51 protein-coding genes (1 of these 51 cut by a window edge) are annotated in these 57,671 nt (G+C 55.9%); 12 read left to right on the top strand and 39 right to left on the bottom strand.

Going from position 1 to position 57,671, the window contains the following annotated elements; genetic code table 11:
• The first annotated feature begins 360 nt into the window (after positions 1 to 360).
• Complete coding sequence (locus A9753_RS00615; protein WP_067778717.1) at positions 361 to 2,163, top strand: hypothetical protein; 1,803 nt, start codon at positions 361 to 363, stop codon at positions 2,161 to 2,163.
• A gap of 83 nt (positions 2,164 to 2,246) precedes the next feature.
• Here A9753_RS00615 and A9753_RS00620 read toward each other — a convergent pair whose 3' ends face one another.
• The 26 genes from A9753_RS00620 to A9753_RS00745 form a co-directional block, all read right to left on the bottom strand.
• Positions 2,247 to 3,137 carry a bifunctional methylenetetrahydrofolate dehydrogenase/methenyltetrahydrofolate cyclohydrolase gene (locus tag A9753_RS00620; RefSeq protein WP_067778720.1) on the bottom strand — a complete coding sequence of 297 codons (891 nt, stop codon included), beginning with the start codon at positions 3,135 to 3,137 and terminating at the stop codon, positions 2,247 to 2,249.
• A complete protein-coding gene (glyA, locus tag A9753_RS00625) occupies positions 3,134 to 4,432 on the bottom strand; it encodes a serine hydroxymethyltransferase (protein WP_067778723.1) in 1,299 nt (432 codons plus the stop codon). Before glyA ends, A9753_RS00620 begins: the two co-directional genes overlap by 4 nt.
• Before the next feature lie 181 nt (positions 4,433 to 4,613).
• A complete protein-coding gene (locus A9753_RS00630) occupies positions 4,614 to 5,357 on the bottom strand; it encodes an HAD family hydrolase (RefSeq protein ID WP_245637342.1) in 744 nt (247 codons plus the stop codon).
• On the bottom strand, positions 5,350 to 6,537 hold the full coding sequence (locus A9753_RS00635; protein WP_067778733.1) for an ABC transporter ATP-binding protein: 1,188 nt from the start codon (positions 6,535 to 6,537) through the stop codon (positions 5,350 to 5,352). Before A9753_RS00635 ends, A9753_RS00630 begins: the two co-directional genes overlap by 8 nt.
• Positions 6,534 to 7,445 carry an ABC transporter permease gene (locus tag A9753_RS00640; RefSeq protein WP_218056724.1) on the bottom strand — a complete coding sequence of 304 codons (912 nt, stop codon included), beginning with the start codon at positions 7,443 to 7,445 and terminating at the stop codon, positions 6,534 to 6,536. Before A9753_RS00640 ends, A9753_RS00635 begins: the two co-directional genes overlap by 4 nt.
• A complete protein-coding gene (locus A9753_RS00645) occupies positions 7,436 to 8,401 on the bottom strand; it encodes an ABC transporter permease (protein ID WP_218056725.1) in 966 nt (321 codons plus the stop codon). Before A9753_RS00645 ends, A9753_RS00640 begins: the two co-directional genes overlap by 10 nt.
• Before the next feature lies 1 nt (position 8,402).
• Positions 8,403 to 9,572 (bottom strand): ABC transporter substrate-binding protein, encoded by a 1,170-nt coding sequence (locus A9753_RS00650; RefSeq protein ID WP_067778736.1) that lies wholly within the window; start codon positions 9,570 to 9,572, stop codon positions 8,403 to 8,405.
• 111 nt (positions 9,573 to 9,683) lie between these two features.
• Positions 9,684 to 10,505, bottom strand: coding sequence for a hypothetical protein (locus A9753_RS00655; protein WP_141673235.1), 822 nt, complete (start codon positions 10,503 to 10,505; stop codon positions 9,684 to 9,686).
• The gene (locus A9753_RS00660; protein ID WP_176702696.1) at positions 10,487 to 10,990 is read right to left on the bottom strand and encodes a DUF6318 family protein; all 504 of its coding nucleotides are present in this window, start codon (positions 10,988 to 10,990) and stop codon (positions 10,487 to 10,489) included. Before A9753_RS00660 ends, A9753_RS00655 begins: the two co-directional genes overlap by 19 nt.
• 670 nt (positions 10,991 to 11,660) lie before the next feature.
• Entirely contained in the window at positions 11,661 to 12,914 is a 1,254-nt protein-coding gene (locus tag A9753_RS00665) for an N-acetylglucosamine-6-phosphate deacetylase (RefSeq protein WP_067778745.1), read from the bottom strand.
• A gap of 246 nt (positions 12,915 to 13,160) precedes the next feature.
• On the bottom strand, positions 13,161 to 13,856 hold the full coding sequence (nucS, locus tag A9753_RS00670; protein WP_067778748.1) for an endonuclease NucS: 696 nt from the start codon (positions 13,854 to 13,856) through the stop codon (positions 13,161 to 13,163).
• A 49-nt stretch (positions 13,857 to 13,905) separates the two neighbouring features.
• Entirely contained in the window at positions 13,906 to 15,117 is a 1,212-nt protein-coding gene (locus A9753_RS00675) for a hypothetical protein (RefSeq protein ID WP_176702697.1), read from the bottom strand.
• A gap of 162 nt (positions 15,118 to 15,279) precedes the next feature.
• Positions 15,280 to 15,687 (bottom strand): DUF2550 domain-containing protein, encoded by a 408-nt coding sequence (locus tag A9753_RS00680; RefSeq protein ID WP_067778754.1) that lies wholly within the window; start codon positions 15,685 to 15,687, stop codon positions 15,280 to 15,282.
• A 51-nt stretch (positions 15,688 to 15,738) separates the two neighbouring features.
• On the bottom strand, positions 15,739 to 16,038 hold the full coding sequence (locus A9753_RS00685) for a F0F1 ATP synthase subunit epsilon (RefSeq protein WP_067778757.1): 300 nt from the start codon (positions 16,036 to 16,038) through the stop codon (positions 15,739 to 15,741).
• Positions 16,039 to 16,177: 139 nt separating this feature from the next.
• On the bottom strand, positions 16,178 to 17,623 hold the full coding sequence (gene atpD / locus A9753_RS00690) for a F0F1 ATP synthase subunit beta (RefSeq protein ID WP_067778761.1): 1,446 nt from the start codon (positions 17,621 to 17,623) through the stop codon (positions 16,178 to 16,180).
• 42 nt (positions 17,624 to 17,665) lie between these two features.
• On the bottom strand, positions 17,666 to 18,610 hold the full coding sequence (locus A9753_RS00695) for a F0F1 ATP synthase subunit gamma (RefSeq protein WP_067778764.1): 945 nt from the start codon (positions 18,608 to 18,610) through the stop codon (positions 17,666 to 17,668).
• A gap of 2 nt (positions 18,611 to 18,612) precedes the next feature.
• Positions 18,613 to 20,244 (bottom strand): F0F1 ATP synthase subunit alpha, encoded by a 1,632-nt coding sequence (gene atpA, locus A9753_RS00700; protein WP_067778767.1) that lies wholly within the window; start codon positions 20,242 to 20,244, stop codon positions 18,613 to 18,615.
• A 137-nt stretch (positions 20,245 to 20,381) separates the two neighbouring features.
• The gene (gene atpH / locus A9753_RS00705) at positions 20,382 to 21,200 is read right to left on the bottom strand and encodes an ATP synthase F1 subunit delta (protein WP_067778770.1); all 819 of its coding nucleotides are present in this window, start codon (positions 21,198 to 21,200) and stop codon (positions 20,382 to 20,384) included.
• Entirely contained in the window at positions 21,197 to 21,811 is a 615-nt protein-coding gene (locus tag A9753_RS00710; protein WP_083090241.1) for a F0F1 ATP synthase subunit B, read from the bottom strand. The genes atpH and A9753_RS00710 overlap by 4 nt, the downstream gene beginning before the upstream one ends.
• A gap of 20 nt (positions 21,812 to 21,831) precedes the next feature.
• Entirely contained in the window at positions 21,832 to 22,035 is a 204-nt protein-coding gene (gene atpE, locus A9753_RS00715) for an ATP synthase F0 subunit C (protein WP_067778773.1), read from the bottom strand.
• Positions 22,036 to 22,174: 139 nt separating this feature from the next.
• Complete coding sequence (gene atpB, locus A9753_RS00720; protein ID WP_425394235.1) at positions 22,175 to 23,005, bottom strand: F0F1 ATP synthase subunit A; 831 nt, start codon at positions 23,003 to 23,005, stop codon at positions 22,175 to 22,177.
• A 60-nt stretch (positions 23,006 to 23,065) separates the two neighbouring features.
• Complete coding sequence (locus A9753_RS00725) at positions 23,066 to 23,494, bottom strand: hypothetical protein (protein WP_067778776.1); 429 nt, start codon at positions 23,492 to 23,494, stop codon at positions 23,066 to 23,068.
• Entirely contained in the window at positions 23,494 to 24,930 is a 1,437-nt protein-coding gene (locus A9753_RS00730) for an MraY family glycosyltransferase (RefSeq protein ID WP_083090162.1), read from the bottom strand. The genes A9753_RS00725 and A9753_RS00730 overlap by 1 nt, the downstream gene beginning before the upstream one ends.
• Positions 24,931 to 25,620 (bottom strand): L-threonylcarbamoyladenylate synthase, encoded by a 690-nt coding sequence (locus A9753_RS00735; RefSeq protein ID WP_245637323.1) that lies wholly within the window; start codon positions 25,618 to 25,620, stop codon positions 24,931 to 24,933.
• A 353-nt stretch (positions 25,621 to 25,973) separates the two neighbouring features.
• Complete coding sequence (locus A9753_RS00740; protein ID WP_067778780.1) at positions 25,974 to 26,639, bottom strand: response regulator; 666 nt, start codon at positions 26,637 to 26,639, stop codon at positions 25,974 to 25,976.
• A 14-nt stretch (positions 26,640 to 26,653) separates the two neighbouring features.
• Positions 26,654 to 28,396 (bottom strand): ATP-binding protein, encoded by a 1,743-nt coding sequence (locus tag A9753_RS00745; protein ID WP_067778783.1) that lies wholly within the window; start codon positions 28,394 to 28,396, stop codon positions 26,654 to 26,656.
• A gap of 125 nt (positions 28,397 to 28,521) precedes the next feature.
• Between A9753_RS00745 and A9753_RS00750 the strand changes: the two genes are divergently transcribed.
• Positions 28,522 to 30,951: a PspC domain-containing protein gene (locus A9753_RS00750; RefSeq protein WP_067778786.1), complete on the top strand. Its 2,430-nt coding sequence runs from the start codon at positions 28,522 to 28,524 to the stop codon at positions 30,949 to 30,951.
• Between the two features lie 2 nt (positions 30,952 to 30,953).
• Positions 30,954 to 31,394, top strand: coding sequence for a hypothetical protein (locus A9753_RS00755; RefSeq protein ID WP_141673237.1), 441 nt, complete (start codon positions 30,954 to 30,956; stop codon positions 31,392 to 31,394).
• 77 nt (positions 31,395 to 31,471) lie between these two features.
• On the opposite strand, the gene A9753_RS00760 is transcribed toward A9753_RS00755, so the two are convergent.
• The 5 genes from A9753_RS00760 to A9753_RS00780 all read right to left on the bottom strand — a co-directional run bounded on the left by A9753_RS00760 (position 31,472) and on the right by A9753_RS00780 (position 38,567).
• On the bottom strand, positions 31,472 to 32,800 hold the full coding sequence (locus A9753_RS00760; protein WP_218056726.1) for a C1 family peptidase: 1,329 nt from the start codon (positions 32,798 to 32,800) through the stop codon (positions 31,472 to 31,474).
• A 193-nt stretch (positions 32,801 to 32,993) separates the two neighbouring features.
• On the bottom strand, positions 32,994 to 34,580 hold the full coding sequence (gene guaA / locus A9753_RS00765) for a glutamine-hydrolyzing GMP synthase (protein WP_067778795.1): 1,587 nt from the start codon (positions 34,578 to 34,580) through the stop codon (positions 32,994 to 32,996).
• Between the two features lie 213 nt (positions 34,581 to 34,793).
• Positions 34,794 to 35,753, bottom strand: a complete 960-nt coding sequence (locus tag A9753_RS00770; protein WP_067778799.1) for an ABC transporter substrate-binding protein — start codon at positions 35,751 to 35,753, stop codon at positions 34,794 to 34,796.
• A gap of 244 nt (positions 35,754 to 35,997) precedes the next feature.
• Positions 35,998 to 36,963: an ABC transporter permease gene (locus A9753_RS00775; RefSeq protein ID WP_067778802.1), complete on the bottom strand. Its 966-nt coding sequence runs from the start codon at positions 36,961 to 36,963 to the stop codon at positions 35,998 to 36,000.
• Positions 36,960 to 38,567 carry a sugar ABC transporter ATP-binding protein gene (locus A9753_RS00780; RefSeq protein WP_067778805.1) on the bottom strand — a complete coding sequence of 536 codons (1,608 nt, stop codon included), beginning with the start codon at positions 38,565 to 38,567 and terminating at the stop codon, positions 36,960 to 36,962. The genes A9753_RS00775 and A9753_RS00780 overlap by 4 nt, the downstream gene beginning before the upstream one ends.
• Positions 38,568 to 38,699: 132 nt before the next feature.
• On the opposite strand from A9753_RS00780, the gene A9753_RS00785 reads away from it, so the two are divergent.
• The 5 genes from A9753_RS00785 (at position 38,700) to A9753_RS09360 (ending at position 45,639) form a co-directional block, all read left to right on the top strand.
• On the top strand, positions 38,700 to 39,731 hold the full coding sequence (locus A9753_RS00785) for a LacI family DNA-binding transcriptional regulator (protein WP_067778808.1): 1,032 nt from the start codon (positions 38,700 to 38,702) through the stop codon (positions 39,729 to 39,731).
• Positions 39,732 to 40,102: 371 nt separating this feature from the next.
• A complete protein-coding gene (pta, locus tag A9753_RS00790) occupies positions 40,103 to 42,160 on the top strand; it encodes a phosphate acetyltransferase (protein ID WP_067778811.1) in 2,058 nt (685 codons plus the stop codon).
• A gap of 135 nt (positions 42,161 to 42,295) precedes the next feature.
• Positions 42,296 to 43,480 (top strand): acetate/propionate family kinase, encoded by a 1,185-nt coding sequence (locus tag A9753_RS00795; protein ID WP_067778814.1) that lies wholly within the window; start codon positions 42,296 to 42,298, stop codon positions 43,478 to 43,480.
• A 345-nt stretch (positions 43,481 to 43,825) separates the two neighbouring features.
• Entirely contained in the window at positions 43,826 to 45,499 is a 1,674-nt protein-coding gene (locus A9753_RS00800) for a sodium-dependent transporter (protein WP_083090163.1), read from the top strand.
• Positions 45,496 to 45,639 carry a methionine/alanine import family NSS transporter small subunit gene (locus A9753_RS09360; protein ID WP_083090164.1) on the top strand — a complete coding sequence of 48 codons (144 nt, stop codon included), beginning with the start codon at positions 45,496 to 45,498 and terminating at the stop codon, positions 45,637 to 45,639. The genes A9753_RS00800 and A9753_RS09360 overlap by 4 nt, the downstream gene beginning before the upstream one ends.
• A gap of 18 nt (positions 45,640 to 45,657) precedes the next feature.
• Here the strand turns inward: A9753_RS09360 and A9753_RS09365 are convergent, their stop codons facing one another.
• Positions 45,658 to 46,923 (bottom strand): GNAT family N-acetyltransferase, encoded by a 1,266-nt coding sequence (locus A9753_RS09365; protein ID WP_083090165.1) that lies wholly within the window; start codon positions 46,921 to 46,923, stop codon positions 45,658 to 45,660.
• A gap of 128 nt (positions 46,924 to 47,051) precedes the next feature.
• On the opposite strand from A9753_RS09365, the gene A9753_RS00810 reads away from it, so the two are divergent.
• Both A9753_RS00810 and A9753_RS00815 read left to right on the top strand, forming a co-directional pair.
• Positions 47,052 to 47,984: a GRP family sugar transporter gene (locus A9753_RS00810; RefSeq protein ID WP_083090166.1), complete on the top strand. Its 933-nt coding sequence runs from the start codon at positions 47,052 to 47,054 to the stop codon at positions 47,982 to 47,984.
• Positions 47,985 to 48,242: 258 nt separating this feature from the next.
• Complete coding sequence (locus tag A9753_RS00815; protein WP_067778817.1) at positions 48,243 to 49,940, top strand: fumarate hydratase; 1,698 nt, start codon at positions 48,243 to 48,245, stop codon at positions 49,938 to 49,940.
• A gap of 182 nt (positions 49,941 to 50,122) precedes the next feature.
• Here A9753_RS00815 and A9753_RS00820 read toward each other — a convergent pair whose 3' ends face one another.
• From A9753_RS00820 to A9753_RS00830, 3 genes are all read right to left on the bottom strand, one after another.
• Complete coding sequence (locus A9753_RS00820) at positions 50,123 to 50,758, bottom strand: MarC family protein (protein WP_067778820.1); 636 nt, start codon at positions 50,756 to 50,758, stop codon at positions 50,123 to 50,125.
• A gap of 141 nt (positions 50,759 to 50,899) precedes the next feature.
• Complete coding sequence (locus A9753_RS00825; RefSeq protein ID WP_067778823.1) at positions 50,900 to 51,166, bottom strand: HPr family phosphocarrier protein; 267 nt, start codon at positions 51,164 to 51,166, stop codon at positions 50,900 to 50,902.
• 165 nt (positions 51,167 to 51,331) lie between these two features.
• Positions 51,332 to 52,456 carry a GuaB3 family IMP dehydrogenase-related protein gene (locus tag A9753_RS00830; RefSeq protein ID WP_067778828.1) on the bottom strand — a complete coding sequence of 375 codons (1,125 nt, stop codon included), beginning with the start codon at positions 52,454 to 52,456 and terminating at the stop codon, positions 51,332 to 51,334.
• Between the two features lie 271 nt (positions 52,457 to 52,727).
• Here A9753_RS00830 and A9753_RS00835 point away from each other — a divergent pair, with 271 nt between their 5' ends.
• Entirely contained in the window at positions 52,728 to 53,462 is a 735-nt protein-coding gene (locus A9753_RS00835; RefSeq protein WP_067778832.1) for an exonuclease domain-containing protein, read from the top strand.
• 84 nt (positions 53,463 to 53,546) lie between these two features.
• Here A9753_RS00835 and guaB read toward each other — a convergent pair whose 3' ends face one another.
• From guaB to A9753_RS00860, 4 genes are all read right to left on the bottom strand, one after another.
• Positions 53,547 to 55,058 carry an IMP dehydrogenase gene (guaB, locus tag A9753_RS00840; RefSeq protein ID WP_176702698.1) on the bottom strand — a complete coding sequence of 504 codons (1,512 nt, stop codon included), beginning with the start codon at positions 55,056 to 55,058 and terminating at the stop codon, positions 53,547 to 53,549.
• A gap of 168 nt (positions 55,059 to 55,226) precedes the next feature.
• The gene (locus tag A9753_RS00845) at positions 55,227 to 55,574 is read right to left on the bottom strand and encodes a WhiB family transcriptional regulator (RefSeq protein WP_067778838.1); all 348 of its coding nucleotides are present in this window, start codon (positions 55,572 to 55,574) and stop codon (positions 55,227 to 55,229) included.
• 271 nt (positions 55,575 to 55,845) lie between these two features.
• A complete protein-coding gene (gene groES / locus A9753_RS00855) occupies positions 55,846 to 56,142 on the bottom strand; it encodes a co-chaperone GroES (RefSeq protein ID WP_067778843.1) in 297 nt (98 codons plus the stop codon).
• A 402-nt stretch (positions 56,143 to 56,544) separates the two neighbouring features.
• Positions 56,545 to 57,153: a SanA/YdcF family protein gene (locus A9753_RS00860; protein WP_067778847.1), complete on the bottom strand. Its 609-nt coding sequence runs from the start codon at positions 57,151 to 57,153 to the stop codon at positions 56,545 to 56,547.
• A 147-nt stretch (positions 57,154 to 57,300) separates the two neighbouring features.
• On the opposite strand from A9753_RS00860, the gene A9753_RS00865 reads away from it, so the two are divergent.
• Positions 57,301 to 57,671, top strand: the start of a protein-coding gene (locus tag A9753_RS00865; RefSeq protein ID WP_067778850.1) for a class I SAM-dependent methyltransferase. It continues 880 nt past the right edge of the window; the window shows 371 of its 1,251 coding nt (coding positions 1–371); it begins with the start codon at positions 57,301 to 57,303; its stop codon lies off the right edge, out of view.

Genomic DNA, 57,671 nt, shown 5'->3' on the forward strand with positions numbered 1-57,671 from the left:
AACCGCGAAACTTACACGCTTATGCTATAAGTTAGATACGTTAACCTAATCGAACATAATATGTTGGCATGACCGACATAAATACATCACGCCGAAAAATAATGCCAGAGATCCTAGTAAGAATTTTCAAAAGTTCGATCCACCACCTCAACAAACCTCAGAAAAAGAAACTAATCGAGGCTAACCTTAGGCCACACGGAAACGCAACATCAAGGGGAAAGTAATTTACCAAACGGTAAATTGCATAAAGACCCGATGAAAGGTGAACAACAGTTACTATAGGACTTAGGAATGTTGCCGCAAGCGAGAGCACAACCAGCATAATCAAAGCCATAAACCATCCCGAAAGAGGGCTATAAAATGTGTGAAGATTCTGAGAAAAAATTATCTGACGAAATTGCAGCAAAAAATTATTATGAACGCCTACTAAAATACACTGATCCAGAACCAAACAAAAACGACCATAATCTCTTTGATAGCAAAAAAATTAAGTATACAGAAAAAATTTTCAAATATAATTTAAAATATTTCAACCCCACTAAAATTACTAAATTCATTTTCACAATAGCAACAATGTGCTATATATTAGCATTAATCTTTTGGCTGGGGATTAAAATAAACGACGGTGAAATGAAAATCGTTTACCCTTTCTTTGAACTATTAACTTTGCTTACGCCAACAACTCAATTCAATTACCTTTTAGCACTCAGTTCACTCGCTACGAGTATTGTACTCGTAACTAGTTTACTGCAAATCGAAAATTCGAAGAACAACTCTCGCATCAATGTAAACTTTTCATCTGAAAATAGAGAGCGCACCCAACGTTTTAGGGCCATACTAAACTCCCAACTTACATCTCTCAATATTTTATTCGTCTTATATAGCCTAATCGTGGTTTCCGGCAGCCTTAAATTCTTTGGCATGGAATTACACGCAGAAAAATTAGATGATTTGAAGCCGTTAAGGTTAGTACCGGTAACTCTTCTAATCTGGAGCACTTATGTCTTGTTAAAATTAACAATTTTGCCGCCGATTAAACAATACTACAACTCCCTGATTTCCCCCCACACTGCCGCAGAGCATAAGTATCGGTCATTAGTTCTTGAAAATCCCGACCTTGAAGAATTATGGACTTCCACGCATCACGATAATCCAACGCCGTTTACATACTATAAGATTTGCACTGAATACCTTTATCCCAATAACTCGAAAACACCCTACACAATTATTCAGTCCCAGAAAAACAATTTGGAGAAATTTATTTCTAAATTAAACGAGGTTTATATACGGCAGAAGAATATAGTTAACGCTCTTGCTTTTACCTTTTTCGCATTTGATGTTTTTGCAACACTTTTTACGCTGTCATTAATTTACGAACTTGGCACAGAGTTAAACTTTAATTGGTTTACCCCTACATTTGAGACGGTTTTGATAGCGAGTATTACTTATTATGTTTTATTCATCATATCCTTACCTTTCGGACTTTTTCCCGAAGGAGACCCGAAACTCATTAATTTTTTCTCTTGGCAAAATCCGATTTCAAAATTTAGTCCATCACGATTCTTACCGTATAAGTTTTTCAAAATTTCAGCATTTATTGTCTTCACGATTCGTACATCTCTATTTTTTGCATTAGTTCTCGCTAGCGTCACAACTCATTCGCTAATAGCTAACATTATCCTTATAATCGTTGGAGTCTCTTCGTTAGTATTCTTCACGTATTCCGGAGTTTTTCTAGACTTATTTTTAGCCTACTCGAATATGGATGTTGCTTATATATGGTTGTCTGAGTCACTCAAAAAAAAGGCGGATAAATTTGTTTTCCCATTCAATGATAAACATTTTTTTTATCATTCTTTCGACGGGAAAAAACTACCATTTTCCTCTTTCACGTATAATCTAGCGAAAGGTTGTTTATTTCGTTTTTCCCGCAGATTAGAATTCGAGTTTATCAATAGCGAGTTGTTCGACGAATTACTCGATCAAGCGTACGAGAAAGACGGCGTAAGTATCTTGAACTTTCCGAATCACAAACGGAATAGTCAAGCCGGGTTAGAGCATCCGCTTTTTGATATTTTCAACTTTCATCTTGCAACGAAAATATCGCTCTCCTTATTAAGTGTCAATGAATCATCAGCACTTGAAGAAGATGTTGTTATTTAACCAAATGCGGTGATATTGGGTAGGCTTTTATCGCATATTAGAAAATCGAGCCTATTTAAGAGTTGTGCGATTTAATATTTTCGTTAACTGTTTTTTACGCCAATAACATTCGCCAATAAAAGCGCACGCGTCATGGGCCCAACCCCACCGGGGTTAGGCGACAGCCAGGAGGCAACCTCGTCCACGCCGTCGGCTACGTCGCCCATGATGCGGCCCTTGCCTGTTTCAGGGTCCACCACGCGGCTGACGCCCACGTCCAGGACCACTGCGCCAGGCTTCACCATGTCCTTGGTGATGATTCCTGCGCTACCGGCAGCAGAAATCACCACGTCAGCGCGCCTAACGTGCTCGGCGAGGTCCTTGGTGCCCGTATGACATACGTCCACGGTGGCATTCACTTCACGGCGCATGAGCAGCAAGCCGATAGAGCGGCCCACGGTCACGCCACGGCCCACCACGCACACGTCCTTGCCGTTCAATTCAATGCCGTGACGTTCAATGAGTTCGATACATCCCCGCGGAGTACATGGCAGGGGTGACGTAATCTCCCCACTCCCCCGCAGCACCAGGCGGCCCAGGTTCATCGGATGCAGGCCATCAGCGTCCTTAGCAGGGTCAATGCGTTCAAGAATCGCGTTCGTGTCCATCCCCTTAGGCAAGGGCAACTGCACGATGTACCCCGTGCACGCAGGATCAGCATTGAGGCGGTCAATAGCCTCCTCCACCTCAGCCTGAGTAGCGGTCTCCGGCAAGTCCACGCGGATGGAGGCAATACCCACCTCTTCGCAGTCCTTGTGCTTGCCGGCCACATACTTCACGCTGCCAGGATCCTCACCCACGAGCACCGTGCCAAGGCCGGGGGTAATCCCCTGCTCTTTAAGTTCAGCAACGCGCTGGCGAAGTTCTTCCTTGATGGCCGCTGCCGTAGCGGTGCCGTCAAGAACCTTAGCGGGACCGTTCCACGGGGCTCTCATTGAACCAATCCTTCGTAGAGGGGGAATGCGTCAGTCAAAGCCTTCACGCGGCCGCGCATGGCAGCCAGGGCATCCTCATCCATCGAGCCCGCGGCACCACGCACCAGGGTCTCAGCGATGATGTCAGCCACCTCAGTGAACTCAGCCTGCCCAAAGCCACGCGTAGCCAGGGCAGGAGTACCGATACGCAGGCCGGAGGTGACTCGCGGCGGGCGAGGATCGAAAGGCACAGCATTACGATTCACGGTAATACCAGCCTCATGCAGCAGGTCTTCAGCCTGCTGGCCATCAAGATCAGAGTTGCGCAGATCCACAAGCACCAGGTGAACGTCAGTACCGCCAGTCACCACGCTCACGCCAGCCTTGGCCACATCATCAGCCAGCAGACGCTGAGCAATAATCTGTGCGCCTTCCAGAGTGCGCTTCTGACGCTCAGCAAAGGCTTCACTGGCAGCAACCTTCATGGCCACAGCCTTAGCAGCAATGACGTGCATGAGAGGGCCGCCCTGCTGGCCGGGGAACACGGCAGAGTTCAACTTCTTGCCCCACTGCTCACCGCGGGAAGAAATCAACATACCGGAGCGGGGACCACCGAGAGTCTTGTGAACCGTGGTGGACACGACGTCGGCATGAGGAACGGGGCTGGGGTGCAGACCAGCAGCCACCAGACCAGCAAAGTGAGCCATATCCACCCACAGGGCAGCGCCCACTTCATCAGCGATCTCTCGGAAAGCGGCAAAGTCCAGGTGGCGGGGGTAGGCGCTCCAGCCGGCGATGATGACCTTGGGGCGCTCACGCAGAGCAGCCTCGCGCACCTGATCCATTTCGATGCGCATAGTGGTCTCATCCACACCGTAGGCGGTGGCGTTGTAGTTCTTACCGGAGAAGTTGATCTTCATGCCGTGGGTGAGGTGACCACCGTGGGCCAAGGACAAGCCGAGCAGTGTATCGCCGGGGGTGGCCAGGGCGTGGAGAACAGCGGCGTTAGCCTGAGCGCCGGAGTGGGGCTGGACGTTGGCGTAATCGCCACCAAAGACCTTCAGTGCGCGGTCAATGGCCAGGGATTCGGCCACGTCCACCACTTCGCAGCCGCCGTAGTAGCGCTTGCCCGGGTAGCCTTCGGCGTACTTGTTGGTCAGCACGCTTCCCTGGCATTCGAGCACGGCGCGGGGAACAAAGTTCTCGCTCGCAATCATCTCCAGGGTGTTGCGCTGGCGATCCAGTTCACCACTGAGGACTGCTGCGATTTCGGGGTCCAGGTCAGCCAGGGGCTGATCCATTACGGAGGGGGTCATGGTTCTCCTTGCACGGCGGCGGGGTAAGGGGGATCAAGCAGCACTAGGCTACCGCTAAGGTTGTGCTACGGACCACTTCAGAGTTTCATCATGACAACGAATCAATCTACTTCTTCCCCAACACCGCGCCAACCAAAACCATGCACCACGTGACGTACCCTCGTCACTACCTCACGGACTCTCACGATGCCACAGCCACCTCAGCAGCCACATAGTGGCGAATAGCCTGCCAGGCCCGGCTCATACTCCCAAGATCCATTAACGTATGGCAATGAATCACCCGCGAATATCTAGTCAACGCAAAAGAACACCCACCGCCCGGCCGAATCACCTCTGTACGCAACGATTCCACACCCGGACCTACAGCAATCACCCACGCACCACTTCCTGCGGCAGCCCTGACGCCCGTCAACGAATCTTCAAGCGCTAAACACTCCCCCGCAGGAACACCTAAACGACGCATCGCCTCCACATACGGATCTGGAGAAGGTTTCGAACGGAGCGTATCGCCATGCCCAACCAAGGTATGAAAAGGATGACCCATGGTCATGGATGTTGCCTCAAGCAATGACAATGGCGAAGCAGACACTAATGCCTGTGGTACTCCATAAGTCTTCCCCTGATCAATCCATGAGACAGCCGACGAAATAAGAATCGGATCAGTGGCCAAGCCATTGCCAACATAAGCGATCATCTGATCAAGTACGGCAGGAATATCCTCCTTACCCACACCGCACCGGGCAATCAGTTCTGCAGTCTGTTCCATAGAAGCACCACGTAACTCAGTGGCCATCGATGGAGAAACCCTGCCACCGTATACGCCACACAGGTGCTCAAAGGACTGCCACCACAACCCCTCAGAATCAACAATCGTGCCGTCCATGTCCCATAGAAGCGCCGCAGGAAGGCGACAATAATCAGGCATCGGCACGAGCATCCTCCCCCGTGACCTCGTATGTGCTCATCGCGTCTCCTGGCAGGGATACAGAGGAAAGTGATGACGAACAGGATGGGCCTGGAGAAGATGCCCTCGCAGCGTTGCTAGTCACGCCAAGCGCATGGACAGCACGGAATCCCACCTCCACACTGTCACCCACACGAATCTGAGCCGCTTGATTGGGGCTCAGGCGAGCGATCACGTCATGGCCGCCCATGTCCACACGCACGCGAGCCTCGGCACCCAGGAAGGACATGCCGGTGACATACGGCTGGCCGCCCTGGGCCTTACCCTGAGTGACGGGTTCGAGAGTGATGTGTTCGGGGCGAACAAGCACTTCGCCCTCTCCGTGCATGGGGCGCAGGAGGGGGACGGTGTGCTGGCCAATAAGTGCGCGATCGCCCTGGCAATGAGCGGGGATCCGGTTGGTCAGGCCAATGAAGGAAGCCACGAACTCATCCGCCGGACGGTTGTAGATTTCTTCCGGGCTGCCGATTTGGGCCAGTTTGCCCTTATTCATCACGCCGATGCGGTCAGCTACCGCGAGCGCCTCTTCTTGATCGTGGGTGACGAACAGGGTGGTGGTGCCGGTGGCCAACTGGATGCGGCGGATTTCGTCGCGCAGGTTGACGCGTACCTTGGCGTCCAGGGCGCTGAGTGGTTCATCGAGCAAGAGCACGCGGGGGCGTACGGTGAGGGCACGGGCCAGGGCCACTCGCTGCTGTTGGCCACCGGACATTTGATGCACGAACTTTTCAGCCTGGTCGCTCAGGCCTACCAGTTCGAGGTTTTCCATGGCGCGGGCGTTGCGTTCCTTTTTGCTAACTCCCCGCACGCGCAGTCCGAAGGCCACGTTGTCCACCACGCTCATGTGGGGGAAGAGGGAGTACTGCTGGAACACCATGGCAGTGTCACGCTTGGCGGCCTTGATATGGGTGACGTCCTGGTCGCCGATGAAGATGCGTCCGCTGTCCACGGTTTCCAAGCCTGCCAGTGCGCGCAGTGCGGTGGTCTTACCACAACCCGAGGGGCCAAGGAGCACGATCATTTCGCCGGGGTTCATGTGCAAGGAGAAGTGATCCAGTGCCCGGGTGGGGCCGAACTGGCGCTCCAGGCTGTCCAGGGTCACGCCCACGCCGTGGGAGTTGATCAGGTCATTGGCTGTCATGAGAGTGCTTTCTTTGTTCGTGAGGTCATCAGGCCTAGGGCGATCAGCAGGATCATCACGAATCCCATGGCCACCAGGCTCATTGCTGTGGCCACCATGGAGTCCGACTGCGAGACGATGAACAGGCCGGTTTGGAGGTTGCGGCGTGCAAGGAGTTGGGCGATGGTGAATTCGCCGAGTACCACTGCGATGGAGATGAAGCTGGCTAAGGCGATGGAGGCCTTAAGGTTGGGAACTACGACGCGCAGCATGGTGGTCACGTAGTTGGCTCCCAGTGAGGTGGCTGCTTCGACCAGGGTGCCTACGCGCAGGGAGGCCATCTCGGCGTCCAATGCGCGGTAGGAGTAGGGCAGGACGAGCACCACGTAGGCTAGTGAAAGCCAGACGGGGCTTACGCCGGTGACGTAGATGGCGAGCCAACGGTAGATGGGGCCAAGGCCTACCACTAGGGCGATCGCGGGGATTGTCAGGGGCAGCAGGCAGAGGAACTCCACCGTTTTGCTCAGGTGGGGTGCGTGGATGCGCACGGCCACCATCGTGGGGATGAGGAGTACCAGCATGAGTGCCACCGTCATCACGCACATCACTAACGACGCCGCGAGCCCCTCCCACAGTGGGGATAAGTCCACGGTGGCACCGCTTCCGTCATCCATGCCAACTAGGGCCTTCCAGGCCCGCAGTGTCCATGTGCCGGATAAGGGCTGGCGGATGGAGAAGATGAACATGGACAGCAGCGGCACGGCAAAGAAGGCCATGACTGCACCTAGGGTGAGCCAGGAGGCGAGGTCTGCGCGGCGCTTGGCTGCGCGAACTGCGGGGCTTATGGTGGCTGGCTTGCGTTTGCGTGCCTTGGCCGCTTTTTTGGTCTCAGCGGTGGGGGCTGCGTTGAGCATTGCGTCTACTGCCATTGTGAAGCCTTCCTTGTTAGCAGGGATGAGGCCACCATGACGAGGGCAACTACGATGATCATGGCCATAGCCAGCACTTGGGCTACAGCGTTGAGGCCGGTGTCCATTTCGTTGCGCAGTGCGCCCTGGATCATGAGAGGGACCAGAATGGAGCGCTGGGCGAACAGTGCTGCTGCGGTGGCGAAGGAGGAGAACGCGTTAGCGAACAACAGGAGGAAGGAGCCCAGCAGCGTGGGCCACACGATGGGGCCTGCGACGTGGAGTACGTAGTGCCAGGAGGATCCGCCCAGGTTGATGTTGGCTTCGCGCCACTGGGGCTTGAGGCCATCAAGTGCTGGGAGGAACACGATGATCATCAGGGGGATCTGGAAGTAGCAGTAGACCGTAATCAGGCCGGGCAAACTGGAAAGCCAGTTGGGATTCACTGTGATGGAGGTGGTGGATTGCAGCAGTTGAGTGAGCGTTCCATTAATCCCCACGGTGGCGATGAAGGCGAAGGCCAGCATCACACCACCGAACTGAGCGAGCACGGAGCATAGGGCTACCATGATGCGGCGCAGTGCCGGGTAGGTGGTGGACAGATAAATCAGTGCCACGGACGCTGCTGCTCCCACCACGGTGCCGATGAAGGCGGAGATTGCGGAGACCAGCACGGAGGTCATGAAGGCATCGACCACGTTGGGGTCAGCCAGGCGCTCCAGGGTGCTCAGGGTGAAGGCACCGTCTTGGTCAACGAATGCTCCGCGGATCACGATGAGGGTGGGCAGGAGCAGGAATACGGCCAGGTAGGCGAAGAAGGGGAAGGTCTGGGCGGATTTACCCAGACGTGCCAGGAGCCTATGGCGTCGGGCGCTTGCTAGGTGAGTAGAGGGGATACGGGCTTGCGCCCCGCCCGCATAGGGGCGGGGCAGTCTAACTGGCATATCCGTCTCGCGCTCAAGGCCTACGGATGTCATGTCAGTTACCAATGGCTTTGTCCCAGTTGTCCTTGAGCCACGCGGTAGCCGTTTCTGCTTGCTTGCCGGAATAGGTGATGGTTTCACCCTTCAGGGGCACCAGGTGAGCTTCGGCATCCTTGTCAGTGGTGCCTTCCTCATCCATCCAGTCTTTCAGGACGGGGAATGCTCCGCCTCCCATCCAGAGATTTTGTGCTTCGGGGCTGTAGAGCCATTCTTCCCATAAGCGTGCTGCCGCAGGGTGAGGTGCATCAATGTTGATGGCCTGGTTGTAGTACTGGGCAACCTGTGCACCTTCAATGGTGGTGTAATTCCATGTCACGCCTTGTTTTCCAAGTCGTTCCACAATGGCAGCCTGGTTGTAATTCCAATCCATCACCACACCGGTTTGACCAGAGTCAATGGTGCCATCAGTGACGTCGACGGTGGTGAGAGTTCCTGCTTTTTTCAGCGCAGTGAAAAAGTCCAATCCTGGTTGCAGGGAATCGACGTTTCCACCTTCTTTGTACGTCATCATGAGGAAACCATTGAATGCTGCTCCTGCTTCGCTGGGTTTACCGTTGAGCGCCACGGTTCCTGAGAACTTGGAGTTAGACAACTGAGACTTCAGATCACCATCGACGTCAAGAGCGCCGTACTTTGTCTCATTCCATCCAATTGTCATTACGCCGGTGTAATCGGCGTAGTAGCGACCATCGGGGTCTTTCACATCGTCAGGAATATGATCCCAATTGGCTACTTTGTAGGGAGCAAAAAGATTCACATTATCAACGGCTACGTTAATACCCAGGTCAAAGACGTCGGGGGCATTAACAGTCCCCTTGTTTGTGGTAGCCGCTTCGATTTCTTCTTTGGAAGAAGCATTGGGGTTTTGCTCGTTAACTTTAATGCCGTATTTTTTGGAGAATCCTTCAATAATGAGGCCATAGTTTGCCCAGTTGTGAGGGAGGGCGATGACGTTGAGTTCTCCCTCTGCTTGCGCTGCTTTAATCAGTTCGTCCATGCCACCGAGGTCTTCAGCGCTTGTGGCTGCAGCCGACTTGGGGTCTGGATGAGCTTTGCCACCCGACGCTGAGCCGCCTCCTGCGCATGCGGCAAGTGTCAGCGCTCCGGCCATTCCCGCCAAGGCGATACCGAATGTACGGCGGGAGATAGAAGATGGTGTGGCCATGAATTTAGGTCTTTCTACTCGAGGAGTGTGTCAACACCACAGAGAGTAGAAAGGCAAAGTGACGGTTATTCGTCGTCAACGTTGCGAAAAAGCACTATTGACGTGAACAGTTCATGAATGAGTGAATTCCCCACGCTCACGCTGTTCCTCAGCGTCATCGGTTAACTCATGTACCCACTGTGCAACAACGAGTGGCCCGTCAACATCCGTTGTCACGGCTTGAGCAGTGCCCTGGATCCAATCCGACGACGTGCCCGCTAGACGGTACGACACATCCCACCAGGTAGTGAGGTCAATACTTTTTCCCTCGCCATAAAAGCCACGGCCATAAACATGGCTCAAAATAGTGGATTGGCCGCCATCACATGTGCCACGATCGGATGTCTCGTCACCCCATGCCACCTCAAACTCTTGGGGTGCTAAACGCACTTCATAGGAGCGGGCCCCCACCTGAATGCTCTCGACTCGAGTGGAGCAGTCTGTCCATACCTGCACCGTCTCATCGTTGAAGATGACCTCACCATCAGGATCGCGGTATAGGCCACTGCCCCGGGCAATCATTTGTGCCTGAGCAGTTACGCGTTGCCGCTCAGTTACTACTTCTAACGAGCCGCCATCCGAAGAAGCCTCGATATCTCCGCCACCCGACAAACGGTGACCGCTAATTCCACACCAAGCACCAACACAAGCTGATTGACGCCTGGAGATAATGGAACTATCTGTCTCTAGCCCAATTTGAACAACCGGCGGAAGATCAGCGACGGGTAAAGGGCTCCCGCTGTCAACATCCCCGTAATCATCAATAGTCCAAAATATGACAACGCTATCTCCATCCACATTGAGATCAGACTCGTCACTAGCAAAAGATTCGCTGGCAGGTAACACCAACAACAAGAAAGAAAAAAGGCAGACAATTATTGTTCGACTTGGCATCGTGTAATCACCCAATCACTATTTCTCCGCTCAAGTTCGAACAAAAAGTTCACAGTACCCCCCGTCCCCTCCTTTATCACACGTCCATCATTCAAATGTGCCTGTGCGCCTGGATGTTCTTCATCAAGAATATTCACCTTGACTTGTCCGCTCTCATCGGAGTCAAGATGCTCCGATAAAACAACCTCACACGTAACATTCCATTGGTCAATCCAATTTCCCTTTGCATGATTCGAACGCGCATTGTCACTAAATTCCAATCCAAACTGACACGTCTCAGAATCATAAAGACGATCAAAAGGCTCGGTATCACCCGTGGCATTTACATACGGCCCGAGTTGGCAGAAATAGAGGGCTGTTTTAGCTGCGCCATCAAGAGAGTCATCTCCCATACCAACAGGGGCAGGAGGTTGAGGCATTGTCCAAGCATCTAAACGAGCCTGAGCCAATTCCGGGCTAAGTTCCGGCCATCCGGCACTCTCCACAGGTACCGGCTCGCGAGGTTCCGCAGAAGGGGACACGGAAGCAGAAGGCACCACACCAGAATCGCCCTCACCAGATGTACCCACAGAACTCACCACCGATGACGACCCACCACTACATGCAGTCAATATCAGGCACGTACCCAATGCACCGACAGCCACAACGGAACGAATTCTCCGCCCACTGCATCCTCTCAATGAAACTCCACTTACGCCGCACAGTCTCCACGAAAACAACAGCCCATTCCTCTCCCGACTCATGCCCCACCACCCTGAACAACAGCCCGCAATATCAGCGCCATAACTCCATCTCCTGCTAACACGCAGGAAAACGCTGATATCCACTTCCCAGCCTTCCGTTCGAAACGCATCAACAAACGAACATCGCTACCGGGAATGGGCAGGAATCCAGTAATCCTCAATGGTGAGTCATCAGTGCATGTTGCTAACCATCAACGCAATTCAAACACCATCAACCACCACGTCGACGATGTTTTCCACAACCTCAAGGCAACCCACGAAAACCCAAGAGAACACCTGTAGAAAGCACACAAAAGGGGGCCTGCGCATTCGCGCAGGCCCCCCCCCAAGGTCACTCAGTCGATCAGCCCAATACTCCAGGCGATCACTGATGTCACTTCCCGTGCGGGCACATCACGCCCACAGGGCAACGTCACTTCACATGCGGATTCGTTAAATCCACATCCTCACCACGGCGCACCACGCGCACGGGGTTCAGTTCGGCATCGGTGACCACCACATCGCCCCACAGGCCAGGCAGGAGTGCGCCGATGGTGGGATCGCCAAGGATTTCGGCGCCCTGGACGGATGCTGCATACACGGCGTCAACTAGGTCCACGCCGCCCTTCCAGGTAGTGCGAACCACATCAAGCAGGTGGGCGGTGCCTCCGGCGATGGAATCGCCTTCAGTTAGGCGGGCCACGCCGTCCTTCACGGTGACGGCTGCGGGGCCAAGCACATACTGGCCATCGGGCATACCGGCTGCTGCCATAGCATCCGTCACGAGAACCACGTTGTCACGGCCCAGGGTCTCGAACATGTCCAGAACGATGGCGGGGTTCAAATGAATACCATCACCAATCATTTCCAGGATGCACTCGCCGCGCTGAGCAGCGGCCAAGAACTCAGGGACAGGACCAGGCTTCCGATGGTGCATCGGACGCATACCGTTAAACAGGTGAGTGGCGGTAGAGCGGCCAGAACGAATCGGCAGGCCTTGTGCTTCGCGCTGAGCTAGGCGAGCAGCGGCGTCAGCCAGGCCAGCACGCACAGGACCAGCCTCAGAATCAGTATGACCGAAGGACGGCAGTGCGCCACCTTCAATAAGAGCGGCGTTCACCCCATCGTCCCCCGTGATACCGGGGCGCTCAGGGGCGATCGTCATGGTGCAGACGTGACCGCGGCCCAGTTCGATCAGTTCGCGAGTCAGTTCAGCATCAGGATCAATGATGTACGTGGGGTCCTGGGCGCCACAGCGTTCCACAGACACGAAAGGCCCCTCAAAGTGGATGCCAGCCAGTTCGCCGTCATCACACAGGTCAGCCAGAACCTTGGTGCGTTCCTTGAGCACGTCAGGAGCAGCGGTCACAGCGGAAGCCACCAGAGAGGTAGTGCCGTGGCGGCGATGCTCACTGACCACAGTCATGGCCTGCTCGTAGGTTTCAGCATTGGGGAACGATTCCCCGCCGCCACCGTGGCAGTGCACATCGACAAGACCGGGGAGAAGGTATCCGCCTTCAGGTGCCTTGGGGGCTGAACCCACTACATCACCATAACCGGCAACAACAGCTTCGCTAGCCTCACCAACAAAAACGATGTGACGGTCAACAATGACCACAGCACCATCGTCAATAATCTCAAATGGGGTAACTACTCGTCCGCGCATCGCGGTAGCAACAGTGCTCATGAACCTCAGTCTAATGCGCTCACAGGTCAGATGTGCCCTGTCACACGAGAAAGGTGGCACTGTACGAGACCTAGTCGCACGCGCCTGCCATCGCCCGACAATAACCTACGAAGAACCTAACCCCGTATAAAACTAGTCGGACGCGGTCTACCATCACCCGACATTGACCTACAAGGAGCCTCTTCGCGAAAAGAACCTGACCGCTTTAGCAACCTCGCTGTGCAGGGAACCGGGTCGCGCAAGGAATCAGAACAAGCGAGAGTCTGAATCGTCCATGCCACGCATCGCGTCATAATCCAGCACCAGGCAGCGAATACCACGATCCTGAGCCAGCACACGGGCCTGAGGCTTAATCGTCTGTGCCGCGAAAACACCGGTCACAGGAGCAAGTAACGGGTCGCGGTTGAGCAACTCAAGATAACGGGTGAGCTGCTCCACGCCGTCGATGCCACCCACGCGCTTAATTTCGACTGCCACACTGGCGCCATCGGCATCGCGAGCCATGATGTCCACGGGACCAATCGCCGTCGGAAACTCCCTGCGGACCAGGCGGTAACCGGGGCCGAGGGTCTCAATCTGGTCGGCGAGCAATTCCTGAAGGTGAGCCTCCACGCCGTCTTTCGTCAGTCCCGGGTCAATGCCTAGGTCAACGTTGAGTTCATCAAAAACCTCAAACAGGCGGATTACGAGGCGGTCATCAGTCTTGGTGCTGTTGACTTCCCAGCGCTGCTCCACGCCTTCTTCTTCGTCCATCTCGTCAAGAGTTACCTCAGTGAGACGAGCCGGCGGACTCATCCAGTTCAGGGGCTTGTACGAGCCACCATCAGAGTGGATAAGGACGGAACCGTCAGCCTTCACCATGATGACGCGCTTAGCACGCGGCAGGTGGGCATCCAGACGCCCCGAATAATCAACTCGGCATTCAGCAATCACAACTCGCACGGGGCCACTCTACAGATACCTTGCCGCTAGAACAGCATCGACTCATGGCTTACCTGGAATAATTTTGCGACAGTTCCTGAGACCATGCATGAAACGATTGTAACCAGTGAAGTTCTTCCTCATGAACAGTAGGAAGAAAGAATTTCAAAACACAGCCGTCAAAGCGCCTCAGTAAGTCTTGCCGACCGATATAACAATAAGATGTCTTAGGAAAATGTAAAAAAACTTCTTCGAGACAATCGGCCAAATAAAATTCAAGATTATCTGCCGCCTGAAATGCTTGAAGAATTTCAATTCGAGACGGATAGTATCCCTCATGGACGACTTTATTTCGAATTTTCACTATTCGCTCATCCCACTGAGTCATTGCATTGGAATTATATGACCATTTAGTGGATAGATACCGACCATAAATTTTTTTAATCCGATCCTTCAACATCCCCTTCCAATATGAAGGAACTTCAGAAATATGAAGCCGCCCATCAGACGCCCCTTCCCACAGGATCATACGTCCAATTGCACTTAAGAGAACTTCTGAAGACATTGCAATCTGAATGATTGCCTGATCATAATACCCTCGTCTCTTAAATTCAAACAATGCATTTAGACGATATTCTCTTGACTGCAGAAATGGATCGTTATTCCTGAGCCTATCTGCAAGGTAGGACATTCCATAGAATTCTTCACGCGAGATAGAACGAGCATTTAAAGCTGGACCATAATTAAAATGATTTAATCGAATTAATAGTTCAGCACGATGTCGATTATCAACAAGATCTTCTCTAACTTGGACAACTATCGGATTTAACCGCTCATAAGTAAGCAAAGATACTGGACTCCACTTCTGAATTCTCAACACTTTATAAAAATCGATGAGCACCTCAATACAACGAGTCAGAGGATCAGGAACCACCGATCGTTGATCATCAGTGAGGAAACGAGTGTCATCAAAAGTGGAGGCTTCGATAACCGTCCAATCTCTTTTTTGTGAACCAGGTTCAAACTGCTTATTTAAAATATCGCCTGACGAAAGAATTTCCGATAAAACCGTGTCTACAGCAATTTGAGCTTGCACAAAATCCGAAGGATATTCTTTCTCCAATCGAACAGTTCGTGTCTTAAGAACAACGAAGTTCTTCCCCTCCGACTCTATGGGAAGCAAAGAACGAACATCAGTATTTTTTAAAATATCGACTTCGTAGTCGAGTTTCTTAACCCACAATAAGTCATCGGGAACTTCGATTGGGTCCTCAATAACCAATGCGTACTTTAGCAGACTTAGCCTATCCGCCATTTTGCAACTGTCCGTTCGCCTCAAATTGATAGAAGTAATCTCGAAGGATTACATACATTTAGAGGATAGCGGCGGGTACTGACAAGTAAACAAGCAGTTCCATATTGCTAGAACTACATCATCAAAATCTCAAAACAACCGGGGCTGGGTGGGGGCTGCTGATTCGGTCCAGCTGACCAAGGCCGAGTGGGAATCTTCCACCATACCGAGTTCGAATTCTTGGCCACGGTATTTGCATGTCACGTCCACCACGCGGCTGACACGCTCACGGGGGCGGGCCTCCCCCACTTCTAAATCATCGCGGTTCCACGAACGCACCGGGCGCCAGCTGAGAGACACCAGGCGGTACCAATCCAGCGTGGTATCCCCGAATACGGCAATACCGCTTGTCCAACGCCCCGGCACCACGACGCGCATCGCGCACTCGAATGCGCCCCAGCGCCCGGCCAGGCCACGCAGACGGAAAAAGAAAAGGAGCAGAACACACACGATCAAGGCCACGAGGGCGCCAATAATGGCCCACCACCCTGGATGCATGTTCTGCTCCTTTACGGGTCGATCCCTGGCATGCAGGGAATCGGTTACTGCTTAGTTGTCAGACGAATCCTGCTCATCACTGGCATGGCGTTCAATCTCATCACCAGCATAATCCGCAGCGATGGTCACCACGTCGTGATCGAGGGAGAAGAACCCATCCTGCACCTCAATCTCGCGGACCTCGCCGTTTTCCTCGGTGATGCGAACCTTGCCGCTGCCCAGGAGGGCGAGCACGGGAGCACGGCCGGGCAGGATACCCATGTTGCCGTCGATGAGCGGAACAGAGACCGCACTGGCGCTGCCCGACCACTGGGAACTGGTACGGGAGACCACCTCAACACTAAGTGCCATGACTCGTGTCCTTTCTCAAAATCGTCTATCCCGACGCCGAGTTCTCGCTTTCCCTTATTCTTCTCATCTTCGCGCGTGTGCTGGGAAATGAGGCAGGGAGGCAACTGAAGAACTCGGCGTCGGATGAGAAAACGGAGAATTACTCCGCCATCTCCTTAGCCTTACGCTCCAGATCGTCAATACCGCCGATGTTGAAGAAGGCCTGCTCGGGAACGTGGTCGTACACGCCGTCGCAGATGCGCTTGAAGGCTTCAACAGTCTCAGACAGGGGCACGGTGGAGCCCTCAACACCAGTGAACTTCTCAGCCATGTAGGTGTTCTGAGAGAGGAACTGCTGAATACGGCGAGCGCGGTTGACGGTCACCTTGTCTTCTTCACTGAGTTCGTCAACGCCGAGAATGGCGATGATGTCTTGCAGTTCCTTGTTCTTCTGGAGGATGGACTTCACGCGGGTAGCGGTCTCGTAGTGTTCCTGCCCCACGAAGCGCGGATCGAGAATACGAGAAGTCGATGCCAGCGGATCCACGGCGGGGTACAGACCGCGAGATGCAATTTCACGGCTGAGCTCGGTGGTGGCGTCCAGGTGAGCGAAGGTGGTGGCGGGGGCCGGGTCCGTGTAGTCGTCAGCGGGCACGTAAATGGCCTGCAGAGACGTAATGGAGTGGCCGCCAGCGGAGGTAATACGCTCCTGAAGCTGGCCCATCTCATCTGCCAGGTTGGGCTGGTAACCCACAGCGGAGGGCATGCGGCCCAGCAGTGTGGAGACCTCAGAGCCTGCCTGGGTAAAGCGGAAAATGTTGTCGATGAACAGCAGCACGTCCTGGTGCTGAACATCGCGGAAGTACTCAGCCATGGTCAGAGCAGTCAGTGCCACGCGAAGACGCGTGCCCGGGGGCTCGTCCATCTGGCCGAAGACCAGTGCGGTCTTGTCGAACACGCCTGCTTCGCCCATTTCAACGATGAGGTCGTTACCTTCACGGGTACGCTCGCCCACGCCAGCAAAGACGGACACACCACCGTGATCCTGAGCCACGCGCTGAATCATTTCCTGAATGAGGACGGTCTTGCCCACGCCTGCGCCGCCGAACAGACCGATCTTGCCGCCCTGCACGTAGGGGGTGAGTAGGTCGATCACCTTAATACCGGTTTCGAACATCTGAGTCTTGGACTCAAGTTCGTCGAATGCCGGGGGCTGGCGGTGGATGGGCCAGCGTTCCTGGATATCGAGTTTTTCACCGGGCTTGAGGTTGAGCACGTCACCGGTCACGTTGAACACGTGCCCCTTGGTTACGTCGCCCACGGGCACGGAAATCGGTGCGCCGGTGTCAAGGACAGTGGCTCCACGGACAAGACCATCTGTGGGCTTGAGGGCGATGGCTCGTACCACATTGTCACCCAGGTACTGGGCAACTTCGAGGGTCATGTTGATGATTTCGGACTCTTCATCCTTGCCACCGAGGTCAATGGTGGTGGTCAGAGCGTTGTACATCTCCGGAAGTGCGTCCGGCGGGAACTCGATATCAACCACAGGGCCGATAATTCGGGTAATACGCCCCGTAGCCCCGGTCTGCTGTTCGTTAGCCATTTTGGGTTCTCCGTGTGTTGAAAATTCGGTGGTCATTGGGGCCTAGCCGGCGCTAAGAGCATCCGCACCCGAGACGATCTCAGTGATCTCCTGGGTAATTTCACCCTGACGGGCGGCGTTGGCAAGACGTGTGTAGTTCGTGATGAGTTCTTCAGCGTTATCCGTTGCGGTGTGCATGGCGCTTTGGCGGCTAGCCAATTCAGATGCGGCCGATTGCAACAGGGCATTGCGGATACGTGAAGCCACGTAGCGCGGAAGGAGTGCGTCAAGCACTGCTGCCGGACTGGGTTCGAACTCGTACAGGGGCTGGGCGCCAGAGAGTTCCGGACGCTGGTATGCATGACCGGCAGCAATGTCTTCACGGTTGAGTTCACCGGGGCCGTCTACGTCCACCACAGTCAGGGGGAGCATACGACGCACTTCGGGGACTTGGCTGACCATAGTCTTGAAGCGGGTGAAGACGATGTGAACTTCTGCCACACCACCAGCGTCTGCAGGGGCTAAGAAGTATTCAAGGAGCACCTTAGATACTTCATTGATGGTGCGATCGGTGGGACGGTCAGATTCACCGGTCCAGGAAAACTCTACGTTCTGGTCGCGGAATGCGAAGTAGGAGTGCGCTCGGCGGCCGAATGTGAAGAGCACGGGCTCTTTACCTTCGTCCTTGAGGGACTCTAAGAGGCGTTCGCTTTCGCGAAGGATGGTTGCTGAATAGGCCCCGGCCATGCCGCGGTCTGAGGTCACTACGAGGACAGCCACACGATTGGTGTCTGTGCGTTCGCGGGTGATGGGGTGGTCAAGGTGGGAGTAGGTACCCACAGCGGCCACTGCCTGAGACAGCGCGGCATCATAGGGACCGGCTTCCTGAGCATTGACGCGTGCTTGGCCAATGCGGGAGGCGGCGATCAACTCCATTGCCCTGAAGACTTTCTTCAGGGTCATTGTGGCGCGGATCTTCTCCTTGTAGATGCGCTGCTTTCCGGACACAATCAGCCCCTCTTCAGGACGATCTGTTCGGAGGTACGTTCAGCAGCGATTTCCTCTTCATCGACGTTGACGCCCTTGCCGAGCACCTTGCCGCCGTTGAGGAAATTGTCGCGGAAGTCTTCCACGCCTTCACGGAGCTTGTCTTCGGTTTCCTTGGTGAGGTCACCGGTGGTGCGGATGATGTCAAGAACATCAGTGTTGCGGCGCAAGTGGTCAAGCATGGCTGATTCGAAGTTGCGCACTTCCTTGAGGTCCACATCATCAAGGTAGCCGTTAGTACCGGCCCAGACGCTGGCTACCTGTTCCTCAACAGGGTAGGGCGTGTACTGGGGTTGCTTGAGCAGTTCCATCAGGCGTGCGCCACGGGTGAGCTGAGCGCGGGTTGCTGCGTCCAGATCAGAGGCAAACATGGCGAATGCTTGCATGGAGCGGTACTGAGCCAGGGTGATCTTCAAGGTGCCGGAGACCTTCTTCATGGCCTTGACCTGGGCGGCGCCACCCACGCGGGAGACGGAGATACCCACGTCCACGGCGGGACGCTGGTCAGCGTTGAAGAGGTCCGACTGGAGGAAGATCTGACCATCAGTAATGGAAATGACGTTGGTGGGGATGTAAGCGGAGACGTCGTTTGCCTTGGTCTCGATGATAGGTAGGCCTGTCATGGAGCCGCCGCCGAGTTCATCGGAAAGCTTTGCGCAACGCTCGAGGAGGCGGGAGTGCAGGTAGAAGACGTCACCGGGGTAGGCTTCACGGCCCGGCGGGCGGCGCAGCAGCAGTGACACGGCGCGGTAGGCCTCAGCCTGCTTGCTCAGGTCATCGAACACGATGAGAACGTGCTTGCCGTTATACATCCAGTGCTGGCCGATGGCACTACCGGTGTAGGGGGCCAGGTATTTGAAGCCTGCGGGGTCAGATGCCGGGGAGGCAACGATGGTGGTGTATTCCAGGGCACCGGACTCTTCGAGCACACCACGCACAGAAGCGATGGTGGAGCCCTTCTGGCCGATTGCCACGTAGATGCAGCGGACCTGCTTCTCGGGGTCACCGGAGTCCCAGTTGGACTTCTGGTTGAGGATGGTGTCCAGGGCGATGGCGGTCTTACCGGTCTGGCGGTCACCAATGATGAGCTGGCGCTGACCGCGGCCGATCGGAATCATCGAGTCGATCGCTTTCAGACCGGTCTGGAGGGGCTCGTGGACGCTCTTACGGCTCATGACGCCGGGGGCCTGAAGTTCGAGGGCTCGGCGGCCTTCGCTCTTGATTTCGCCCAGGCCGTCAATGGGATTACCCAGAGGATCAACCACGCGTCCGAGGTAGCCGTCGCCAACGGGCACGGAGAGCACTTCTCCGGTGCGGCGTACAACCTGACCCTCTTCAATACCACCGAAGTCGCCCAGAACAACGACGCCGATCTGACGTTCGTCGAGGTTCATGGCCAAACCGTAGGTGCCATCTTCAAAGGTGAGAAGTTCGTTGGCCATGGTGCCGGGCAGGCCTTCCACGTGGGCGATGCCGTCAGCGGCAAATACCACGTGACCCACCTCATGGGAAGCCACAGCGGCTGGCTCATAGGACTGCACAAACTCGTTCAGGGCGGAGCGAATTTCCTCCGGCCTGATGGTCAGTTCTGCCATGTGCGTTTCCTTACCTTGTGTGTGTGAGCTCACCCCATGCGATGGGATGGCCTGCATATACGTCTCTATGTGCTGCGCGGTTCATTGCGCTGCTTATGTGCGGTACTCAGTGCTGCGAAGCATTGAGGACCAGGAAGTTATTTCGTGATGCTGCTCTTGGCCTGAGCCAATGCGGCACTAATGGTTCCGTCAATGACGGTGTTATTCACGGTGATGCGCATACCGCCAAGCACTTCGGGGTCCACATCAAGATGAAGTTCCACCTCAGAGCCAGTGCGCTGACGCAGAATGTTTTCCAGGCGCTCTTGCTGTGCGACGGTGAGGGGAATGGCACTGATGACGTCTGCGATGACGCGGTCCTGCATAGTTGCTGCCAGTTCATACACGCGGCGCAGATTGGTCAACACACCACCGTCTGCCTTGTGCCGCACGCACCAAACGAGAAGGCGCATAGCGATGGGGCTGATGACCTCACCAAAAACCCGCTGAGCAAGTTCCACGCGAGATTCGGTGGTAGTGCGCTTGGAACGGTCCAGCGCTACGCGCAGGTCATGGTGAGCAGCAATCGTGTCACGAACGTCGAACAGTTCATGTTCCACATCGTTGAGCGTGCCTTGGCTACGCGCTCCACATAAAACGGATTCAATACCTAGATCGTGGAGGGTAGAAACCAGGCTCATGGGCTTGGCCCAGCGAGCTCTGGTCAGCGCGCCAACGAGTTCCACAACTCGGCTATCAACATGCTCAGAGAACACGTTCGTTGCCAGTTGGCTCTTTGCCTCATCACTACGACCGGGATCAGTGAGTGCAGCCAAAAGGGGACGCGACTGAGCAATGACGTGTGCGACGTCAAAAATGCTCATGCCAAGATCTTGAGCCTCGGGTCCAGCAGCATGCAGCACACCTGCCCAAGCCTGGGCGGCCTGGGTGCGAGTGGATGCGAGCGGCTGGGTCATGACACGTGCCCCTCTGCACCAGCGCCTGCCACAGAAGCAGCCTTACCGTTGGTGTCATTTTCAAGAGCATCAAGGAAACGGTCAATGACGCGTTCACTCACTGCAGGGTCGCTGAGCTGTTCGCCCACGATCTTGCCAGCCAGTTCGGTGGCCAAGAGGCCAACGTCGGTACGCAAAGAGATCTGAGCGGCTTGTTTGTCAGCCTGCAACTGGCGCTGTGCAGCATCCATCGCCTTACCTGCTTCGAGGCTGGCATCATCGCGAGCTTTCGCAATGATGGCCTTAGCATCTGCACGAGCAGCGTCACGGATCTGTGCAGCCTCAACCTGAGCCTCTTCACGTTCACGCTGAAGACGTGCTTCGTGGTTGGCCTGTTCTTTCTTGGCCTTGGCGGTCAGTTCCAGACCCTCTTCGATGGTTCGAGTGCGCTCATCGAGAATCGCTGTAAATTTCGGCAGCACATACTTCATGAGCACGACGGCCACGATGATGAAGCAGACAGTGCCCCACACCAAGTCTGGTGTTTCGGGCAGCAGGATGGAATGCTCCTCCTTCACTAACTGCTCACCTGTGGCGCCGGAGTCGGCTGCCAAGAAAAGAAGGGTGTTCATGGTGGCAACCACCACGACAATCAGAAGACGAAGCCGGCTGCGAAACCGAGCAGACCCAGAGCCTCAATGAGAGCGGCACCAATGAACATGTTAGTACGCAGGGCGCCAGCAACCTCGGGCTGACGGGCGGTGCCCTCCTGAGTCTTGGCTACGAGCAAACCAATACCGATGCCGGGGCCAAGAGTTGCAAGGCCGTAGCCGACGGTAGCGATGCTTCCAACCATGAGTGTTCTCCTTGAAGTGGTGGCGGATAATCCGCCTGTCCGTGTGCCGGTTTCCCGGCGGGTCGTTAATGCCGGAGGACTCCGGCGGGTGAAGTGAGAAGTGTTCTAGTGCAACACTAGGCACCTTCTCCAAACTTGTTCAGTGTGAACTGATTGAGGAATCGATGTACACCGCGGTGAGCAGAGCAAAGATGTATGCCTGCAGCACTGCAACGAACATCTCGAAGAAAACGAATGCGATACCTACCCCCAGAGTGAGCACACCAAGGCCCTTAAGCCAACCACTGATTTCGAAGAAAAGGTAGTTCGTGGATACGAAGCACAAAACCAGCAAGAGGTGTCCGCTAATCATGTTGGCCAAAAGACGGATGGTCAGTGTAACCGGACGCATGATGAAGGTGGACAGGAACTCAATGGGTGCAATGAGGATGTAGAGGAAAGGAGGCACGCCCGCGGGCAGAAGTTGGCTCTTAAAGAAGCCTCCAGCACCGTGGTGTGCTTTTAGACCTGCTGCGAAGAACACGATGTAGGAGACCACGGCAAAAACAATGGGCATACCTACCAAGGATGTTCCGGCGATCTGAAGACCAGGGATCACGCCGGAGATATTCATAAAGAGCACTCCGAGGAAAATCACGGTCAAGATGGGGGTGTACGGCTTAGCGCGCTTTTCACCGATGATTTCTTCGGCGATATTGACTCGTACAAAGTCAAGAATCATTTCCAGTGCGCCTTGGAATCGCCCGGGAACCAGGCGTGCGCGAGACGCCCCTATCGAGAAGATCACGACCAATAAAAGGGTCATGATGACGCGCACCATCATGATGCGGTTCATCTCGAGAGGAGTGTTTAAAAAGGCAAGCGCTCCAGGGAAGAAGTCATCAATTGAGGGCTTGTGAAAACCTTCTGCCTCTGCGGAAGCTGCCAAGAGCATTCCAAGACGCGGGGCCAAAGCTGTTGCGGTGACCACCAAACCTCCTTGAAGACTTTTCTCTGTGCGCGTGTACTCACGCTCATACAAGTACCAACACTACCTCATATCGGGAGGTTGGGTTTCTACGACCATCGTCTTTGCTCTGGCCAATGTGACAATTTCTGCAGCATAGAGGGCGATTAATCCCGTGGCGAAAGTAAGGAAAAAGACGGGCGGGGAGATTTGATCCTTGATGGGGCCCATCAGCAAGATGCCTACCACCATCACCACAATTTTCGCACCAAAACTAAGAAGCACGCCTGATTGCGCCAGCAGGGGACGCTTAGACCAGTCAATCCAGAGCATCGCTGCACTGATAATCGCCATAATGACTACCAGCCCCCCAGCAGCCATGGCCCCAGTATGAACTGTGGAATCGTTAGTGGCAGCGAAGCAGCCCGCAGTAATGAGTACGGGAAGAATGAGGCCCACAGTGAGGGTACGTTTGGCAGCTCGGCGATAGACAGTAGTGAAGCGTTCAGACATTACTCTCCCCCTTCACTGCCAATGCGATGAACTTCGGCTTGTTCACTATCCATAACGTCAACATCGTGGCCGTCAACTTCTTCTCCGCCACCATCATCGATGCTGTACTGTCCAGGTCCTTCACCTTCATTGACATGAATGTGATGTTCTTCAGGCTCTTCACCTGGCGCAGGCAACGCATCAACCTGAGTCAATGCGGCCACCGATTCTTCGTGTTCCGTAGTGGGGTCAATGCTGGGGTGAAGCGATGAGGAGTTTGGCCGCGTGTTCGTCCTTTGCATTGTCGTGTCGCTGTAGCGCTTTTGGCCATTGACATGACGAGCACATACCTCCGTGCGAGCACCAACGTTTTCGCGCATACCTGGCATGAGATCCCAGGTAATAATAACGGCAATCACCACACCAACACAGGTCCCCGTTGCCACCTGGCCAGGAGTAAAGAAAGCCATTGCAGCTAAGGAGAACGAAGCCACAGCGGTCCAGGTGTACATCACCAGCACGGCCCGACGGTGAGAATGTCCTGCAGCCAAAAGTCGATGATGCAGATGCATACGGTCAGGATGGAAGGGCGACTTTCCAGCCTTGGTACGGCGAATAACAGCCATCGTCATATCGGTCAGCGGAAGTAACAAAATCGCCAATGGCAAGAGGACAGGAAGATAGGCGGGCAATGCACGAGAACCGTATAAGGCAGCGGGGTCAATCTGGCCGGTCACAATAATCGTAGCTGCGGCACTGACCAATCCCAGCAACATCGAACCGCAATCTCCCATAAAGATCGTGGCAGGGTTAAAGTTATGGGGAAGGAAACCCAAGCAAATACCGATCAGTGCAGCCACGATGGTGGCAGCTACTGAGGCGTAACTTTCAGGCGTGGTGGTACGGGTAAGCATGTAGGTATAGGCAAAGAATGCCACCGCACCGATGCCAATAATTCCTGCTGCCAAACCGTCTAGGCCATCGACGAAGTTCACAGCATTAATTGCCGCCACCACTACAAGTACCGTCGTGATCAGACTCAGGCGAGACGAACCAATGGTCAGGCCCCCTAAGGGGAAAGTGATCATTTGGATACCTTGCCAGGCCATAAAACCTGCGGCTAGGACTTGGCCGGCGAGTTTGGTCATCCAATCCAAATCCCACAAGTCATCAATTACACCCAGCGCACAGACCATACCTGCGCCCGCCACCACAGCCCAGGCCCCGCCGTCGGCTACCACAGCGCTGAGGTACGGAACCTGAGAGGCTACGGCAATCGCAGTGAGAAAACCAATAAACATGGCCACCCCACCCAAACGAGGAATAGGCATGGAGTGTACGTCGCGCTGACGCACGGGGGTCAGTGCGTTGGTCACAAGAGCAACGTGACGAACCACCGGCACACTAGCGTAAGTAACGGCGGCTGCAATAAGCAGGATGAGGAGATAAACCTTCACTTATGGCCGCTCCACCATGCATGCGGGAAAGGACTCAAGGTGGGCCAGCGCCTGATGCAACTCTGCTGGGGAGATGACGCCGTGACGCAGGATTGTCAGCGCGTTGCCAAGTCCGTGGTCACCAGAGAGATTGACAATTGTCGAGGGGACAGGCCCCGGGGTGGGTTCAGCTTCCATGACCATGATCTGATCGCGGTTCATGCCCACACGCTCGCCGAAGGCGTCACGGGCTTCCTGGCTTGAGGTAGCCGGGGGCTGGCCTGTGAGGTTGGCACTGGTCACAGCCATAGGGCCGGTTTCTTTGAGAATTTCCAGTGCCATAGGGTGATCAGGCATGCGTACTGCGATGGTGCCACCAGTCTCACCAAGATCCCAGGTGAGGGAAGGATGAGCATCAAGAATAATGGTGAGAGCTCCAGGCCAGAAGGCTTCCATGAGCGCTTGGGCCGCCGCCGGAACGGCGGCGGCGATTAAGTCCACATCGTCTGGGCGTGACACAAGTACCGGTGGCGGCATGTGCCGGCCGCGTCCTTTAGCTTCTAAGACACGAGCAACAGCCTCAGCATCACGGGCTGATGCGCCAATGCCGTAGACGGTATCCGTTGGCATCACCAAAAGTCCGCCGGCGCGCACGTGCTCAACGGCTTGAGCCACTGTGGGGGCGGATGGGGGAGGCAATGATTCACTCACGTCCTGAATCCTGCCATGTTCTGGCGATAAATCCATAGTGCCAGGCCCGTCACGCAATACTGTCAGCCCCTGTGAGTCATAGAAGAGATGTAAAGAGAGGGGACACACTCGTGTTTCATTTCCTCATCTCCCTTCCCCATCAGGACACTAAGTTCCTACCTACCATCACACGATCATGACTTGACTGCCCAAGATCACCTGATGAATCGGGTCAGTGCTCACAACGGATGCGAAACCATCATCTCCTTATTCTGGACCAATGCTCAATGCGTCGAGTTCATTGACGATGCTGCGCCTAACAGCCACCACAATTTCACACCCGATATGCGCTGCAGGAGTTATCAGACGAGTTGCTACACAATGCGGCGTGCTGCCGCCCAGTGGGTGAGTTCGTTGCGATTAGACAACTGAAGTTTGCGCAGCACTGAGGAGACGTGAGTTTCCACGGTTTTAATGGAAATAAACAGTTCGCTGGCGCACTCTTTATAGGTATAGCCGCGGGCGATCAGACGCATCACTTCGCGTTCACGGGAAGAAAGGCGGTCCAGTTCATCATCAGCCACGCTCACCTGCGTACCTGCGCCGAAAGCATCAAGGACGAATCCCGCCAGACGGGGAGAAAAGGCAGCGTCCCCTCCAGCAACACGGCGGACGGCGTCGGCAAGATCTTCGGGTGAAATAGCTTTAGTAACGTATCCGCGAGCACCAGCACGGATGACGCTGACCACATCTTCTGCGGCGTCAGAGATAGACAGAGCAAGGAAACGAGTTTCAGACACGTCCTGACAGGAACGCACTACTTCGGCTCCTCCCCCACCCATGCCACCAGGCAGGTGTACGTCGAGGAGTACCACGTCAGGCTTGAGGGAGTGGACGGCAGCGATAGCGCCCTCAACATCGCTTGCTTCGGCCACGATGTCACAGTCAGGGGCAGCTGCGGCTAGTTCACTTTTCACTCCGGATCGCACGAGTGCGTGGTCATCAACCACGATGATGCGCAGTGTGGGAGTATCGCTCATCGTTTCCCCTCAGGTTAGGCCTGGCTGCCTGCGGTGGGTATCACCGGCATGGCGATATGAATGTCTGTTCCTGATTCTTTCATGCGGATGTCTACTGAACCGCCGTGGCGCTCCACGCGACCCACAATCGAATCGCGCACACCGTGGCGATCGGCAGGAATGGTGTCCATATCAAAGCCTTCGCCGCGGTCGCGCACGAACACCTCACACAGGTCCGGGCCCAACTCGATGTAGAGGCTGACCGGCGGTTTACCGTGGCGCACTGCGTTGGATAGGGCCTCACGGCTGGCCCCCATGAGCACTTCCATGCCGGCCCAAGGTTCACAGTCCCCCACCACCACGGCATCAATGGGCACCCCGTAGCGGTCTTCTACCTCGGCGCTCATCATGCGCAAGTTTTGGGCCACGGATTCCACTGCGGCGGGCTGATCACTGTAGAGCCAGGCCCGCAGTTCACGTTCCTGACTACGGGCCAAACTGGCCACGCGCTCAGGGTTATTCGCGTCTTTGCGGATGAGGTTGAGGGTCTGGAGAACGGAGTCATGGAGATGCGCGGCCATGTCGGCACGGACCTGCTGGCGTGCCTGCTCGCTACGTGTGTCAGACAGATCGCGAATGAGGCGAATCCACAGGGGGGCTAAGGCAATAAGCACAGCCAGAACGAAGGCCAGACCGGTCAGGGTGGCAATGCCGAGCACCCGCAGGGGAACGTCGCGGGCACCCCACAGCACCATGGATCCCAGCACCAGCATAAGGCCAAAAATGGTCATGAGGACCGTACTCACGCCCCGCTCAGGCGTGACCAACGCCTGGGCTTGAGACCACACAATAGCCAGACCTGCAAAGAAGAAAGCAGCAAGGACCACCATGGGTGGGGTGTCGATGAGGCCCGATGAGGAGGCAAGGCCGATCACCGCCACACCGATCACGGCGAGTCCAGCCATGAGGCCTGCTCCCATGGTGGTGTGCCCACGGTGGGTGGTCAGTGCGGGCGCAAGGCGCTCTCGCCACCCTGTCGCCTCCATGGGCTGCATGGTCGACGCCGCGTAGCCGGGTTGGTCAGTAAAGGCTCCGGGTGCCGTTGTGGCTGAGTAGGCGGGTGATGCTGACAGCAACGGTGACGGTCCCGCAGTAACTGGGGTGGGCGGCGTCGTGTGTGCCGATGAGGCAGCTGAAGCAGAGGAGGGAGTTCCCGCCGAAGAAGCGCCCACCTGCGCGGACGATGCGGTCAGCGGATAGGTATCTGTCCCTGATGCAGACGGGGCACTAGCCGAGTACATGGCCGCGGGTGAGGAGGACGGAGAGGACAAGGATGCGGGATGAGGAATCGAATCGCCCGCCACCCTCGAGCCTGCGGTATAGCCACCGTTCACGGACGAACCGTGGGAACCATTGGCATACCGGGCGAAGTCGGTTGCTCCCATGGAGTAGAGAATCGGCATGTACATGGCGTCCACGCCCACACCGTTGCGGACCAGTCGCTGTACGGCGGCGCGGGTTCGCGGATCGTGCAAGTTCGCCGGGTCACCAGCAGGAACCACTACCCACAGCAGCAAGTAGATGAGAATGGGCAGGCCGGTAATCGACGCAATGGCAAAGGGCAGGCGGATCATCCATGCGGGCACTCCCAAGTGAGCAGCCAGTCCTGCGCACACACCTAGGAACCATCGGCCCGGGACCGGTGCGGTGGGCGTCGGGGCGGGGTGGCGAGGCGGACGCAAAAAGACGGTGCGCTGCTGCACGGTGAGTGAGGACATGGCTTCATCTTGTCATGGAGATTGGGCATTTTCGGGGCCTAATTGGCCTCCCTCCGGGGGAACCAGGGTTTTTTCAGGGGGTCACCTGATGGTGGAGGAGGCCCGATGTTTGCCACAGTTATGCCATGAGCACTTTTCAGTCTCCCCACTCCTCCGGCCCCCAGGGGTCCCATGGCCAGCCGTCCGGCGGTCATGGCGCCGCTGGTCAGGCGGGCTACGGCCCCTACCAGGGAGGCCCTTCCGCTGGCAGTCATTACGCCGGTGGCCCCTATCAGGGCGGCTACCAAGGTGGCCCGTACCAGGGCACCCAGTACCAGGGGGCCCCGGGCCAGCAGCCATACAAGAAGCCTCACCTCGAGTCCTTCTTCAACTCCGTGCGCTCACTCAACATCTACCGTGGTCAGCCCCGGTGGATCGGTGGCGTGTGCCAGGGGCTCGGCGCTCGCTGGGGAATTGATCCGCTCATTATTCGCCTAGCGTTGGTCATCATCTTCTTCATCAATGGAGGATTCCTGCTGGCCTACGGCCTACTCTGGCTTTTCTTGCCCGAGCGTCAGGATGGTCGTATTCATGTTCAGCAGTTACTTTCCGGTGATTTGAGTGCGGGCCTTGCCGGTTCACTGTTCTGCGTGCTGATGGGCATGTCCAGCGATGACATTCACGTCCCTGTGTTCGTGCTCAACGACGGTGCGTACTTCTCTACTAACTGGTGGATCCTACTCATCTCCATCGCCCCCTTTGTCGCTTTAGTGGCGTGGTTAATCTCCCGCTCTCGTTCCCACCGTTCCTCTGGCCAAGGCCCGACGCCGAATGCTCACCCGTCCATGCCCTACCCGCCATCCCCCACGGGTGGTCCAGGTAGTGCTCCGATGGGCGGAAATAACGGTTATCAGCCTAATCAGCCCTTTGGCTCCGCTGTGCCTCCCACCGCAACAATGCCCATGAATGGTGGTGCTCAGGCTCCGATTCCTGCACCGTCCATGGACGTCACTGACTGGTCACAGTCCACCGAGCCTTCTGAGGGCGAATTCAATAAAATCTCCGCCTCTGGTGACGGCCGTGAAAACGGTGAGGGTGACAACGATGAGTCTGATGGTTTCTCTGATACCTCAGATGGCGTTGACGGCAGCTGCTCCCCCACCTCAGATAAGGATATGCCGGCGTACTTCGCTCCCTATACTTCCTCAGTTCAGGGTGCTTCGGCGCCCTCTGCGTCGGATCCTTACTTAGGTGCGACGAGTCAGTCTTCCGCCGCCTTCGGGGCTCCCTACAACGGTGGCGTACCTCAGCCTTACCAGCCTTACACTCAGCAGCCCTACCCCTTAACACCTGCTCCGGCGGCGAAGGTTCAGGCGAAGGCTCCTTCGGGCCGCCTGTGGCTGCTCATGCTGGGCTTGCTGTTCATAGGCATTGCTCTGGGATCCGTAGCGATTACCGGCGGCCTGAGCACCCTGGGCACCATTCCCATCATCTTCGGCGGTATCACTCTGGCCGTGGGTATTCCTTTGCTCATTGCTGCGCTCCAACATCGTCGCGGCAGTTGGATGAGCGGCCTGGCCGTCTTTACCTTGTTGTGTGCAATCCCCACCATGCTGGGAGCCGCAGTGGTTCCCGCAAAGGTGTGGACTGCTCCGCTGACTTACGGGACCCAGCAGGTTAATGCGTTTAACGGGAATTATGAATTTGGCGTCGGAGATTTGCATATAGAAGCTAGCGACCTTGATACCTCCATGCCCGTGACCATGAACGTCAGCGTGGTAGCGGGGGCACTGACCATCCATACCCGCTCTGATCAATCCGTGCGTATCAATGTCACCCAGCAGCTCGGCGAACTGCGCCTCTTGAGCAATGAGAAGTGGCAAGGCGTGGACTTCCTGTCCGACGATGGCTACTACACCTCTGACCCGTCGAGCGACGAGTCAGGCACGTATCTACCTAACGGCGACATGCACTTCACCCATATTCGGCGAACCAACATGGCGGGCCTGCACCAGTTCACCCTTGCTTCCCCCTCCGCTGGGGCTACCACTGACCTCACCATCAACGTCACCATGACTGCGGGTGTAGTCAATATCAATGCCAATGATGGGATCACTATATGGAGCGGCCGCCAAACAGATGACGTATGGGTGCTCTACAACTGGCGTATTGAAGGTCACGACACGGTGGACAGCCCCCAGTTACCACAAGGCATGACCCATGCGGTCATCACTGACGAGCAGGCCGCCGCATGTGCCAGCGTGGTCAAGGGTAATCTCGTGGAACCCTACGAGGAGTACTCAGAAATTCTCGAAATGACCCCGGGAGAAAAAGCCGAATATGACACGTGCGCCGCTGAGGTCGCCAAACACAATGACCTAACTAAGGGTATCGCCACCTACATGCCTGAGGGTTACAACTCAGTTCCTGGGGCACCTGGCTATAGCGAACCCGCTCAGCCAAGCACCCCTGATGCGCCGGCTACTCCCGGCCAGCAGGTAACTCCCGCCCCTGCTTCCAGCGGGCAACAGGCACCTGGAGACCAGAGCACTCCTAGCAGTGAGAACGGAAACTGATCATGAGCATCAACGATTTCATGAATTCTTCTAGCTCGAATGAAACCCAGGAGTTAGCAATGGACGGCCGCGAGAACACTCACGACACTGAGGTGATCGGTGACCAAGGCACCATCAGCGAAAACTTCGTTGGAGTCAACCAGCCCCTCACCAACGACACGAACGAGTTCGGTGGACAAGGTGCTCCCGTTCCCACAACGGGCACCGCTCCCACCGTGTGGAGTGCCCAGAACACGGCAGACGCCGAGGAACCTCAGTTCCCGATGCGTCGCACCACCCTGGCACTCGCTCTACTGTGCGTGGTCACTGGAGCGCTCATGGTGCTCATGGGCGTGGGCGTGACAGCAGGAGGCCTTATGCAAGTGAGCATTTGCCTACTGTGCCTTGGCGCTGTGCTAGTCATCAGTGCGGTTGTGCCAACGGGAAAGAAATCCCAGAAGTAAACGTCACAGCAGATGATGTGGGGGGCTGGGCGCCGTTAGGCGCCCAGCCCCCCACGTATGAAGATCAGTGATGAACCTCAGACCAGTGCGTCCCACATGGGCAGCAAGCGAGGTTCGGTTTCCAGAGCCTTCTTGTGGTCCTTGCTTAGCAGATCACGAGGAATGATGACCTCGAAAACGTACTCGTCGAACCAGGAATCGTTCATGGTGTAGAAGCCCTTCTTACCGACTTCTCCACCCCATGAGTTCTCCACGCGCCAGCGGCGGGGAACATCGTCGTGAATATCCACGCCGGTAAAGGTCATGGCGTGACTGACGGTGGTTTCGCGGGCACGGACGCGCTCGAGTTTGCTCATATCGAGGCTGACGCCGTAGACGCTGTTGTAGTCGTGCAACTGTGCGTCCCAGATGCCTAGGTCGTTGTCACGCTGCTTGGCCACGTCGCAGCCGAACCACACGGGGACCTCCTTGCGCAGGGCGGTCATCGTGTAGTTCTTCAGGTCCTCCAGTGCCACGGAGAGGTGGACCATGCCTTCGCGGCCCTCAACGTAGTTGGACTCTTCAACCAAGTACGTGCAGTTTTCAGGGTGCTCGGGGCGCGGATCGTGCTTGAGGGCAACGAAATCTTCCACGCGGCGCTCACACAGACGCTCGTAGCATTCCATCGGCGTCATCATGCCCAGGTCTTCGTACTTCTTATCCTTGGTGCGCCAGTGGACGTGCACCCGCTCGGGCGGGGTGCCTAGGTGGATCGCAGCAATGCGCCACACGTCAGCCATGGCCTTTTCGTGGATTTCCTGCTTCTCTTCCTCGCTGGAAGCAGCATGGATAGCCAGGCCTGCGCGGCGGAGGCAAGTGTTGAGAGCACGGTTGAGTTGCTGAGAGTTGGTGGCTGAATCCGTGTCAGGCATGGCGTCCTGAGGAACTAGGCCATATTTACTCACGAGGTTGGCGAAAATCCCCCAGTATCCACCATCAGGGCAGGGGTTAGAGAACATATCGCGCATGCGCTCGGTGTCCAGGTCGTCGCTTTCAAAGCGCCGGATGGCGGCAAGGAAGTGGTTGGCTTTTTCGATCTTGTCGTAGAAGAAGATGTAGTTCTGGGAGAAGGAGAAGTTCTCCAGGTTGTGCTTAGCCATCACGCCTGCACGTAACACATTGATGCCGGAGAAAGCCCAGCACCTGCCGGACTTCTTCTGGTCCTGGACGCTCCAGGTGTCCAGGCGATCACTGACCACATCATCAGTGGTAGTAACAATCTCACGGTTAAGACTAATAGAGTCGACGCTGGCTGCGGTCACAGCGTTCTGCATGAGGCGTGCAACTGGATCGTCGCGGAAGGCCTGAGCCTGCTGCTTGGAGTAGTCGAGGGTAATTTCCATGGGGGTATTCGAGCTCTCGCTCACAGTCCCCCTCCTTTCCGAAGCGTCAATCAAACTCTTTAGTCTTACCACGCCAGCAGTGTTTTAGCCCATTACAGAGGGTTTACAGCAAGAACATGAGATAGGAAAAAAGGGGTACCGGCTAGTTTCCCAGACGGTACCCCTTCAAACGCTCACCGTAATCACCATCAAGTGATGACGGCACAACGCTCAGGTTTTATTCCCACTCGATGGTGCCCGGAGGCTTGGAGGTGCAGTCCAGCACCACGCGGTTGACCTCGGGGACGGAGTTAGTGATGCGAGTGGAGATGCGTGCGAGCACGTCGTAAGGGAGGCGGGTCCAGTCAGCGGTCATAGCGTCTTCACTGGAGACGGGGCGAAGCACGATGGGGTGACCGTAGGTGCGGCCATCACCTTGTACACCCACGCTGCGCACATCAGCGAGGAGAACCACGGGGCACTGCCAGATTTCTTCATCCAAGCCAGCATTGGTGAGTTCTTCACGAGCGATGAGATCTGCAGCGCGCAGAATCTCAAGGTTGTGTGCGGTGACTTCACCGATGACGCGGATACCCAAGCCGGGACCGGGGAAGGGCTGGCGGGCCACGATCTTTTCAGGAACGCCCAGTTGGCGTCCGATTTCGCGAACCTCATCCTTAAACAGTTCACGCAGGGGCTCGATGAGGGCGAAGTTCAAGTCATCAGGTAGGCCGCCCACATTGTGGTGGCTCTTGATGTTGGCTGCTCCTTCGCCGCCGCCGGACTCAACAACGTCGGGGTAGAGGGTTCCCTGGACGAGGAACTTAATTTCTCCACCTTCAGCACCGACCTGCTCGATCACAGCGCGCTGTGCTGCTTCGAAGGAACGAATGAATTCTCGACCAATGATCTTGCGCTTGGCTTCGGGCTCAGTCACGCCAGCCAGTGCGTCGAGGAAGCGCTTACTTTCATCCACGGTAATGACGCGAATGCCCATGCCCTGGGCGTAATCAGTCTCCACCTGTTCACGCTCGCCTGCACGCAGCAGGCCATGATCCACGAAAATGCAGGTGAGTTGATCACCAATGGCTTTGTGAACAAGTGCCGCCGCCACGGAGGAATCCACGCCGCCGGACAGACCACAAATGACATGAGCATCGCCCACGGTTTCGCGGATCTTGGCGACCTGTTCGTCGATGATGTTGCCGGGGGTCCAATCACCGGCCAGGCCTGCGCCTTCGTAGAGGAAGTTTTCCAGGGCGCGCTGGCCGTGCTCGGAGTGAAGCACCTCGGGGTGCCACTGTAGACCGAAGAGTTTGCGCTCGCGGTCTTCGAATGCGGCGACGGGAGTCTGGGAGGTGGATGCGGTGACGGCAAAGCCTTCGGGTGCGGCCTGGACTGCGTCACCGTGGCTCATCCACACGGCCTGTTCCACAGGGGTGCCGGAGAAGAGGCAGGAGTCGGAGGCGACGGTGGCCGGGGTGTGGCCGTACTCGCGGGTGCCGGTCTTACCCACGGATCCGCCCAGGGCGTGTGCCATGGTCTGGAAGCCGTAGCAGATGCCTAAGACAGGCACACCGGATTCGAAAATGGCAGGATCAATGGAAGGTGCACCATCGGCATAGACCGAAGAAGGGCCACCGGAGAGGATGATGGCGGCGGGCTGCTTGTCCAGCATGGCCTGCACGCTCATGGTGTGAGGAACGATTTCAGAGTACACGCGCGCTTCACGCACGCGACGTGCGATGAGTTGGGCGTACTGGGCACCGAAATCGACCACCAGGACGGGGTGTTCGGTGCGCGGGGCTGTGGAGTTACTGGTCACGTCTCTACCCTACCGGCTCTTCGACGACGCCGAGGGGCTGGGATGTGCGCACCTGGCCACATCCCAGCCCCTCAAGTCAGTCCGATATGCGAGCCGTTTACCTCATCATGGCGGCGCAAACGGCATGGATTAAGCAGGTGGGAATGGCTTGTTATGCCCTTCCCTCACCCATTGAGCACCACTGACGTGCAGCAAGCAAGCAACGGGAGTGGATCAGTCGTAGACGGCTTCCTGGATTTCAGGAGTGTCGATATTGTCTTTGTCATACCATGCAAAGCCGGAGTCAACGGTTTTTTCTACTTCCTTGCCCTGGGCTGCGTCCCATGCGGTCATCACCGCGGTGTAGCCCATCTTGAAGGGATTTTGGGTGACTGAACCGGCAATGGCTCCTTCGCGAATGAGATCCATCTGGTACTTGCCAGAGTCGAAACCCACCACGGTGACGTTCGCACCGGCACGCTTCACTACCTGTGCTGCTGCCACGGCGCCGTCATCATCGGTAGCGTACATGCCGGCAAGGTTAGGGTGAGCTTGAAGCATGGCGGAGGCCTGCTGCTCAGCCACAGCCTGGTCGGAGTTGTTGTACTGCACGTCTACCACGGTGATGCCTGGCGCGTTTTCTGCCAGGTAATCTTTGAAACCCTGTTCACGCTGTTGACCAGACAGTGATGTCTGAGAGTTGCAGACAATGGCCACTTCGCCCTGTCCGCCGAGCAGGTCACTCATGTGCTTGGCTGCATCGGCACTGGCTGCCACATTATCCGTGGCCACCGTTGAGACGGGGATAGAAGAACCGGGAACGCCGGAGTCGAAGGCAACCACAGGAATGGAAGCATCAGCGAACTGTTGAAGTGCTGCGGCTTCACTTTCTGCGTCGAGGGCTGCGAAAACGAGTGCAGTGGGGTGCTTGACAAAGACCTGGTTAAGTTGGTCGATCTGGCGGGCAACGTCGGATTCACTATCGGGACCGTTAAAGGTCACTTCGATTCCGAGTTCTTTACCAGCCTTCATGGCACCTTCCTTAGTGGCGTTCCAGAAAGGCGAGGAGGCTCCCTTCGCGATCACGGCGATGGTGCTCGCGTTAGCTGAGTTCTCTTTACCTCCGCGGCCACATGCTGCGCTAGCAAGCACAGGGGTTAAGGCAAGTGCGGTGAGCATCGTGCGGCGTTTCATTGGTGTCCTTTTCGTCAGTGACCGTGTTCATCAGCGAACGAAGCGGTCAGGTGGAGAAGTAGGCGATATGAAATTGTGGGAGTGACCTGCGGCGTCGATTGCGGCATTGCTAGCAATTCATCAGGGCCTGTCTCACTCAGGGGTGGCTGTCAGCAACTCGAAGGGAAGGCAGTTCCCGAGGCTTGCGCGAGCGGCTTACAGTGGTCTGCACGTACAAACAGATGGTGAATCAATACTCCTGCGCTTAGATTTTCTTGCTCTTAGAGCGGCGAACATCGAGGTATACAGCTGCGAGCACCACGGCGCCCAGCAAGATCTTTTGCCATTCGTCAGGCACGCCCAGGAGCACTGCTCCATTACGAATGGTGGCAATAAGAATGGCCCCCACCACAGATCCGATGACGCTAGCGCGTCCACCGGTCAGCGAAGCACCACCGAGCACAGCAGCGGCGATGGCGTACATCTCGTAGGACTGGCCCACATCAGGTTTACCGGAGGCAAGTTTGGAGGCCATCACCACACCAGCCATGCCGGTAAACATGCCTGCCAGGATGTAAACGCGACGTTTCCATGTGCGTACATTGACGCCCGCCAGACGAGTAGCTTCTTCATTGGATCCTATGGCTAGTGCGTAACGGCCAATAAGGGTTTTATTGAGAAGAACCCAGGCAATAAGCACAGCAATAATGACAGGCCAAATGGCGTTGGTAATACCTGCAGTTTTGCCATTGCCTACTTTCAAGAAAGCAGCGAATCCGTTGAGTGGGATGGCTGACGTGCCGGTAAGAACCAGTGCACAGCCCCATGCCACGAGCATCATGGCCAAGGTGGCGATCATGGGCTGCATCCGCAAGTCAGCCACGAGAATGCCGTTACACAGGCCTAACAAGCCGCCGGCGAGGATTCCTGCAATCACGCCTACCGCAATGCCTACAGTTCCACCGATGCTGGTCATTACCAGTGCGGTGACCACACCGGTGAAAGCCAGGCCGAAACCGGGGGTGAGGTCAATGCCGCCGGTAGCGATAACAAAGGTTAATCCCAGGGCGATGAGGATATAAACGCTGGCATCAAGCAAGAGTGCAGAGATGTTTGCAACGGTAAGAAAGTAAGGGCTGGCAATGAAAAACGCGAGCCAGGTCAGAGCAAGAGTGGCCACAATGAGCGCTTGAGCTCGGTTGCGGGTAATGAAGGTCATGATGCTGCTCATGGACGTGACTTCTCCGTTGTGGTTGCTACGTGATCTGAGGTTCGTGTCATGGATGCCTCGGAGGGGGCCAGGGGGGTGTCAGGGTGGTCGAACTGGGTGGCAAGTTCCATGATGGCTTCGCCGGTGGCTTGCCCATGGGAAAGTTCACCGGTTGTTCGCCCTTCGCACATCACCACGATGCGATCTGCGAGGCGTTGGAGTTCAGGGATTTCTGAGGAAATGATGACAATGGCTTTGCCTTGGGCTGCCAATGATTCCAGGAGGGTATAGATCTCGTCTTTAGCGCCCACGTCAATGCCGCGGGTAGGTTCATCGACGATAAGTACATCGCAGTCACGGACCAACCAGCGAGCCAAGGCAACTTTCTGCTGGTTACCCCCAGAGAGGTTAGCAACGGTTTCATCGACGCTTGGTGTTTTGATGCGCAGCGAGGAAACGTACTTAACTGCTACCTCACGTGCATTGGAATCATTGATGAATCCTGCTTTGGACCATGTCTTGTAACTGGCCAAGGCGATGTTCTCAGTAACATCTTTATCCAACAGCAGGCCGAACACTTTACGATCTTCGGTAAGATAGCCGATTCCCTGGGCGGCAGCGTGTGCTGGAGTAGGGATACGGACCTCTTTGCCATGCAAGGTAATAGTGCCGCTGGTCATGGGATCGGCACCCACCACGGCACGGGCCACTTCGGTACGTCCGGCCCCCATCAGTCCTGCCAGGCCAACGATTTCTCCCCCACGCACGTCCAGTGATGCGTCACGCACTCCGGGAGCTTGCAGATGGGAAATGCTCAGGCGCACGTCACCGAGGACTTTGGTACTGGGGCCTTTGGTTGTGTCCACGTGGCGGCCCACCATAGCGGCGATGATGTCGGCGGTGGGTGGGGTGTGGTCAAAGGTAGCGACGGTTTTGCCGTCACGCATCACGGTGATGGCTTGGCACATCCTTTTTATCTCTTCCATGCGATGAGAGATGTAGATGACGCCGGTGGTGGGGCTAACAAAATTGTTGATAACACCGAAGAGTCGTTCGACTTCGGATCCAGTAAGAGCTGCGGTGGGTTCGTCCATGATGAGGATACGTGCACCCATGCTGAGTGAGCGGGCAATTTCCACCATTTGCTGAGCGGCGACGCTCAGGTGTCCCACCGGGGTTGAGGGATCAAGTTTGAGGCCGAGTTGGTCGAGGGCTTGGATGGCGCGTTCGCGCATGGCTGCACGATCAATAAGGCGCGTGGCGTGAGGGAGAACAGAAGTCAAGGGGCCGCTTTTGCGTGGTTCGCGGCCCAAACAGATGTTCTGCTCAATAGAAAGATGCGGAGCCAGGGAGAGTTCCTGGTGGATGACGGCGATTCCGTGGGCGTGGGCTTGGCCTGGAGTTTGGGGACTGATCTCAGTACCGTCCATGACGATGTGGCCGGAATCGGCATGGTAGATACCGCCGATAATCTTCATGAGAGTGGATTTGCCTGCACCGTTTTCCCCGACTAGCGCGTGGACTTGGCCGGGTTGGAGGGTAAAACTCACGTCGTCGAGTGCTTGGACGCCGGGGAAGGCTTTACTCACATGCTCTGCGTGAAGCAATGCGTGAGAGTTGACCATAGGTGCCTTTCGTTACGCAGTGTGGTGCATTGGCATTGGACTAAGATCGATCTAGACTTAGATCGTTCTAGACAATAGCGCATAACGCTTGTCTACGTGAACAATCGCCGCCCCAAACAAGAATTGAGACTCATGCCTCGCACCACCCGCCACACACGCCCCACCATGAAAGATGTGGCCCAGCGCGCAGGCGTTTCCCGAGCCTTAGTCTCAATCGTCATGCGGGGTCAACCCGGCGCCTCCCCCACCAACCGCGAGCGCGTCATGCAGGCAGCACAAGAGTTGGGCTACACACTGGATGTAAACGCGCGGCGTCTTCGAGAAAGCACGTCCCGTGTACTCGGGGTGACATTCGAAGGACACGACCCCTTCACTGCACGCCTTCTCGACGCCGCCCACACCGCTGCCGTAGAACGCGGACTAGATGTAGTGCTCACGATGACAGGCCAGTCAGTACCACTTTCTAAAGCACTATCAACACTGCATGATTCACGCTGCTTAGCCACGTTAGTGATCTCTTCAATCACGCCCGATATTGGTGTGCTTCCGTTACTCGATTCAACCCCTACTGCTTTTGTGGGTGCATACTGTCCACCAGGATTAGAGGGACGAGTCTCTGCCGCGCACACTGACGACGCCGCGGGCATCACTCTCATGGTCGACCATCTTTACACTTTGGGACACCGAGATGTGGCGGTCATGCGTGTCACTGGACGAACCAGTGGCGATATCCGCGCCAATACCGCCATCGAGCGAGCACACGCCCTGGGCATGCAAATTCGAGAATTCCTGGTAGACGGATACGAAGAAGCGCACGGCGTGGCCGCAGGTCTGGAATTCGTTGCTCTCGATAAGGCTTCTCAACCCACAGCAGTCATGTGTGCCAATGATTCACTTGCCCTGGGCATGATGCATGTCCTGAGCCAAGCCGGTATCCATGTGCCGCATGACGTCTCATTAACTGGATTCGATGATGCGGGTTCTGGCCCATGGCCTACCGCCGCATCCCTTGGCCTGACCACCGTACGCCAGAATGTCGATGCGATTACCGCGAGCGCCATGGACTCAATTCTTCGTGTAGCGCGAAGCAGCGACGATCACACGCAGTCCGTTTTAACTCCGGAATTGATCGTACGCTCATCTTCTGCCGCTCCAAGCCATTAGTTTCGATCTCTTTCCTAGTGAGCTAACTTACTAATCAATCTGTTTTCTGCTGCCCTGGGTAACTACCCGCCATACTTCTACGCGCTACCGAACCACTTCACACCTTTCTTCCATCGCCTCTAATAACCCGACATATTCGGAGTCGCGAAACTTGAGTTTCGTTTGACAAGACGAAATAGAACACGGCAGTCAGGGCGAGGTTCGTCTCATCAGGTCATAAAAAACCGCCGCAATGGCGCAGTTGTAAGGATTGACACACCCTCATCGCGCATATCAGAAGCGAAACAGGGCAAACTAGGACATAAGGGACGCTTCACTATCTGCCGCCCCACCACACATGACTACCTGGACTCATCCAGAAGGGAAACATCGTGACGCGCAGTATTTACATTGCCTCACCCAACGCAGGGACGGGCAAATCAACCGTCGCACTGGGCCTAGTCTCCTCACTGACTAAGGTCGTTGCCAAGGTGGGTGTGTTCCGCCCGTTCGTCTCCAACCGCTCCGCTGATCCCTTCCTTACCACCCTGCTAGCCCGCTCCGGTTCTCCACTCAGCGCCGATGAATGCGTAGGTGTGACCTGGGATGAGTACCACGCCAATCCTGAAGACAGCCTCGCTCACATTGTCGATTCCTACCGTGCAGTGGCCAAAGAACATGATGTGGTTATCATCGACGGCTCTGATTACGACGACGTAGCTGGCTCCCCCGAACTTGCACTTAATGCCCGCGTGGCCGCCAACCTCGGTGTTCCAGTCATGCTGGTCATGAACGCCTCCAACGTGTCTGTGGCTGACCTACGTTCCAGCGTTGAGGTTTCCATGAGTGAAATCGCCGAATACCACGCACGTACCGTGGCCGTGGTCGCTAATCGCTGCCCTGAGGAACTGCGCACTGAAGTCACCACCTCACTCTCTGAGATTGACGGGATCTCCGCTACCACGCTGCCAGAAGTTCCCCTGCTGTCAGCCCCTTGCGTTGGCGAAGTTGCCCGCGCTCTCCATGCCACCCTTTTTGCTGGAGATGAAGCATTACTCGAACGCGAAGCAGAAAGCATGCTCGTGGGCGCTATGGACGTCTCCCATGTCCTAGAGCGTTTGGCTGATGGTCAAGTTGTTATCGTTCCCGCTGACCGCTCCGCTGTGATCGTAGCCTTAGCTGCCGCTCAGGCATCCACTTCTTTCCCCAACCTGGCTGGTTTGGTACTGAACGGTGGATTTACTATTCCTGAACACACCAAGCGTCTCATCACTGGTCTTGGCCAATCCATGCCCATCATGACCACCGACTTGGATACCTTCGAAGCAGCTTCCATCACCAGCGCTCTCAAGGGCAATCTGGCTAACGCCTCTGAACGCAAGATTGACGTGGCTATTACTACCTTCGAAAAGGAGGCTGATCTCGAAGCACTCCTAGGTGCTCTCGAAGTTGAGCCTTCCGATGTAGTCACCCCGTTGATGTTCCAGGCGGAACTCATGGACCGTGCCCGTTCGAACCGTAAGACCATCGTTCTTCCCGAACCCGACGATGACCGCGTTCTGCGCGCTGCTGACGCCATCCTGCGTCATGAGGTTGCTCATCTGGTTCTTCTTGGCGATGAGGCTACTGTGCGCGCACGTGCAGCAGAACTCGGCCTGGACATCTCCGATGCTCGCGTCGTCGCCACTAACGATGCGGAACTGCTCCCGAAGTACGCCGAAGAGTTCGCTCGCCTGCGCGCCAAGAAGGGCGTGACCCTTGAAGAAGCACGTGAGAAGGTTCAGGACGTCTCTTACTTCGGTACCATGATGGTCCACATGGGTGATGCCGATGGCATGGTCTCCGGCGCTGCACACACCACCGCTCACACTATTGTTCCTTCTTTCCAGATCATCAAGACCAAGCCTGGCACCTCCATCGTCTCCTCCGTCTTCCTCATGCTGCTGGAAGATCGCGTCCTGGTCTATGGTGACTGCGCTGTAAACCCTGAGCCTACCGCTGAGGAACTAGCCGATATCGCCATTTCCTCCGCCGAAACTGCTCGCCAGTTCGGCGTGGATCCCCGCGTGGCCATGCTGTCCTTCTCTACCGGTACTTCCGGTAAGGGCGCTGACGTAGACAAGGTACGTACCGCTACTGAACTGGTTCGTCAGAAGGCTCCTGAACTCGCTGTGGAAGGTCCCATTCAGTACGACGCTGCGGTGGATCCCTCCGTGGCTGCACAGAAGGCCCCCGGTTCGGACGTTGCTGGACGCGCAACCGTGTTTATCTTCCCTGACCTGTCCGCAGGCAACATTGGTTACAAGGCCGTGCAGCGCTCCAGTGGCGCCATCGCCGTTGGCCCGATTCTCCAGGGACTGAATAAGCCCGTCAACGACTTGTCCCGTGGCGCATTAGTTGAGGACATCATCAACACTGTCGCCATCACCGCAGTCCAGACTCAGGGCTGATACTTCTTCACTGCCGGCTAGGCGACTTCATTCGTCGTTTGGCCGGCAGTGTCACCACTTTCACCCTCCACCACAAACCCGCTCGTTCTACCGCATGACCAATGCACTGTCGAGCACCCAAAGGAAAGGCAACGCGTGGCTGAGCGCACTGTTCTTGTTATTAACTCTGGTTCTTCCTCCATCAAGTACCAGCTTGTTGACCCCGATTCCGGCGATTCCTTGGCTTCCGGCATCGTCGAGCGCATCGGTGACACGACCGGCTCCATCACCCACAAGGTTGATGGCCGCAAAATCGAAATTGATGAGCCCGTTCCCGACCACGGATTTGGCTTGGCCGAAGTTCTCCGTTTATTCGATGAAGAAGGCCCCCGCCTTGAAGATGCCAACATTGTGGCCGTTGGCCACCGCGTGGTTCAGGGCGGACGCTACTTCTCCGGCCCCGCCCTCATCACCGATGAGGTTGTTGAGCGCATCGAGCAGCTCGTTCCCCTGGGCCCCCTCCATAATCCTGCTCACCTCAAGGGCATCGAGGTTGGCCGCAAACTCCTAGCTGACGTTCCTCACGTCGCTGTTTTCGACACTGCCTTCTTCCAGGATCTCCCTGAAGAAGCAGCACGCTACGCTCTCAACCGCGAAGTTGCTGACAAGTACTCCATCCGCCGCTACGGCGCACACGGCACCAGCCACCAGTTCGTCTCCGCAGCTGTTGCTGAAAAGCTCGGCCGCGATGACCTCAAGCAGATCGTCTTGCACCTGGGTAACGGTGCCTCTGCCTCCGCAGTAGTCAACGGCCATGCCGTGGACACCTCCATGGGGTTGACTCCCCTTGAGGGCCTGGTCATGGGCGGGCGCACCGGCGATATTGACCCCGCAGCCGTCTTCCACCTCGTGCGTGTAGGCAAAATGACCATTGACGAGATTGATCACCTCTTCAACCGCGAATCTGGTATGAAGGGGATGACCGGCGAAAGCGACATGCGCGAAGTTCGCCGCCTCATTAACGAAGGCGACCAAAACGCCATCGATTCCTTTAACGTTTACATCCACCGCCTAGTGAAGTACGTCGGTGCTTACACCGCTGTCATGGGCGGTCTGGATGCCCTGACCTTCACCGCTGGTGTAGGAGAGAATGACTCTGATGTTCGTGCAGCCTTGTGCGAACGCTTGGCATTCATGGGAGTGAAGATCGACCTGGAAAAGAACGCTATTCGCTCCAGCGAGTCCCGCATCATCTCCACTCCTGATTCCTCTGTCACTGTCATGGTCTACCCCACCAACGAAGAATTGGCTATCGCCCGTCAAGCCATGACCCTCATCTGAGGTTGGATCACAAACACACGCGCTCACACGTCAGGCCCGTCCTTTTAGCGTGAGCAGTTACTTCGGTGGGGCAGGAACCGCTGCGGTTCCTGCCCCACCGTTTTCATATGACAACATGACACGCTTCATGCTTCCTCGATTTGCCAACACACAAGCCTCTGTGCGTACTATTGCACTATGACATTACAAGACGGACTGATTATTAGCGGGTGCGCAGGTCTCTGAACCAGCCACTCGCAAGCATTCAAGCCCGCGCACCCGCCCTCCACCCGAAGAAATCGGGAGAGGGTTTTTTTATGCCCGTCACTGCCTACACCCCGTAGACCAGCCCGAAAGGCTCGACTCATGTCTTCATCCCCAGCGCCACGCGAAACCTGGTCATCGCGACCGATGTTTCTTGCCGCCGCCATTGGCTCTGCCATTGGCCTGGGTAACATTTGGCGCTTCCCCTACATTGCATACCAAAACGGTGGCGGTTCCTTCCTCATTCCTTACGTAATCGCTCTAGTCACCGGTGGCGTTGCCATGCTCTTCTTCGACTACGCCATGGGTCACCGTTTCCGCGCCGCTCCCCCGCTAGCTTTCGCCCGTGTTGCCCGCTGGGCCGAATCCTTAGGGTGGGTCCAAACCCTCATTACTTTCTTTATCGCCGTGTACTACATGGCCGTTCTAGCCTGGGCCGCTTTCTACACCTACTACTCGGTGAACCTCGCCTGGGGCGATGACCCGGATACCTTCTTCGGTTCCAGTTTCCTCCATGCAGACACCTCCCACGTCCACACCGGCGAATTCCTGCCCAGCCTCACCATCGTGTTAGCCATTATCTGGCTTGTCCTCCTTATCGTGATGAGTCTAGGTGTTGAGCACGGCGTGGGAGCAGTCTCCAAAGTCGCTGTACCTACCTTGGTACTACTGTTCGTGGCCATCACTTTGCGTGCCATTACCCTCCCTGGTGCCAGCGAAGGCCTCAACGCCCTATTCACTCCCGACTGGAGCGCTCTAACCGCCCCATCCGTATGGATGGCAGGCTACGGCCAAATCTTCTACTCCCTGGCTGTGGGCTTTGGCATCATGCTCACCCAAGCCTCCTACCTCAAACGCCGCACTGACGTCACCACTACGGCATGGACCGTAGCCTTTGCCAACTCTTCCTTCGAGGTGCTCTCCGGTATCGCCGTGTTCTCCGCTTTGGGATACATGGCCTCTCAAACAGGAGCAAGCGTAGATAACGTGGTCAGCAGCGGTATTGGCCTAGCCTTTATCGCCTTCCCCAAGATCATCTCCACCATGCCCGGAGGACCGATCTTCGGTGTCTTGTTCTTCGGTTCCCTCTTCCTAGCCGGCTTCACCTCCATGTTCTCCATCATTGAGGTCCCCATCTCAGCGTGTATGGACAAATTCGCTCTATCCCGACGCCGTGCGGTCCTTCTCGTGGGTAGCGTCGCCGCAGTCTTCTCTCTGGCTTTCCTGCCAGTGACCACGGGTTTGGCCACGCTGGACATCATGGACAAGTTCATCAACGTCACCGGCATCATCTTGGTTTGCGTACTCACCCTTGTAGGTGTGGGGTGGGGATGCCGCATGATCCCCGTCCTGGGGCGTCATCTGGATGCAATCTCTACCATCAAAACCACCTACTGGTGGCCCTTCTGCGTGGGTATCCTGACCCCCGCGATCATGGCTATCACCTTCTATGGCAACATCCGCGAGTTACTGGCTGAACCCTATGAGGGTTACACCTCTCCGCAGTTGTGGGTCTACGGCTGGGGTCTAACCGCTGTCATCTATGTGGGAGCCTTGATCTTGACCTTCCTCCCCTGGCATAAGGGCGTCTCTATGAAGACTCCCGAAGGCTTCGCCTTGGGTGGCGTGACCCATCCCGGCTGCACCCAATGCAGCGATAGTGACGCTGGGTGTGATAACCCGCGCCACGGCGTCGATGGGGATGATGTCCTCACCGATGCTGACCTCGACGCCCTGACCACTGAATCTCTCGACACTGTAGGAGCACGAGCATGACCACCTCAGCAGTACTCATGATGATTGTTTACCTGCTCATTGTGTGGGGCGGGCTTGCCTTCGGCGCCTTCCTCATGGCAACTCACCGTGATGACACAGCAGGCACGCTTGGCAACGAGAGCGATTCCTCTCAGGAGTAGCCAAAACCAACAGGACGATTAGTTCTTACGGAGAATCGCGTAAATCGCCTTGTTGTGGCTCCATTGCATGGTCCCATCCTCATTGAGGGTGGGCCATGCTTTTTTACATTCCCCTTCACATTCCCACCCCAGGGATTCCAAGGTGGCACGCATGGCCTGATTGTCTGCGCGAGTCTGAGCCTCGAAGCGGTGGATAGCGGGGTGCGTGTCAAAGAGGAGCTTGGTAGCCATGCGGCAGGCCGCTTGACCAATTCCCTGCCCCCGAGCCGATGATGACAAGCGAATTGCCAACAGTGGCCAGTCATGATCCATCTGCTCGAAGGTAATCACGCCAACACGACCAGCCTGGCGTTCCTCGATCCAGAATGAGGCTGCACTTGGGCCATCGAAACGGCCATCGTTAATCCAGTGTTCAGCCTCTTGAACGGACGGGTGAACACTCAAATGGAAGGGGAAGTCCGAAGAAGTGAGGAACTCGATGAGTTCAGCACGGTCGCGACCCTTGGAGTCCATGCGCACCAGGCGGATTTCGGTGGGCTTGGCCTCCGATTTTGCCGGATCGGTGTCTTTTCCGTGCTTGGAGTCGGGTATCGGCTTACCTTGTTCACGTCCTGATCTATCAACCTCCGCCTGTCTGCCGCCACCGTCAGAAGAACTCGCACTCTCAAAAGGTTCACTCCCGCTGGGCAGGGTCTTACTCACCGAAAATTCGTCACCAGCAGCATCGGATGATAAGGAACTGACGCTCTTTGCCGAAGTAGTGTCCTCAGGAGACGACGCACTGGCTGCCTTTTTTGTAGCGGCATTACTCTGCCCACTCCAGCCGGGGCCGGACGGCACATCAGTGCCCTGCTGGTAGGCGGTGGCAGCAGCGCGGGCGTGATCGTCGGCGGCTTCATTCATTGGGTGGCCCACGTGCCCACGCACCCACTCAAACTCCACCTTGCGGCCAGCCATTGCCTCGTCGAGGGCCTTCATCAGGTCCACATTTTCGACGGTTTTGCCGTCGGCCTTTTTCCAACCGCGCTTCTTCCACCCAAAACGCCACTTAGTCAGTGAATTGATGACGTACTGCGAATCGCACTGAATGTGGAGCGGTTCATCACTCAGACCTTCTTCAGCGGTCGTGATAAGCAGTTCAAGAACCGCGGTAAGTTCTCCACGATTGTTCGTGGATTTTTCCCATCCTCCTGCCGCCCAGCAATCATCGCTGACATACCAAGCCCATCCTGCAGGGCCTGGGTTTCCCAATGCTGAACCGTCTGCTGCCGCCACAATCGTCATGGCGCAAGGGTATAGGAAATACGTACCTCCCCCCATAGCACGTCGTACCATTCTCACCCAACAGATACCGATTCACTCACCGAGAAGCATGTACGCATCTGCCTCATGCACTCCGATACGATGTGCCGGTGACCCTTCTCGTGGCCCTTATCCCCTCGCTCTTGTTCGGCATTATGGCGTTAACGCTCGGTGCGTTTCCGTCCTCACCTCGCAGGCAGAACACCGCAACTCTTGTTGGCGCCGGTCTTGGCTCTCTCGCAGCCACAGCGGTAGTGGCCTCATCGTGGGGAACTACTGCGCTCATCGTCGGCGTTATTAGTGGCTTATTGTGGGCGGGAGGCCAGTTTGCGCTGGTTGTGGGCCTGAAATCCTGGGGCGTGGCACGCACTATCCCCTTAACCACCGCCTTGCAGTTGGTCATCAATGTTTTGGCCGGTATTGCCCTGTTTCACGAATGGTCCAGCACAGCAGCACTATTACTAGGCCTTGGCGGCCTGGTGCTTATCATGAGCGGTGCAGCCTTGTGCAGTTGGCAAGAATCAGCCATCGCTGCGCTAGACCCCGATGAGCCTATGAATCTTCCCACTACAGGCACAGATGTCATTACCGCTCGCCCTACTCACGCCGCCATGCGCCAAGGTTTTACATGGACCGTAGCTAGTGCGCTCATGTTTGGCCTCTACCCCTCGCTACTGCGGCTAGCAGAAGTCTCCGCCGCTGACGCAGTGGGCCCGATGGGGATTGGCCTGCTCATCGGTGCCGCAGGTTTTGCCCTGCTGCTCCCTAAAGAAGAACCTCTCGTAGGCAAACATAGTTGGCAGGTCTTCATGGCCGGCATGGTGTGGGCTATAGGTAACGTAGTCATGCTGATCTCCGCTGGCTCACTTGGCGTTGCTACCGGGTTTTCACTCTCCCAGTTGGGCTTCGTGGTGGCCACCACCGGCGCCATCATCATTCTGCGCGAGCCGCGCACTAGCAAGGAAATTCTTGCTGCCGCGGTGGGGATTGTGGTGGCTATCGTGGGCGTGGTACTCATGGGCATCGGCGCCGGAATGTCCTGAGTCACCTTTAACACAAAGGCTATGTGGCTTTAATCGCCTCGCAAACCTTCAAATCCACACGCCTGCGCCCCTCTCTCACCTGCACCTGCCTCCCCTATTTTCTCCCGTCATCGCGCCATTCTCACCTTTGCTCATTCTCCTTCGACGCCGCCCCCTCAACTCCTTCGCCTCCTCGCCGTAGGCTGGTCTCATCTTTGCTGGTGCTGTGCATTCGTATGCCCAGCGCTCGCCACACTGTCGACACCGTAAGGACACCTCATGGCTGACTTTTTCTACGAAGATCTCCTGCCCATCGGAGAGGATCCCACTGAATACCGTCTCCTGACCACGGAGGGTGTCAGCACCGTGGAAGGCCCTGATGGTAAGACCTTCCTCCAGGTTTCCCCCGAAGCACTTGAGTTACTCAGCGCCACCGCCATGCACGATATTTCCCACTTCCTGCGTGCGGATCACCTGCAAAAACTTCGTAACATCCTCGACGATCCCGAGGCTAGTGATAACGACAAGTTCGTGGCCCTAGACCTGCTGAAGAACGCTGAAATTGCCTCCATGGGTGTGCTACCCATGTGCCAGGACACCGGCACCGCCATCATTATGGGCAAGCGCGGCCAGCGCGTGCTCACCGAAGGCACTGACGAGCGCGCACTGAGCAAGGGCGTGTACGACGCTTACACCGAACTCAACCTGCGTTACAGCCAGAACGCTCCAATCACCATGTACGAGGAGAAGAACACCGGCTGTAACCTCCCCGCACAGATCGAACTCTATGCCGATACTGCTGAAGGCCACGAGAATTCCTACAAGTTCCTCTTCATGGCCAAGGGCGGCGGTAGTGCCAACAAGTCCTACCTGTACCAAGAAACCAAAGCCATCTTGAATCCCGATTCAATGATGCCCTTCTTAGAAGGCAAGATCCGCTCCCTGGGCACCGCAGCATGCCCTCCCTACCACCTGGCCATCGTCATCGGCGGCACTAGCGCTGAGTTTGCTCTTAAAACTGCCAAGTACGCATCCGCCCACTACCTGGACGAACTGCCTACCCACGGTGACATCACCGGCCATGGCTTCCGTGATCTGGAACTCGAAGAGCAGGTTCTGGATCTCACCCGCAAAATCGGTATTGGCGCACAGTTCGGTGGCAAGTACTTCTGCCACGACGTGCGCGTAGTACGTCTGCCCCGGCATGGTGCTTCACTGCCCGTTGCTATTGCTGTCAGTTGCTCAGCAGACCGCCAGTGCAAAGCTAAGATCACCCCTGAAGGCGTGTTCATTGAGCAGCTCGAATTTAATCCCGGACGCTTTATCCCCGAAAATCTCAACGCTGAACTCGATGCGGCTACCGATGGCGTATCGGGCACCGGCAAAGGCGCTGCCGTCAAGATTGACTTGACCCGCCCCATGGATGAGATTCGCGCCGAACTGTCCAAGTACCCCGTCAAGACCCGCCTGTCCCTTACTGGAACCTTGATCGTGGCCCGCGATATCGCCCACGCTAAGCTCCGCGAGCGTCTGGAGAGTGGTGAGGATCTGCCCCAGTACTTCAAGGATCACCCGGTCTACTACGCCGGCCCCGCCAAGACCCCTGAGGGTATGCCGTCTGGTTCCTTCGGCCCCACCACTGCTGGCCGTATGGATGCTTATGTGGACCTCTTCCAGTCCCATGGCGGTTCCATGGTCATGCTAGCGAAGGGCAACCGTTCTCAGGCAGTGACGGACGCCTGCAAGAAATACGGAGGTTTCTACCTGGGCTCCATCGGCGGCCCTGCTGCTCGCCTCGCTCAGGACTGCATCAAGCATGTGGAACTACTTGAGTACCCCGAGTTGGGAATGGAAGCCATCTGGAAGATTGAAGTGGAAGACTTCCCCGCCTTCATCGTGGTTGATGACAAGGGTAATGACTTCTTCGCTCACTCCCAGGAAGTCTCCGTCACCATTGGTAAACGTCCTGGCCTATAAGCGTCCGCACTGAAGAACAGGTAGTCGCTCAATAGCAACGGGTGGGGCCGACAGTAAAATCTGTCGGCCCCACCCACGTCATTTTGTGGTTCAAACACCTACACCGCACACACCCGAGGTCTGTGCGCTCGAGGTCTACACACCCGAGGGTTACGCGCCTGAGGTCTACACCCCGTGATGAGTTAGTGCCCTAAGCCCGGGAACAGTTTGAGCAAGCCATTAGCCATCAACTGAATCGAGATAGCGGCCAGCACCATACCCATGAGGCGGGTCATGATGGTACGCAGCGTCAGTGACATGTGCTTGCCGATTTGGGAAGAGAAGTACAAGACGATGGCAAGCAGAGCCAACTGAATCACCAGGGCTACCACAATCATCACGTGGTCCATCACAGTTCGCGTCTGAGCATCGAGCACGATAATCGTGGTGATGGTACCGGGACCCACAATCATAGGGAAACTCATAGGATAAAAGGCAATATCCTCAACATATGCCTGCTCGTGCTGCTCAGAACTTGACCCTTCATGAGACGAGGCACCTTTACCGGAAAGCATTCCAAAAGCCACGGTCAGAAGCACCAAACCACCAGCGACGCGAAAGTCTGAGAGACGGATACCGAAAAAGTTCAGCAATGATGTACCGGTTGCCAGCACCACGAAGCACATAATCGTGGAGAACATCGCCACACGCATACCGGTATGGCGTCGCATTTCCACACTCTGGCCGTCAGTCAACGACAGAAACATGGGCAAGTTAATAAACGGGTTCATGATAGCGAAGAACGCACCAAGAGCCTTAACGAACAACACGGTATTCACAGGCCCAATTGTGCCTTATGGAACAATCCATTGCACACAAGGGGGTGCCGGGTGGGAATAATCCCACCCGGCACCCCCGAGGTATATAAGGTTTCGCGAATTAGTTCGCCAGCAATAAACCGGCGAATCTATTCAGCGGTCTCAGGCATCCAGATCGGTTTCGAGGAGAGCCTTAAGTTCTTCCAGAGCGCTTTGTGCGCCATCAGCATCGCTGGCGAGGGTCACAACGTCGCCAAAGCCGGCACCGAGAGTCATCACACCGAGGATGGAGGAAGCGTCAACGGGGGCTCCGCCTTCCTTGGCAATGGTGACCGGAACGCCCTTTTCTGCGACTGCCTTCACGAAGGTAGCAGCGGGACGTGCATGCAGGCCGACCTTGGATGCGACGGTAGCAGTTACCTGAGCCATGGAATGCTCCTTTGTCTTGAACAACGGGGGACGTGTGCGGATGCACCGTCATCGTTGACGTGGTGGTCTGTTCGGTGGGGCCAAACAAACCGTTTCATGATCGGTAACAACCCTACCGGACTCCCCGATCAATGTCAGCCTCGCTCATGGCCATTTCGCCCACAATCACGTCGGATCGTAAGGAGCAAGAACCACATCAACCTTCTGCAGTTCCTTCACATCAGAATAACCAGTGGTAGCTAAAGTACGGCGTAACGCCCCCATAATATTGAGTGTGCCATCAGCACGGTCAGAAGGGCCTACAAGAATCTCTTCCATACTGCCTACAGTGCCCACGTAGTTCCTCTCACCACGAGGCAAAGACGCATGGCGAGCTTCACTGCCCCAGTGGTAGCCCAGACCAGGAGCGTCTTCGGCACGAGCGAGAGCAGCCCCCAGCATCACGGCGTCAGCACCACACGCAATAGCTTTCACTACGTCACCAGAACAACCCACAGAACCATCCGCAATAACGTGAACATAACGGCCCCCAGACTCGTCGAGGTAGTCGCGTCGCGCAGCAGCCACATCCGCCACAGCAGTCGCCATAGGCATGTGAAGCCCCAAAACCTGACGAGTCGACGACGTAGCCGAACCTCCCATGCCCACTAAGACTCCTGTTGCCCCTGTCCGCATAAGATGGAGGGCAGCTGTGTAAGTGGTCACGCCTCCCACTACAACGGGCACATCCAATTCATAAATAAAACGCTTGAGGTTAAGCGGCTCAGCATTCCCAGAGACATGCTCAGCACTGACTACGGAGCCACGGATAACGAAAAGGTCAACCCCGGCGTCAATAACGGTTTTCCAATGGCGCTGTGTTTGGGCGGGACTCAACTTACCCGCCACCACAACACCTGCATCACGAATTTGCTTGAGACGAGCGACGATCAGTTCATCGCGAATCGGAGGAGCGTAAACCTCTTGGAGAACACGGGTGGCATTCTCTTCGCTGGCTTCGGCAATACGGTGGTAGGCCTCGGTGGGGTCGTCATAACGAGTCCACAGGCCGTCAAGATTAAGCACGCCAATCCCACCCAACTGCCCCACGGTAATAGCCATTTCTGGGCTCATCACAGAGTCCATAGGGGCAGCCATAACCGGAAGGTCCACATGATAGGCGTCAATTTGCCAGCCCACGCGCACGTCCCTAGGGTCACGCGTACGTCGAGCAGGGACAACCGCAATGTCATCGAAGGTGTAGGCCTTGCGGGCACGTTTTCCGCGTCCGATTTCAATTTCGCCACTCATAGAGTAAGTCTACGGCGCAGGGCCGGGCAGCACCCGGGTGACGAGGTATGTCGCATTGTCTTGCCTTTACTGATTACGGGGTGAAGCGACAATACCTCCACCAGAGGAGACCATCACACATACCGGACGCATTCCTTGGCTGTTCCTGGCACTTTCTTTGTTCGTCACAAAGACGAACAGTAAACGTCTGCGAGACATGACAGACTTAGACACGAAAGCACCAGAGGGCTCACCACACGCTGGCTCTCACCACCTGACATGAGGAGTACACATGGGTTGGATTGACGGCGGACTCTTAGGATTCGATACCGAGACCACCGGAGTAACTCCTACCCAAGAACGCCTGGTGACGGCTGCCTTGGTATGGCGCCCACCAGTTGAGAATCCAGGAACTGCTGACGCTGTTCGCCCCCATGATTATGAGAAGACATGGCTGGCTGACCCAGGTGTTCCAATTCCTGAACAGGCCTCACGCGTTCATGGCATCACCACTGAGGTTGCCCAGCGTGATGGCCGCCCCGTGGAAGAGGTACTCGAAGAAGTAGCCAGTGAGTTAGCTTCTGCGATGAAGGCTCATGTACCGATTGTCGCCTTCAATGCCACCTATGATTTAACCCTCATGGAATGCGAACTGGCGCGTCACGGCATGCCCACGATTGTTCAGCGCTGCGGAGGCGAACTGGGCCCTATCATCGATCCACTCGTCATTGACCGCAAGGTTGATCGATGGAGAAAAGGCAAACGCCGATTGGCTGATATGTGCGCTGCCTATCACGTCACCACCGGTGAAAATCTCCATACCGCCGAAGTGGATGTCACTGCGACATTAGATGTTCTTGAAGCCATTTGCCGTACTCACCAGGATTTTTCCGCAATCCCTCTGAAGGACCTCAACGCCTGGCAGGAAAATGCTCACCGAGAGTGGGCCACAGGCTTCAATGATTGGCTGGCACGCTCCAAGCCCGACAGCCAACCAACCAGCCTAAAATGGCCTCTAGTTCTCTAAAAGTAGCGCCCCTTGTTGTTCAATGACGTGGTGGCCTCCCTTTAAAAGGGAGGCCACCACGTCATTGAACAGTCAGAGAGTGCATCAACCGCGACCGGTGTAGTTCGGGGCTTCAACAGTCATCTGCACATCGTGCGGGTGACTTTCTTTCAGACCAGCAGCGGTAATACGCACGAACTGGCCACGTTCCTTGAGTTCATCAATGGTGCGAGCACCGACATAGAACATGGACTGGTGAAGACCACCAGTGAGTTGGTAGACCACGGCGCTAAGACTTCCTGAAAAAGGAACCTGTCCTTCAATACCCTCGGGAACAATCTTGTCATCACCGGAGACATCAGCCTGGAAATAACGATCCTTTGAGTAGGACTTGCGACCACGAGAACTCATAGCCCCCAGGGATCCCATACCGCGGTAACGCTTCCACTGTTTACCGTTAACGAAGACCAAGTCGCCGGGAGACTCAGTGCAGCCAGCCAAAAGGGAGCCGAGCATGACAGTGTCAGCGCCAGCCACAATGGCTTTGGCGATATCACCGGAGTACTGCAGGCCGCCGTCGGCGATGAGGGGTACACCTGCAGGTCCGCAAGCCTTAGCAGACTCGTAGACTGCAGTAACTTGAGGAACGCCGATACCCGCAACCACACGGGTGGTACAAATAGAACCCGGACCCACGCCTACCTTAACGGCGTCAGCCCCAGCGTCGATAAGGGCCTGTGCACCTTCACGAGTGGCGACATTACCGCCAATGACGTCAATGCCAGCAAAACGCTCGTCAGTCTTAATACGGGTAATCATTTCGCAGGCCAACTTAGCGCCGCCATTAGCGGTGTCTACCACGAGCACGTCCACGCCAGCTTCTGCCATGGCGGTTGCACGCTCCCAGGTGTCACCCCAGTAGCCGAGGGCCGCACCAACCATGAGACGGCCTCGAGCATCCTTGGTGGCGTTGGGGTACTGCTCGGTCTTGACAAAGTCCTTAACCGTAATGAGACCGGTAAGTTTGCCGGTTTCATCAATGATGGGAAGTTTCTCAATACGATGCTCAGCCAAAAGGGCCTTGGCATCCTCACGCGAAATACCTACCTGACCGGTAATGAGACGGTCACGCGGCGTCATGCAATCACGGACAGTCAGGGTAGACCACTGATCTGTGGGAACGAAACGCAAGTCACGGTTGGTAATGATGCCAATGAGGGCACCATCGTCATCCACCACAGGGAGGCCAGAAACCTTGTAATGTCCGCAAAGTTGATCCAGTTCAGCGATGGTCGCATCGGGGCGCACGGTAACTGGGTCGGAAACCATGCCAGATTCGCTACGCTTCACACGGCGAACCTGCTGGGCCTGGTCCTCAATGGAGAGGTTGCGGTGAAGAATGCCGATACCGCCTTGGCGAGCCATGGCGATGGCCATGTCAGATTCGGTCACAGTGTCCATGGCTGCTGAAATCAGCGGCACATGGAGGGTGATGTTCCGAGTCAAACGGGTAGTGGTGTCAACCTCAGAGGGAATGACGTCTGTTAGCCGCGGAAGCAGTAACACGTCATCATAGGTTAGTCCGGTAGGGGCAAACAGGTCGCTATCGCTGATCATCTCGCTCACCCTGCCATGTTAGGCCCATAGGGGCATGGCACGCACCTTCGACACCGAAATGGTAAGCATGAAGCAGGGCATAACGTACCGCTCGGAAAGGAGCGCTAACGCGGATCCGGCTCTACGCGCTTGTCGTCACGGTCTTGCATACCAAGCGTCCGCCAGCGATCAGATATCAAAGGACGGATTGTCCTGTATCGATGAAGATGATGGCGTCGTAGGCGCGATGAAACGCGATACCTCACCTTGGTCAATGATGGCACGGCGTTCATCTTCACTGAGTCCACCCCACACACCGTACGGTTCATGCACAGTGAGTGCATGAGCGCGACACTGACGCAATACGGGGCAAGAGGCGCAGATAGCTTTTGCAGCATCATCACGGCGACGACGCGTCCCTCCACGTTCCCCTTCAGGATGGAAGAAGAGAGACGAATCCATGCCATGACATGCTCCTTGGTATTGCCAGTCCCACAGGTCCGCGATCGGACCCGGCAAACGTGACATCTCAGCCACCAGTCCCCTCCTCCTTCTTCGTGTCTTGCGCGGAATGGCCATAGATAGCCATGTTTTTATCTTTTATTAACTCCACGGTAGGCCCGGTAAGCATTTCTTTCAACAGATAGAGGCATTTACCCATCTTTATGACACTAAAGACAAGTAGTGTCGCAATAAGATGGATATTCCCTGATGAAATGCTGATAATACAAATGGGGCGCACCAATAAAATTGGTGCGCCCCATAAGGGTTGTTCAGCGTATTTTCGCTAAACCAACGTGACGAAAAATCACTTCTCCACAACGGCGAGAATGTCGCGAGCAGAGAGGATGAGGAACTCCTCGCCGGCGTACTTCACTTCAGTGCCGCCGTACTTGGAGTAGATAACAACGTCGCCCACAGCAACGTCCATCGGAACGCGGTTGCCCTTGTCGTCAAAGCGGCCTTCGCCAACTGCAACAACCTTGCCCTCCTGGGGCTTCTCCTTGGCCGTATCCGGGATCACAAGGCCGGATGCAGTGGTCTGCTCAGCTTCAACAGTCTGAACAACAACTCGATCTTCGAGAGGCTTAATGGAGACCGACATGGGGACCTCCCCTTCTGATGATGACGATTAGAAACTTGTGTCTCGCTTCAATGGTGATAGCAGTGCCGTCGCGGGGGTCACCTCATCACTCATCTGAAGGAGTGAACTTGACTGACGCTAAGCGTCGTTCAAGCGCTAGGAAAAACCTACGCCACCAATTAGCACTCAGTCAATGCGAGTGCCAATGAGTTGAAGATTCTTCGCCCAGGGTGATTTTTCTGCCCATTGATGCCACGGGATATATCTCGACATGCTTAATCTCAAAAACGAACCAGATATTCCCCCTGATGAAAGCAATCAAACTTCTTCACGCAAAGCGGGCACAGGAAGTTTTGCATGTCACAACAATCGCCTCCTCAGTTCAAGAAAAGCTGAACTATTTCCTGCAAGTAGCCCTAACTCTCAATTCTGTGCCCAATCCACAACACAGTCAGCCACTGCTTTCACTGCTGCTACTCGCTCACGTAGCCAGGCATTTACCCAACGCGAAGGAGTGGTATGAGGACGCGTATCAGTCACGCCATAGGCATCAATCCCTGCGCTTCGGCATAAGGCCACTGCACGTGGGGCGTGGTAGTCCTGCGTGACTACCAAGGCTTCATCAATTCCCAGCACATCGTGGGCCCGCACGCATGACGTATGAGTATCAATGGCTTGGTTGTCATCGATAAGCACAGACTCATCGACTCCTTGAGAGAGGGCATAAGCATGCATAGCTTGAACCTCAGCACCCCACGGCGCCTCATCGTTACCAGTCAAGACCAGCGCGTCCACACGCCCAGCACGATAGAGGTCAATTCCGGTATCCATGCGGTAACGAAGCCAGTCAGTAAGAGTGCCATCATGACGCAGTTGGGCGCCGAGGATAATAGCGACCGAAGCTTGGTGAGTGTCTTCGCGTGAAAACACAGGAACTACCCTGTGATGACTCATGGAATAGACCCATGCGTTGCTACCGATGACGGCGCACGCACCGAGTGCTATGCACACACCCGCAAAGCGCATCATCATCCGCATGACTCTCTCCCCTCTGTGAAAATCCTGTGCCTTACACATGCCAACGCCACCTTATCTTGACGTCACTGTAATGCCACGATCCCGTCCCATTCATCAACGCGTCCCTCTTAAAACACCGATACGTGCCATGATGGTCCCATCATGGACATAACCTCATTCGCCCCGCTCTTAACATCACAGGGATGGCATTTTCTTCAGTCTCTTCCTCCCTATGGCAGCGAGGATCCACTGACCCTAGCGACCCGACTGCGTGCCAACGGCCACTGCCCCGACCTGATCTCGGCAGCGCTCACGCAGTTACGTCTGCGAGCCAAGGCAGAGGAGAAATTCGGTCCCTTCGCTCAATCCATGCTCTTTACTCCTGACGCCGTGGAGCAAGCTACCCGTCTAAGCGTAGCCGCCCGCCATGCTCAACGTTTCGCACAGTCGGGTTGTACCAAGGTCGCCGATGCGGGCTGCGGTATTGGTGGTGAGTCCATGGCTTTGGCGGGGATGGACATTCCAGTGCTAGC

This window comes from Actinomyces vulturis (assembly GCF_001687305.1).
GTDB lineage: Bacteria > Actinomycetota > Actinomycetes > Actinomycetales > Actinomycetaceae > Actinomyces > Actinomyces vulturis.

Bases quoted from the DNA above. Each gene is read 5' to 3' on its own strand.
- A9753_RS00615 (WP_067778717.1), top strand. From the start codon at position 361: ATGTGTGAAGATTCTGAGAAAAAATTATCTGACGAAATTGCAGCAAAA.
- A9753_RS00620 (WP_067778720.1), bottom strand. From the start codon at position 3,137: ATGAGAGCCCCGTGGAACGGTCCCGCTAAGGTTCTTGACGGCACCGCT.
- glyA (WP_067778723.1), bottom strand. From the start codon at position 4,432: ATGACCCCCTCCGTAATGGATCAGCCCCTGGCTGACCTGGACCCCGAA.
- A9753_RS00630 (WP_245637342.1), bottom strand. From the start codon at position 5,357: ATGCCTGATTATTGTCGCCTTCCTGCGGCGCTTCTATGGGACATGGAC.
- A9753_RS00635 (WP_067778733.1), bottom strand. From the start codon at position 6,537: ATGACAGCCAATGACCTGATCAACTCCCACGGCGTGGGCGTGACCCTG.
- A9753_RS00640 (WP_218056724.1), bottom strand. From the start codon at position 7,445: ATGGCAGTAGACGCAATGCTCAACGCAGCCCCCACCGCTGAGACCAAA.
- A9753_RS00645 (WP_218056725.1), bottom strand. From the start codon at position 8,401: ATGACATCCGTAGGCCTTGAGCGCGAGACGGATATGCCAGTTAGACTG.
- A9753_RS00650 (WP_067778736.1), bottom strand. From the start codon at position 9,572: ATGGCCACACCATCTTCTATCTCCCGCCGTACATTCGGTATCGCCTTG.
- A9753_RS00655 (WP_141673235.1), bottom strand. From the start codon at position 10,505: ATGCCAAGTCGAACAATAATTGTCTGCCTTTTTTCTTTCTTGTTGTTG.
- A9753_RS00665 (WP_067778745.1), bottom strand. From the start codon at position 12,914: ATGAGCACTGTTGCTACCGCGATGCGCGGACGAGTAGTTACCCCATTT.
- A9753_RS00680 (WP_067778754.1), bottom strand. From the start codon at position 15,687: ATGCATCCAGGGTGGTGGGCCATTATTGGCGCCCTCGTGGCCTTGATC.
- A9753_RS00685 (WP_067778757.1), bottom strand. From the start codon at position 16,038: ATGGCACTTAGTGTTGAGGTGGTCTCCCGTACCAGTTCCCAGTGGTCG.
- atpD (WP_067778761.1), bottom strand. From the start codon at position 17,623: ATGGCTAACGAACAGCAGACCGGGGCTACGGGGCGTATTACCCGAATT.
- atpA (WP_067778767.1), bottom strand. From the start codon at position 20,244: ATGGCAGAACTGACCATCAGGCCGGAGGAAATTCGCTCCGCCCTGAAC.
- atpH (WP_067778770.1), bottom strand. From the start codon at position 21,200: ATGACCCAGCCGCTCGCATCCACTCGCACCCAGGCCGCCCAGGCTTGG.
- A9753_RS00710 (WP_083090241.1), bottom strand. From the start codon at position 21,811: ATGAACACCCTTCTTTTCTTGGCAGCCGACTCCGGCGCCACAGGTGAG.
- atpE (WP_067778773.1), bottom strand. From the start codon at position 22,035: ATGGTTGGAAGCATCGCTACCGTCGGCTACGGCCTTGCAACTCTTGGC.
- A9753_RS00725 (WP_067778776.1), bottom strand. From the start codon at position 23,494: ATGTCTGAACGCTTCACTACTGTCTATCGCCGAGCTGCCAAACGTACC.
- A9753_RS00740 (WP_067778780.1), bottom strand. From the start codon at position 26,639: ATGAGCGATACTCCCACACTGCGCATCATCGTGGTTGATGACCACGCA.
- A9753_RS00745 (WP_067778783.1), bottom strand. From the start codon at position 28,396: ATGTCCTCACTCACCGTGCAGCAGCGCACCGTCTTTTTGCGTCCGCCT.
- A9753_RS00750 (WP_067778786.1), top strand. From the start codon at position 28,522: ATGAGCACTTTTCAGTCTCCCCACTCCTCCGGCCCCCAGGGGTCCCAT.
- A9753_RS00755 (WP_141673237.1), top strand. From the start codon at position 30,954: ATGAGCATCAACGATTTCATGAATTCTTCTAGCTCGAATGAAACCCAG.
- A9753_RS00770 (WP_067778799.1), bottom strand. From the start codon at position 35,753: ATGAAACGCCGCACGATGCTCACCGCACTTGCCTTAACCCCTGTGCTT.
- A9753_RS00775 (WP_067778802.1), bottom strand. From the start codon at position 36,963: ATGAGCAGCATCATGACCTTCATTACCCGCAACCGAGCTCAAGCGCTC.
- A9753_RS00780 (WP_067778805.1), bottom strand. From the start codon at position 38,567: ATGGTCAACTCTCACGCATTGCTTCACGCAGAGCATGTGAGTAAAGCC.
- A9753_RS00785 (WP_067778808.1), top strand. From the start codon at position 38,700: ATGCCTCGCACCACCCGCCACACACGCCCCACCATGAAAGATGTGGCC.
- A9753_RS00800 (WP_083090163.1), top strand. From the start codon at position 43,826: ATGTCTTCATCCCCAGCGCCACGCGAAACCTGGTCATCGCGACCGATG.
- A9753_RS09360 (WP_083090164.1), top strand. From the start codon at position 45,496: ATGACCACCTCAGCAGTACTCATGATGATTGTTTACCTGCTCATTGTG.
- A9753_RS09365 (WP_083090165.1), bottom strand. From the start codon at position 46,923: ATGACGATTGTGGCGGCAGCAGACGGTTCAGCATTGGGAAACCCAGGC.
- A9753_RS00815 (WP_067778817.1), top strand. From the start codon at position 48,243: ATGGCTGACTTTTTCTACGAAGATCTCCTGCCCATCGGAGAGGATCCC.
- A9753_RS00825 (WP_067778823.1), bottom strand. From the start codon at position 51,166: ATGGCTCAGGTAACTGCTACCGTCGCATCCAAGGTCGGCCTGCATGCA.
- A9753_RS00830 (WP_067778828.1), bottom strand. From the start codon at position 52,456: ATGAGTGGCGAAATTGAAATCGGACGCGGAAAACGTGCCCGCAAGGCC.
- A9753_RS00835 (WP_067778832.1), top strand. From the start codon at position 52,728: ATGGGTTGGATTGACGGCGGACTCTTAGGATTCGATACCGAGACCACC.
- guaB (WP_176702698.1), bottom strand. From the start codon at position 55,058: ATGATCAGCGATAGCGACCTGTTTGCCCCTACCGGACTAACCTATGAT.
- groES (WP_067778843.1), bottom strand. From the start codon at position 56,142: ATGTCGGTCTCCATTAAGCCTCTCGAAGATCGAGTTGTTGTTCAGACT.
- A9753_RS00860 (WP_067778847.1), bottom strand. From the start codon at position 57,153: ATGATGATGCGCTTTGCGGGTGTGTGCATAGCACTCGGTGCGTGCGCC.